This is a genomic window from Gardnerella sp. DNF00476 (assembly GCF_049262735.1).
GTDB lineage: Bacteria > Actinomycetota > Actinomycetes > Actinomycetales > Bifidobacteriaceae > Bifidobacterium > Bifidobacterium vaginale.
In genome coordinates, this window is sequence record NZ_CP058401.1 from 346029 (window position 1) to 403699 (window position 57671).

Genomic DNA, 57671 nt, shown 5'->3' on the forward strand with positions numbered 1-57671 from the left:
TCAGGTTCCAGATGGATCTGTTACCGAGTTGACCACTGTTCTCGAGAAGCCAGCAACCACCGAAGAAATCAACGAAGCCTTTAAGAAGGCATTCGAAAACTGCGAATACTTCGGTTACAATGCCGATAGCATTGTGTCTTCCGATATTATTGGCGACACCCACGGTGGCGTTTTCGATCCAACTCAGACCGATGTTAACACTGTTGACGGCGTAACTTTGGCTCGTACCGTTACCTTCTACGATAACGAGTACGGCTTTACTGCTAACATGATTCGCACCTTGCTTTACTTCGCTGAGATTGCTGAGTAAAGTTAGCGAAACACGGTAAAGCTAATAAAGCTTAAATAAAAGCTATAAACCCCTTGCGGTGACTCATCGCAGGGGGTTTTCGCAAAATATTTTGCACACGGGGGTAAAAATGAGCAAAAAACATGCTACGACAGGTAAAGCAACGCCAGCAATCGCACAGTTAGAAAACGCTGGAATTACGTTCCGCGTTGTTGACTATGAGCACGATGCAGACCACATGGATGATGGATATGGCATGGAAGCAGCGCAAAAATTAGGCGTAAATGCTGAACAAGTGTGCAAAACACTTATGGTAGACACTGGCGAAAAGCGCGTAGTTGGGATTGTGCCAGTAAACGGTAGATTGAGTATGAAGGCGATTGCTAGCGCAGTAAATGCCAAAAAAGCCAGTATGACAAGCCCAGATGTAGCCCAACGCGAAAGCGGCTACGTGGTTGGCGGAATCAGCCCATTTGGTCAGCGTACTCATCACGAAACCGTTCTGGATGCTAGTGTTATGCACTTTGATGAGATTCTTGTTTCTGGAGGCAAACGCGGTCTTGATGTTGTTCTAAATCCAAACGATTTAGTTAGCTTGCTTAACGCAACCGTAGCAGATATATTGGCTTAAGTAATACAATTCGTATTATTAAAAACGTTTTCACATAGGGGTGATTTATGAAATCGTATTCGCTACCACCGCGAACAGGCAACCAATACACGATTTGCCACAAAGATTACAAGGCTACAATAACACAACTTGGAGCTGCACTACGCAATTTTACTTGGAGAAATAGTGATATTGTTGTGCCATTTGAGGCTGACGAGTTACCGCCTTGCTACAATGGACAAATACTTATTCCTTTCCCAAATCGTGTAGATAAAGCGTCTTACAAGTTCCAAAACGCGTCTTATACTCTGCCTATCGACGAGCGAGATAGAGACACAGCTTTGCACGGCTACGGATACCGTTCATACTGGCAAACTTTAAGCGTTACACAATCCAGTGTGAGTCTTTTATGGCGATCACCAAATATGGAAGGATATCCTTTTGACATTGTCACCATAGCCACTTGGGAGCTTGACGATTATGGGATTCATTTAACGTTGAATACAACCAATCATGGCAATGATGATGCTCCATGGGCTGCTGCAATGCACCCTTGGCTGTGCAACGGATTACAAGGGCATGGAGACGAGATTGATCAACTAAACTCTAAGTGCAAGCTTAAGCTTCCTGCAAAAACGCATGTGCGCGCAAATGAACGTTTAATACCAGTTGGTACAGAAAGCGTAGACGGAACGCGATTTGATTTACGCGATAATCCATTTTTAGTTAATCAGCCATTTGATGATGCTTGGACTGATTTAATTAGGGATGACGATGAGTGGACTACTGCGATTTTTACGCGAGCTGACGACTTACAAATAGCGGTAAAAGGCGACAAAAGCGTAACATCATTCCAAGTGTGCACTGCAACTGGTTTCCCTGCAGACAAGCATCCTTGCGGAGTTGCTGTAGAACCACAGACGGCGTATGCGAATGCATTTAACACAGGAACAGACTTGACTGTTATAGCACCACAGGAAACTGTTGTTAACCAATTTAGAATTTCACCTCTGATTGAGAATATGTAATAGCTGCAGATATGTGACATCTTACGAAAGACAAAAGCTTGAACGTCTTGGCAATGTGCGATAATCCCTAAGGTTGTTCATTTTAATCGTTAGGAGTTTATTATGGGTATGCGTGGACGTAAGCGCAAGGCACGCCGCAAAAAGGCAGCAAATCACGGCAAAAGACCAAATGCTTAAGCTAGTGATTTATTAACCTTTATTTTTGGTGATTTTAAACTATTTTAAAAAAAAACGAGCATATTCACTTTTATTGTGGACATGCTCGTTTTTTATATTAACTAAGACAAGTCTTTCTTGATATTTCAACGAAAACTCGATTTGTTGACACACCTTTTGCCGCTTATCTGAATTTTTTACCCCACAACTCTTCACTCTGCCTATCTCTTACCACGCATTTGTTTATCAAAACGCCAAATATGGGAACAAATGCGGGATAAAAAAAAAACAAAAATACTACAAAATAACCCACTCGCGCAAATCAGCCGCGCTAATGCAAGTCTCTGCAAATTCTACAAACTTTTATCTATCAACTTGTCTAGTTCATTCAACCTATTCTTAGCGTGGCAAATCAACTTTTTCTCATCAATAGTTTTCTTACCAAAGAGCACTTCCTTAAGAACACTAGCTGCTGTAATATTTGGATTATTTTTATACGAATCAGAATCATATATACATTTTTCGTCTCGCTTGTAAATCTGAATTCTGTCAAATATTTTCGATTGTTCTAATTTCAACAAGTTATCTACTATATTGTTCACAATATTGTCGTGATGATCCTTAGGAGTTGCCCTAGCACTTTTAGGATCTTCCAAATACATTTCCCTGTAGCGAATCAGCGTACTGATCCATGACAATTCAGGTTTTGTTGCAATGACAGCAAGAGAAACACGGTAACCACGATCTATCAACATTTTCGCAGTACTACTAGGAACTTCAACACTGCGCAAAGTACCTTCAATTATGAGATTATATTTTTTAGAACTTAACTCATCAATTAAGCTTCTCACCATTTTTGCTGAAAAAGCACTCGTATATTTAACACTTTCTTTACCGTATTTATCAAGCAACTCGCAATAATAAGGGTGTTGAGTCCTATAGCTATCAGCATCAAGGATTATTATGTTACCGTTAAATTCTTTTTGTTTTATTACATGAATGGTCGTTTTGCCAGCACCACTTTGACCACCGAGTAAAACCGCCTTAGGATGCAAATCTGCATGCTTATACATTTGTAAAGAACGTAAATTTCTTAACAAACAGTGAGTAAAATACTCTTCGCTAAAATCTTCTATAACCATAGCAAAATCACACTTACCCATATTTTTCTATACGATTGTTAACTATTTTTATTGCAACTTACGTATTCAAGCAAGCGTTCTATGCCATCTAAATATCCGATATAACGATTTATATCTTCAAAATTTGTAGATGTATAAATCTTTGTATTAATTACATCTGATAAATCATCACTAATTGCAATCCATGCATTAGAAGAATCATCAAATTGTATATTCATACTATCCTCGTATTTATATAAACGAGCCAGTAAAAGTGCGCCACGCTCCTTTAAAACTTCAATCTTCATATTCAAATCGTATTTATCAGATGCAGATAATTCTTTTTCATGTACGATATCAAAAAGAGAAACCTTGAATTTATCACAAATCTTATCTATTAACCTAGTTGAAATAGCACTTGTACCATTTTCGTATCGCACAATGCTATTACGAGATACTCCTAATGCTTCAGCTAACTCTTGTTGAGTTATTTTTTTTGAGCGACGTAGTGCTCGAATATTCACAGAAACCATATATACGCCCTTTTATAAAAAATCTGCAATAACAATTAATTCAAAATTAAGATTTAAGATTTATTTGTGATATAAGCATATAACAAAAAACATTGAAGCACCAATTTTGGTGCAAAATCTTTACAAAATTTTTAAACTCTCACAACACATACAAAAATATTAAATTGCTCAATAATTGAAAATAAAAAGGGTCATAAGCCAAAATAAAAGATTTAAAGAAAACAAAAAGGCTCGGAGAGTTGACGCCCCTAGTAGCATCTATCTCCAAGCCCTTAATAATCACAGCACTATTACTGTCCCTAGCAAAAACAGCACTGCTAATTACCCTCAACAGTCAACTCACAAGATCAGCATCACCAGAATCCACTGCGAAAAAAGGAAATTAAGCAAAACAGTAAAAACCAGTAATGCAATCCTGCAAGAAAACTTGCGACAGAAATCAAAGAAAACTACCACAGTTGAGAGCAAAATTATAGAAGTGAGCGCACTGAAAAATACGCAGCACGCTCACCGATAACACTTAACGTGCTTTTTAACTTAGTGACGCATCTTGCGAACAGCAGCACCCATACCAGCAAGCATAGAAGCAGCCAAAGCAGTCAAAGCAACACCAACACCAGCATTACCAAGCTGCTCGCCAGCCTTACCACCATGACCATTACCACCCTTGGTGCCCATACCAGCAAGCTCACCCTTAGCAGCAGCAGCGGCACCAGCCTTACCAGCGGCTGGAGCAGCAGTCTGAGCCTTAGCCTCAACCTTCTTAGCCTCAGCCTTAGCAGCAGCAGAAGCAGCAGGGAAATCAGTAGAAACTGGGTTCAAAGTGTTAGGATCAGCAAAGCCCTTAACAGCAGAAGCCTCAACCTCAACAGCCTTATTAAAAGCAGCACGATAATTCACAAGAGCAGTATTATAAGCAGTAGCAGCAAGCAAAGCCTTACCACTCTTCTCTCCGAAATTCTTCTCAGCATCAGCATACTCATGAGTCCTATAAGCATTAGCCTTAGACTGAGCAGCCTTCAAATCAATAACAGCAGCCTTGTAAGCATCAGTATCAGTCTTACCAGCCACGCGAAGAGCCTCTTCACGATCAGCAGCAGACTTCACCTGAGCATCCAAAGCAGCCATCTGAGTCTTAGCAGCCTCAAAATCAGCCTTAGCCTTAACAAACTTCTCCTGAGCATCCTTATTAGTAGCATCAGCCTCAGCAAGCACAACCTGAGTACGCATCAACTCAGCAGAAGCAGCAGACTTAGATGGATCAGCAGTCTGAACAGGTTTAGTCTGATCTGGCTTAGTCTGATCTGGCTTAGTCTGATCTGGCTTGGTCTCACCAGGCTTAGTCTGATCTGGCTTAGTCTCACCGCCTGGATTCACACCACGCAACGCGTTCAAATAACGCTGATTGGCTTCAACCTGAGCCTTAGCAGCAGCAACAGCCTCAGTCTGAGCTGTAACCTTAGCATCAGCAGCATCAAGAGCAGTCTTCAAATCTTCAGCTTTCTTCTCAAGAGTCTTGCATTCAGCATCTGTATCCTTAAGCTTCGCTTCAGCTTCAGTATTAGCCTTATCTAAACTCTTGTATTCTTCAGACCGCTTATATTCTGCAGTAGCTTTAGTCTTATCGAAATCCTTATCGTTAACATGCTTTCCAAGATAAGCAGTCAAGCCATCTTCCACTGCCTTCTTAGCAGCTTCTGCAGCCTTCTTAGCAGCATCAAACTTGGTTTTAGCATTCTCATAAGCCGTCTTAGCTGCAGCTTGGGCGCTTTGAAGCTTGACCAAACTTATCTCTGCAGTTCTCACAGCACGCTGGCTTTCACGAAGAGTCTTGTTAGCCTCATGAATTTGTACAGCATCAGCAAGAGCATCACCTTTGGCACCAGCGAATGCTGGGGTTGCCATTGCGAAGCCGGCAAGCAAAGTTGCGCCAGCAGCGAAAGCGGCGATAGCCTTCTTATTCATCATTTTAATTTCCTTTCTTCTTCTCCTCCACGTAAAACACGCGAAGAGAAATTTTAAACATCCAACAACATTCCGAAATATTGTGGATAACCACCATCTAGAGCATCTAGCTAGCAGCTGTTATTAACATACCCCCCCCCGTTTAAAAAAGTCAAGAGGCAATCACACAAAACAAACAGAAAAAAATAATGTTATACACAAACTAATCCACAATAAAAACTATTTTCATCATAATATTTGTGGATTAACACTAATAAAACCGTAAAAACACATTGTTTCAAGGTTTTTAAAGAATTTTCCCAGACTTTTCTCAGGAAACTACTCGAACAAGAACACTAACACTATAAAACCATTGAAAAATCAACATTCCACACACATCACACACGCAACACGCCGACACCATGCATCGCCACACAGCGCCACACAGCGCCACGCCAACACAAACCAACATCAAACGAAATGCCATGCTACAAGGCAATCACACCCAACTAGATTCCCGCGTTTGTTCCCTTTTTTAGCAAAATAGAAACAAACACGGACGCGATACCTGCCTTCGCGCTCAAAGCGTAGCGCGCGAATGCACTTCGATTCCCGCATTGCTTCTAAAAATTTGCTGCAAAAGTACAAATTCTCGAGCAAGTGTTGTATACTAAAATCACAAAAGATAACATATGTGAGCAAAAATGAACACAGAACTGATGGAAAATGTGCATATCACAATCTGTATGTTTTTCAATCTTTCTATTTCAGCTTTTGCTTTATATGATGATTTTTTGCCTTAAAAAATATATAGCGACCTTATACAACCAAGTTCGTATAACAAATCTTATGCAATACTTTTGCGTAAAACATGCAAGAAAGGCTTCAAAATGACAGTCCTTGTAACAGGTGGATGCGGGTACATTGGCGCACACGTTGTTCACGCACTACATCAAGCCAAGCAAAACGTCGTCGTAGTGGATGACCTTAGCTATGGCAAACCAACTCGCATCGAAGGCGCGCGACTTTATGGAATGGATATATCTTCTCCAGACGCTGGTGCGCGACTTGCACAAATCATGAAGGATGAAAATGTTGACTCCGTTATTCACTTTGCAGCGCGCAAGCAGGTTGGGGAATCTGTAGAAAAGCCGCTTTGGTACTATCAGCAGAATATAAACGGCATGCTTAATGTTTTAGAAGCTATGCGACAAAGTGGAGCAAAAAAACTCGTGTTCTCGTCTAGTGCTGCAACATACGGCGAGCCTCCTGTAGAGGTTGTTCCAGAAGACGTTGTACCAATGCTTCCAATTAACCCATATGGTCAAACAAAGCTCTTCGACGAATGGATGGCACGGGCATGTGAAAAACCATACGGCATTCGCTTCTGCGCCCTACGCTACTTTAACGTTGCAGGCTGCGGACCTGTTGAGCTAGAAGATCCAGCTATACTGAACCTTATTCCTATGCTTCTTGAACGTTTACAGAAAGGCAAAGCGCCTGCAATTTTTGGCAGCGACTACCCTACTCCAGATGGCACTTGCATTCGCGACTACATTCATGTTTCCGATCTTGCAGATGCACACATTGCTGCACTATCATACTTGGATCGCGACGAGCGCAAGTACGATGCGTTTAACGTTGGTACTGGAAAGGGCACATCAGTGCGCCAGATTGTTGAAGAGATTCGCAAAGTTACGAAATTGCCATTTAAAGAGGCAATTCTAGATCGTAGAGCTGGCGACCCACCTCAGCTAATTGGCAGCCCGAAGCGAATCAACGAAGAAATGGGATGGCATGCAAAATACAACGTGCAAGACATAGTTGAATCTGCATGGAAAGCTTGGCAAGCAAATCCAGAACATCATATTGACGTTGATACTTGGAAGCAGCAAGACTAAAACAAGATACATAAAAATAAAGACGCATAAACAAAGACACATAAACAAAATAGCTCCTTCGTAAAACGCAACATATGAATCTAAATCACAACATATGTTTATAAACGAAGGAGCTATTTACATTATTATTTATAATTATTTAAATTTGCATTATTGCCAACCAGCCAACAATTAACACAAAACCACTAAGCACACAAACACACTAATGCATACATCAACACGCATCAACAAAGTTCGCTTCGCATAACAGCTACACTTTCTCCAAGCAATGACGCATCTTGTTCTAATGCTGGGAATCGCACTCTTACAGCCCCAAATAGCTTGCTATCAATCCTGCTGTTAATCGCAAACTGCATATTAGCAATAAAAGTATCGTTAATAATACTGCTATCACCATTTACTACCACATCTTCAATACCATTCATAGCTATAGGAATGGCTAATATCTTACCCAAAGAAGTTCCAGCCTGAGTAATAATCCTATCTTTTTCCGATGGAGCATCCGCAATACGCTGTTGCAAACGCGGAATCGATATAAGTGTTTCCAAACATCCTCGTTTACCACAACGACATAAAAGACCATCTTCATCAACAACAACATGTCCAATTTCGCCTGCAGTAAATTTTCCGCCGTCAACAATCTTATTAGAAATCAGTGTTCCTGCACCAACACCACGAGCGATTTGTATGTATATTAAATTACTCGATCCATTAGCAAGTTGTTTTTCTCCCAAGGCTGCAGCATTAGCATTATTATCAACACGAACCGGAACATTAAATATTTTTCGCAAATCATCCGCCAGTGTAACATTTTTCCAACCTAGATGAGGTGCTGATAGAATTTTCCCTTCATCGTCAATAACTCCAGGAGATGAGATACCAATTCCCAATAGTGGTGCCGTAGTCTTTTTACGCAAATCAACGATTAAAGACACAATATCATCTACAGAAAGCTTGTCATCTAAACGAATCGGAGTTTGAATACGCTCTATAACATTTCCAACAAGATTTGTTATAGCTCCAACAATCGTATTCTCTCCAGCAATGTCAACAACTATTATTTGCCTAGAATTCTCGCATAAATGCAATAAAACTGCAGGCTTACCAGGGCACGTTGCAGACTTTGTTTTGCCTTCTTTTACAAGACCGTCGGAAATCAAGGATTCTACCACTGCGGATGCAGACGATTTAGATATACCAGTTAATTTTGCCACATCAGATCTCGAAAGAATATAATTTGAGTAAAGAAGATTTAAAACATTACAACGATTCTTCTTACGAATATCTTCTGGCGTAAATGAGATCAATCTATTACGCGAATCATCAGAGTCTTTCATTCTTTGTTTCTCCTAAGATTCCCACACTAGGTAATTATTTATTTTTATCATTTTATTGCGCCTTGCATAGAACCAAACGTAAGACCATGTTGAATAATCAAGAAGAAAACAATCACTGGCACAGAGAAAATCAGAGATGCAGCCATCTGAGCACCAACATCAACTCCTGAAGGTGTAGCAAATGACGCCAACCATACAGGAAGAGTGTATTTTTCTTGAGTTTTCATAAAAGTATACGCTATTAAATAATCATTCCATGCGTGAATACAAGCAAATACTGATGTTGCGATAATCCCTGGAGCTGCAAGCGGAAATGTAATCCTCCACAAAATTTGCCATTCACTAGCACCTTCAACACGAGCTGATTCAAAAATAGACATTGGCATAGCCAAGAAAAATCCTCGCAAATTCCAAATTGCCACTGGAAGCACAGCAGTAACATAAGCTAAAACTAAACCAACGTAAGTATCAAGCATTCCAAAACGATTGAAAACAATGAATTGTGGTATAAGAATTGCTGTTGCTGGAATCATTTGCACAACAATCACAGCAGCCATAATAAGCTTTCTGCCAGCAAACGCGTGCATAGTTAAAGCAGCACAAGCCAAAAACGCTACAATAACCGCAATAACTACACTCAACACTGTTACCAACAGACTATTGCAGGCATATGAAAGCATTGAATCAGAAGAAAAAGCATCATGCATATGTTCAAACGACCAGTGACTTGGTAACAAAGTTGGCTTGGATTGTAGAACTTCGTTTCGAGGTGAAAATGCCGTAACACACATCCAATACACGGGGAAAATCCATACAATAATAAACACAAAAGCAAGCAACGTGTTAATAATTTTATTCAATGTAACACGCCTACGAAGCAAATCCAATAAGGTAACTATCTTCATAGCTCATCACCATTCTTTAGAAGTCGTCGAATATAGTAAACCGTGGCAAAAAAGAGTATCAGAGTAGTTACCACGCTTATTGCAGAGCCTTGTCCAATAGAAAAATTAATAAATGCTTTCTTATATGTAAAAACTCCAACGGTTGCAGTAGATTCACGAGGACCACCCTGAGTAAGTAACCATATTTGATTAAATACGTTGAAATCCCATATGCAAGAAAGTATGGTTATAGCCGTTAATTGTGGAGCCAACATAGGTACTGTAATTTGCCAATATATACGCGTTTTTGAAGCTCCGTCAACTGCCGCAGCCTCAGCATATTCAGGAGCAATCTGCTTTTGTACAGCATATAAGGTAATAGCAATATATGGAACAGCCTGCCATACGATTATTAATCCAATACAGCAAAAAGCTAAATTCGTGTTACTAGTCCACGAAAGATTGCGAATATTGCCAAAAATTTTTAACTGAGTTAACAGCCAACCTACTACTCCATAACCAGGTTGAAACATCCATTTAAACACTAATGCAGCAGCAACATTAGGCATTGCCCATGCAGCTACAAGAACAATGGACATAATCACCCTTACTACTGCAGATTGTTTAAACATGGTTTGCGCAACCCACATCCCTATGAGCACGCTAGTAATAACGAGAAATGCAGCAAAAGCAATTGTGATTCCTAGAGAATAGTAGAATCCTTTGTCTGCAAAAAGAGTTAAATATTGCTGAATACCAACGAATTCGAATTCTCCAGTGAACAACGATCTAGCATTAAAATTGCTAAGAGATGCTACAACAAGCATAAGTAGAGGCAAAATAACCAACACTATAAGTAATATGCAAGCTGGAAGTAGCATTAGAGCTGGAACTATTTTACTAGCACTTTTACTAGCAGATTTACTAGCAGATTTACTAGCAGATTTACTACTATAATTTTTGCTAACTTTTAGGAGCCTCATAAGTCACCACCAACCTGATTATGAGAGAAAATCTCTTGTGCATGGTCATGAAATACGCGTGCTGCTTGCAAAACAGATTTTGCAGACATAGCAGATGAAGCGAATAATTCTTTGAGAGAACCATCTGCTTCGATAGTTGACCATCCAGGAGCTGCAGGAGTTGATTGAGATACTCTAGCTGTTTCGAAGAATCCTTTTTGCACCTCGTCTAAATCGCGAGAATGTAAATATTCATCCAACAAGTCAATACTATTAGGAAGCCAACCATCGTGTTCCACTATCCACTTACGCTGAATTAAAGGGCTTGCAGCAATGCGTATCCATTTTAATGCCAACGCAACGTTGCTACTTCTAGACGGTATTGCCCAGTCTGAACCAGCAAGAACAGAAGGTTGTATACCCTTACCATTTATGCTTGGCATTGGAAATGTGGCAAAATCTTTTCTAGAAAGAGATGGATTAATTGAGATTGCCTTTGTAACAGCTGCACTATTTGTCAATACTGCTGAAGCTTTTTGTTGAGCTAGTATTTGCGCTTGATCAGGATTATTTATTTCTGCAGATCTTGATGCTTCTGTTGAGAATGCGTTTTGAAAATCTGCCCATTTTTTAAGTCCTTGTAAGGTTTTCTTACTTATTGCAGACGAATGCCATTGCATTCCATTGAATGAAGCTAAGCTTCCACCACAATCCCAAACAAATTGCATTCCAGCAAACCAATTCTGTCCTGGAAGATACATTGCACTAAAATCCGCTTCATTTTTGTGAGCTTGTTTTATTGTGTTAAGTGCAGAAATCAGCTGAGTAAAAGTTGTTGGCTGATTTGTTATTCCAGCTGAAGACCATATGCGTTTGTTGTAAATAACAACTCTAGATGCTGCAAATGCTGGGACAGCATACAGCTTATCTTTATAAATAGCTGGCTCTCGTAATCCTTTAAGCCAACGTTTACCTTGTGAAAGCATTTTTTCGTGTTCTGTTATATCTAGTAATCCTCCACTTGCTGCAAAATCCGCTATTTTTGTATTACCAATATCAACAACATCTGGCGGACGAGATGTAGATAATGCAGTTGTAAGTTTTGTAGAAATACCGTCCCAGGGCTGAACTTGTACATGTACTCGCACGCCTGTTTGTGCTTCAAACTGTTTGTTGATTGCGTTAAGTGTTTCTTTTGTAAAATCGTCTTGCATAACCCACACTGTTATGCCATTTTTGGATGAGGATTGGGAAGATACGCTGCTTGTTGGCGCTCCTATAGAGCATCCACTAAGCATTATTGCCATTGCTAGCGTAATAACCGCATAAGCAGTACACTTTCCGTATATTCGTCTCATGCGCGCTCCTTGAAAACATATTTGGCTTCGCACCATTGCTTAAGCCGTATTACTATTCTACACCTTCATAAGTACGATTTCCGCACTTATTAAATTTTGTAAAATACATGCAAAAAATGAATCAAATAGTTTATAAGACAAAGAGCGACACGCTCATAACTGTTGGAATTAAAACGATTCGACGACAAAGTTTGATTTTTGATAATTTAAATGCGATGATAGATATACTTTATTTTTTAACCAATAATTAGAAAGTAAAGCGAACTAAATATGTTCAGTGAAGAACCCTATACATAACATAAGCCAAACAAAAAGTTCATTGATGAACAACAAACAAAGGATAAAAATGGCTAGAAATACGATGATGGATTTTTTGTCCAATAAACTTGCGCCGTTTGGTGAAAAAGTCGCAGCACAACGGCATTTGAAAGCATTGCGTGAAGGCGTGCTTATGGCAATGCCTCTTGTACTTATTGGTTCCATTTTCACATTAATTGGAAGCTTCCCTATTGAAGCGTGGACCAAATGGCTTCACACACACGGCGAATTAGATGCTTTACTTAGCACTATGGCAAATAATTCCTTTGGATTAATCGGTCTAGCAACCGCATTTGGAATTTCATACAGACTTGCAGAATCATACAAAACAGACGGACCTTCTGCAGGAGTTCTTGCAATCGGCGCATTCCTTCTCGTAACTCCACCAATCGCAAGCAAAGAAGGAGCAAACGGCATTCCTTACGGACTTATTGGCGGAAAAGGTTTATTTACAGCAATTGTTATAGCATTCATAACCGCAGAAATATATCGCCAGTTTATTCAACGTAAATTCACAATTAAAATGCCAAAAAGCGTTCCAGAAGCTGTTGGACATTCGTTTGCAGCACTCGTGCCAGGAACAGTAATAATTGTTCTATTTGCAATAGTAACAAAAGTTTTGCAAGTCACAGGAATTGGCAGCCTCAATAATCTTCTCGCTATTATAGTTGGAACTCCATTAGCTCTTATTGGTGCAACACTTCCAGGAACATTCGTTGCCGTACTCCTCAACTCCGTATTCTGGTTCTGTGGCGTAAACGGCGGTCAAGTTGTTGGTTCTGTTATGAACCCAATCTGGCTTCAGCAAGCCGACGCCAATCGTATTGCTTTGCAAGCTGGTCACGCGCTTCCTAACATCATCACTGCACCGTTCATGGATTTGTTCGTGTACATGGGTGGCGGCGGAGCAACAATCGGTCTTGCGCTCTGCCTTCTCTTCTTCTCAAGGAGCCGCGAATACAAAACATTGGGTCGCATTTCAGGCATACCAGCATTGTTCAACATCAACACTGCTATCCTCTTCAGCTTCCCAACCGTTCTCAATCCTATTATGATCTTCCCATTCATCTTTACGCCTATCATCAATGCTGTAGTAACATACGGCGCTATGGCAACAGGATTAGTTCCTTACACCACTGGTGTCGCACTACCATGGACGACTCCACCAATCATCGGCGGATTCCTTGCTACAGGAAGCTGGCAAGGTGCTGTATTACAAGCACTGCTTGTAGTACTATCCTTTATAATCTACTTCCCATTCTTCAAGGCAGCAGACGCAGCTCATTCTAAGGCTGAAAAGGATTTGATGGATAGCAAGAACAGCGCTACTTCTAAGGAGGATTAATTAACATGTTGTCTAAGACACTATATGTTCAAGCTAATCCTAATACTGGTGAATTTATTTACAATGAGATGGAACGCCTCTGCAAAAGAATGTTTGGCATGAAAATAACGCCTGCAAGCACACTAGAAGAGGCAGATTTCAAGCTTTTATCCGACGAGCATAAGCAACGTGCGAATCTAAAAGATGCTTTTAGCTTGAAAGTGACTAGCGCAAAAATCTCAATTCACGCTAATACAGATGTAGCACTATTAATTGCCGTTTACAGGTTTGCTTACGAGTTTGGAGCAAGATTCCTAAGACCAGGCAGAAGCAACGAAATACTACCTTCTCTTAGCGAAGAAGACTTTGAAAAGGCAAATATTCAACTTGATGAAACGGCGAGTTTTGCTCATAGAGGTGTATGCATCGAAGGAGCCGACAAGATTGAGAACATAGTCGATTTCATTGATTGGCTTCCTAAAATTGGCATGAATAGCTTCTTTATACAATTTGAAAACCCTTACCCATTCCTCAAACGTTGGTATGAGCACGAGTTTAATCCGTATCAAGAGAAAGAGCCATTCAGCATTGATATTGCGCAACAAATGAGTGATTCTGTTGATGAAGCAATGCAAAAGCGCGGTATTGTTCAGCATAGAGTTGGACACGGTTGGACTGGTGAAGTTCTAGGATACTCCTCAAAATACGGCTGGGAATCAGGCGTTAGTCTTCCAGAAGACAAGAAACCACTAGTAGCCGAAATTGCAGGGAAACGAGAACTGTTTAACGGCGCTCCAATATTAACGAGTCTAGATTTTGCAAATCCAGAAGTAACTAAGCAACTTGTTGATATTGTTGTATCGTATGCTCAAGAACATTCAGACGTAGATTATCTGCACGTATGGCTGTCTGACGCTTGCAACAATATTTGTGAATGTGAAGAATGCAAAAAGACATTCCCTTCCGATCAGTACGTTGATTTTCTTAACGCGCTTGACAAAAAACTTACGGAAAAAGGTTTGGACACTCATATTTGCTTCTTGCTTTACCACGAATTATTGTTTGCACCAGAGCATGCGAAAATTGCTAATCCAGAACGTTTCACCATGATGTTTGCACCAATTAGTAGAACGTTTGAAAAAAGTTACGCAGACGTTGACTACAAGAATGGTATTCCACAAACTGAAGCCTACAATCGCAACAATACAGTTATGCCGAACTCGCTAGAAGAAAATCTAAGCTACCTGTTTTCTTGGAAAAAAGCCTTCCAAGGAGATGGATTTGTGTACGATTATCCACTCGGACGAGCACATTATGGCGATCTAGGATACATGGCTATAAGTTCAACTATTTACCGCGATATTGCACATCTTAGTAAGTTAGGATTAGATGGATACATTTCTTGCCAAGAGCTTCGAGCAGGATTCCCACATAATTTCCCTAATTATGTTATGGGATCCATGCTGTGGAACAATACGCGCACTTACGATGATATAAAGCAAGAATACTTTGCATCACTGTATGGCAATAGTTGGAAAACTGCTGTAGATTGGCTGCAAACCGTTTCTTACCTTTCTTCATGCGATTATTTCAACGCCATTGGTGAAAGAATTAATCTAAAGCAAAGCGAACAGTTCAATGCCATTGCTTGCCTAGCGGACTCAATGGTAACAACTATTTCTAAACAGATAAGTAATGAAACTGGTCACATTGCTAACGAATGGTTGCTTCTCTCTTGGCATCGTGAATACGTTAAGAAACTTTCCCAAGCATTGCGAGAAATTTCTTGCGGACACAACGAACAAGCCCAACAATATTGGTACGAATTCCTTGATTTTATTAGAAGGGAAGAAAACAATATTCAACCGAATCTTGATGTTTACAGAGTAATCGAAGTAGCTAAAAACTACGCTGGATTCAAGCTTTAATCAAAAATAATCCAAAAGATCAATAAATTACCATTAAGAAGTGCCTTTGATCGTTTCTACAGGTTGAAAAACAAGTAGAGACTTTCAAAGGCACATTTTGTTTATATATTATTTGTCTATACGTTATATGCTATTTGTGCACAATATTTATACACAATCCTTAAGGCGATACTACTTAAGGCATACACCATTTAAGGCAGATACTACAAAATTCGCTCACCACTTGATGAAGGTACAGCCGAAAGAGCGCGCGGAGCAGCAAAACCACGTTTTGCAAACTCATCAGCAATAGCCTGAGCAATCGGCTTAGCCCTATTAGTATCAACTAAAGCAATAATAGAACCACCAAATCCGCCGCCAGTCATGCGAGCGCCATAAGCTCCCTCATTGCGAGCCACATCAACAGCAGTATCGAGTTCTGGAACAGTAACCTCATAATCATCTCTTAATGAATTATGTGACTGGTTCATCAATTCTCCCGCAAGAGTAATGTCTGTTTTATGGAAAGCCTCAACAAACTCTCGAACGCGATTTATTTCCGTAACAACATGACGCACTCTTCTCATCATTGTTTCGCCACCAAGCTTCTGCACTCGATTAAGAGTATCTTGTAAAGTCTGCTGTGAATCCTCACTATTAGAAATAGAATCAGCAACAGCACGCAAAGATGACACATTAAGCGCTTGAGCAGCCTCTTGACACATCATTCGACGAGCAGCATATTGACCATCATTAAGCTGATGAGGAGCGCAAGTATCTACAACCAGTAGTTCTAGATTATTCGCCGCCAAATCAAACGGCTGCTGGCTCACGCTTTGTAATGGCGTCAAATCTTTCTTGCAGTCCAACAGAAGCGCATTACCTTCAACACATCGCAAAGAAGCATTTTGATCCAAGCCTCCAGTTGAAGCTCCAGCCATTTCATTCTCTGCCATAATCGCCGCATGAATAAGCTGCACGCGCCCAACATCCGAATCAGATAATCCTAAGTCAAATGCATCACTTAAAGCGAGCGCAATAGAACATGTCATTGCTGCAGAAGAGCTTAAGCCTGATCCAAGCGGAACGCATGAAACAAACGCAGCATCAAAACCACGTACCTTTAAGTAGCCTGCTTTACGCAATGCCCACGCCACTCCAATAGCGTATGCCGCCCAACCTTTTACATCTCCAGCATGTAGATGATCAAGATCCGCTTGTTCGATTGACATAGGGTTAACGCTTGAAACTACTCTAACTTTTGTGTCTCTTCTAGGATGCAACGCAACAAAAGTGCGATGCGGAAGAGCGATAGGCAAGCATAATCCTTCGTTATAATCCGTGTGTTCACCAATAATGTTTACTCGTCCAGGGCTTGCCCATACTCCACCATTATCTTGCAAACGCATTCTGCAATATTCGCCAAAAGTCTCGCTGAATAGTGATGTTGCTTGTCTGGCACCATCATCATTCTTCACTGCTTCAATAAATGATACTGGCATAATAGCACTCCTTTGTACTCACAAATCATAATAATATTTAATATTACTAATATAGTTAATAACATTAGCCTAACTAGCCTAACTCGTCTAAATCAACCGCACCGAGTTCATGGAATCGTTGTGCAATAAGTTCTGGCGTAGTATCTGAAACCCACGCAGCCATACCAGACTCAGATCCAGCCAAATACTTGATTTTGTTAACATCTCTGCGGAATGAGAAGAATTGCAAATTAAGACGATAATTTTCACGACGAGGGTCATGCAATGGGGCTTGATGCCATGCTGCAATATATGGAAGATCCATTCCCAATCCATCTCCCTTATCGAAGAATGCGTTTCCGCGACGCAATAATGTTGAATACATTTGTGCCAAATCCCAACGCTCTTGGTCATCGAGCTGATCCAAAGAAAGAACATCTCTAACTGGAGCAACATGTACCTCTAGTGGCCAGCGCGCTGCGGCTGGAACATATGCCACCCAACTGTGATTTCTCATTACAATGCGCGAAGCATTATCAATCTCTGAAAGCATTAAATCTTTCAACAAATTACTGCCAGTGCGTTCAAAATAAGCTTGAGTATGTCGCAATTCTTGCTCAAGTCTAGGCGCAATAAACGGATAAGAATAAACCTGACCATGAGGATGAGCTAAAGTAACGCCAATTTCTGCACCATGATTTTCGAATGGGAATATTTGTTCAATGCCATCAATCTGGCTAATTTCAGCCGTTCTAAAAGCCCACGCCTCTACTACAGTTCGCAAACGAGATACTGGCAATTGAGCCGGTAACATATTTTCGTCTGGTCCGAAGCAAATCACTTCACAACGCCCAGCTGCAGGAGCCTGTTTCCATAGTGGATTGCCATTAAGATAATGAGGTTCACGGCTTACACCAGGAACTTGAACCATGGATGGAAAACGATTTTCAAAAACCACAACATCGTAATCAGTGTCTGGAACTTCCCCATCTTGATATGCAGAACCAGGTTTGCGAGCGGCAAGCGGATTGCCCTTAGTAAGCGCTCCAGGGCCAGCAGTGATTGGTCGATTCATGCGCGCTGTAGACATAGGAATCCAGTCTCCAGTAAGAGGATCTTGACGCATTTGCGGAGCTGCATACTGCACTTCATTACCATCCGCATCAATATGCGAGGCAAACCTATACGCTAATTTTCGAGGATCTTTCAATTCGCGCGTTTTAAGACCACTAACATAATCTGGGCTATCATCAAGATAGAAAAAGTCACGACCGTCAGACAATTTCGTTGCAGTAATGCGAATATGATTGCGAGCATACTCTCCTTGCTTATATGACTTATAAGAATTATAAGAATATTCGCCATTATTATTATCAGTAGCATTCTGATGATTTTGAACGTCGTTAAGTCCGTCGCCAAGTCCGTCATTAAGTCCGTCATTGATGTCCATGTTCATATACACCATTGTCCTTTTGATTTTAAATCTTTTGCTATTTTGTTATTTTGTATTTATTATTTTGTTTCTTTGCTTTTGCAAAGGTAAATCCACAACGACTCCTAAACAAAAAGCACATCTCAACTCTCAGAAAATGTTACTTTTTGTAACATAACGAGCGTTCTTGATGCTATTCTATCATATAATTGTGTACTTTGAGGGCATTTTATTACATATTTTGCAAAAATTCGCACTAAATAACTCATAGACGCAACATTACAAAAAATAACAATCCACCATTTACTAACACAAACTCAGGGTCTGCAGCGCATTCTACGATTAAGACTATGCCAAACAACATTAACGAGCTTATGGAAGCGCTAAACGAAACACAGCAACAAAGCGAAAAAACGCCACTCAGCCAATCCTTCCTGCTCGGTTTCGACACAGAAACAACGGGCGCAATTCTCGGCGAAGACTCCATTTGTTCAGCAACTCTTGTGCTCAGAAACCCACAAAATAAGACTCACAATGATGTGATAGCAACCTGGTTAATAAACCCGCACAAGCCAATTAATCCAAAAGCAAGCCAAGTCAACGGGTTTACGGACGAGTTCCTACAAGAAAACGGTGGGGAACCGACGGCGGAAATCGAAGCGTTGGCTGCGGCGGTAAGCCTCGCGCAGAGCAAAAATATTCCACTGCTTGCATACAACGCTCCTTTCGACGTTGAAATGCTAAGGCATGATTTAAAAAAATGGGATTTAACAAGCCTGAACAATCGCCCGAATAGCACAATCAACGATGGAGAAATTCTTGTAGTAGACCCATTAGTTATAGACCGCGCTGTTTCTAAGCGCACAGGCAAGCGAACACTTACGCATACAACACAATTCTACGGCGTAGAGCCAATAGGAGACTTTCACGACGCAACAGCAGACACTGTAGCCGCAGTAGACTTGATTAAGCCTATAAGCGAATTACATGAAGATGTTGCAAATCTTGAATTATGCGATTTAATGACATGGCAACGCAAAGCGTATACAAAGTGGAAAAACAGCTTCGACGAGTGGCTAAAATCCAAAGGAAAACCAGCTAGCAGCGGAAACTGGCTATAATTCAAAATCAAGAGGAACAAAATGAGCGAAAAAACAAATCTTCATCTAAACATGCTAGACGCAAGCACAATTTTAAAAAATTACAGACTTCTACGAGAAATTATCCAAAAACTCCCACAGACCAATACTGAACACTCAGACGAACAAAACAACTGCATAGAAAACAACATAGAAAACAACGATTTCGTGCATATTCGCAACGAAATCTGGTCTATGAACGCGGACGATTTTAAAAACTACAAAAAAACATACAACCACATAACATACGATTCACGAGATATTAAGAAAAACACTCTTCTGTTCATTAAAGGCAATTTTAAGCCAGAATATCTTAAAGACGCTGATAAAAATGGCTTAACTACATACGTTGCCGAGCAAAGTTACGCGGATTACACCAATGCAGTAGGACTTATAGTAACAGACGTTCGTAAAGCAATGAGCTTGCTTTCATCAGAATTCTTTGGAAACCCACAAGAAAGACTTAGAGTTATTGGAATTACGGGAACAAAAGGAAAAACAACAACAGCTTACTTCACTCATGCAATTTTAAACGAACATTCTGAAGGCAAAGCAGCCCTATTCTCCTCCGTTGACAATTGCTTAGATGGAAAAACATATGTTGAATCTAATTTGACTACACCAGAAAGCCTAGACGCATTCCGCATGATGAGCCAAGCCGTAAAAAACGGTATGAAATACCTAGTCATGGAAGTTTCATCACAAGCATACAAAGTAGAGCGAGTATACGGACTACACTTTAATGTGGCAGCATTCCTAAACATAAGCCCAGACCACATAAGCCCAATAGAACACCCAACTTTTGAAGACTACCTGTATTGCAAACGCCAAATCGTAAAAAACACTGACGCGCTTATACTCAATGCAGACTGCGCTCACGCAGACTTAATACTCCAAGACGCACAAAACGAATACGTGGACGTCACAACATTTTCAAGAGTACGAAAAGAAGAAATGGGCGAAAACATCTGCAACTGCCAAGCATGCAGCGATCATTCAGACATTCACCCTTACGAAAAAAGCGAAAAATATCCAGAACTTATTTGGACAAAATATGTAGCAATGCCAGTTTCATCAGACGCGCAAGAACATTATGTTGCTATTTTAGACAACGAAAGCAAGAAAAACAAAAAACAATTCGTACCTAATTACACAACTATAGACAAATTCAATCTAAAAATCGCAGGCGACTTTAACTACGAAAACGCCACTGCAGCAATCGCAATCGCAAACGCATTAGGCATAAATGAAAACACAGATCAAAAAGCCCTACATGCTATAGAAAACGTTCAAATATCGGGGCGAATGGAAGTCTTTAAAGACACAAAATCCAATACAGTTGCCATAGTAGATTACGCACACAACTACATTTCCACAAAATCTGTTGTCGACTTCGTATACGACAAATACGGTAACAATGATCTTAGAATCACGCTTGTAACAGGATCCACGGGAGACAAAGCCGTTGACAGGAGAAAAGAAATAGTTCAAGCTGCACAAGATCGAATCAACCAATTTGTGTTCACTCAAGAAGACACAAATGTCGAAGACGAAATGGACATTTGCAAATACATGCAATCTTGCGTAACCAATCCAAACGTTGAATCGCGAATTATTATAAACAGAGCTGAAGCTATTGAGTACAGTGTTGAAGAAGCAAGAAAAGATGCTAGAGAGAACAACAGACTCAACATAATACTTGCTATTGGAAAGGGCGACGAACGCTGGATAAAGGTGCACAACAAGCATGTTCCTTACGAAGGAGATTCGTTTATTATTAAACGCTTATTTAGCTAAGCACCTCTTTAGCTAAAGTCAATTCGCAATGTTTGGATGAGTATTAGCGCGCTGATCCTTAGGCTTCTTCAAGTCTGGATTAACGCGCTCAATAAGCATAGTTCGAGCGTCGCCAGCTGTAACAAAGCTTCCGCAAATCAACACTCCATGTCCGTATCCAACTCCAAGCTCATCGTCTTCGTCAACAAGATTCACAGCTTCTTGAATAGCGTCTGGAAGATCGTCAACGCGAATCACTCGATCTCTGCCAAATACGTTAACCGCAATCTTCTCCAAATCTTCTGGATCCATAACGCGATCACGCCAAGAGTTACGAGTAACAATAATCTTCGTTAAAATCGGCTCAAGAACACCCAAGTATTCTTCAACTTGCTTATCTGCCATCATTGCCACAACGCCAATAAGCTGCTCAAAATTATAATTCTCCTCGATTGTTTTACGAAGCGACTCAGCAGCATTAACATTGTGGCCGCCATCAATAATAATTGTCGGAGAAGTGCGCACTTGCTCAATGCGCCCAGGAACCTTAACTTGGCTCAAAGCCTCGGCAACCAAATCGCCATCCAAAGCGCCATTTACAGGCAGAACAACCTCCGCAGCAGCAAGCGCCGCCAAAGCATTATGCGCCTGATGCACACCAAACTTGTCAATCGGCACATCTTCATAAGTGCCATTAGGCGTGCGCAAAGTGGCAACTTGACCGCCAACAGCTGGAGTGCGCGAAATAACCTCTAGCTCGCCACTGCCGTCACTAAAGTCGCGTAAAAGCTTGGCATTATTGCGATTTGCCACCTCTTGAATAATCGGCAAAACTTGCGATTCGTGTGGCTGCGGCCCCAAAATCACAGTGCAATTTGGCTTAATAATGCCCGCTTTTGTGCGCGCAATCTCTTCAACCGTGTTTCCAAGCCATTGCATGTGATCCATGTCTACAGGACCAATAATCGCAGCATCAGCATTCATAACATTAGTGGCGTCCCATTCGCCACCCATGCCAACTTCCATCACGGCAACATCCACAGGAGCGTCAGCAAAAGCCCAAATCGCCATAGCTGTAAGAACTTCAAAAAAGCTCATGCGCGGCTTGCCATCAGCGTCCATGCGAGCGTCAACCATGTCTATAATGTCTTTCATTTGATCATACACGTCAACGAAATGGTCGTCGCTAATTTCCTCGCCATCAATCATGATTCGCTCATTTACGCGTTGCAAATGCGGCGAAGTGTAAAGACCTGTGCGCAAACCGTACGCGCGGCAAATCGCCTCCGCCATGCGAGCCGTGGATCCCTTGCCATTGGTGCCAGTAATGTGAATTACGTGCATCGATTGCTCTGGATGTCCCAAAATATCAAGTATTAGGCGCATTCTGTCTAAATCAAGATTCGTCTTATTATGTTCTGGAGAGCGTCGCATGATATCACGCTCAACATCAATAATGCGCTCGCCGCTACTATTTGGATGTTCCATAGACATTTTGTTTGTACTCCCCCTGATTTAACTCTCGCCATACGCTGTGTTCGTTATATGCGACATTCTTATGCTCATTTTTCCAACTATCTAGATTAGTAACTGTAGTGTTTTTGTTAGTGCGTATCGGCGTGTCGAAGTAGAAGTGCACTACAGATTCGTTAGATTTGTCTCACTCACGAGACATATGTAACAGTTTTTGGCTGTTTTTTGTTATATTTGCATCATTGATGAGACATTTGTAACGTTTTTTGGCTCAAATTCGTTAGATTTGTCTCGCTCACGAGACATTTGCAACGCGAGCGATATTCCTTGCTTGGCGTCGCGCAAGCGACTTTATAACGCGTTATAAATTTCTGCAATAGTAAAAAATGTTACAAATCATACAAAAAATTATTCAAAAAGGCGTGTTAGTGGAAACTAAATGGTAGAGTACTCGATGTCGTTTCCGCCCAGGCTGCGTAGGTCAAGAGACGATTTTAAAGAAATTACAATACGCAGCATCTAGTAGTTAAGGGACTCTTATGAGTGATATTTTCAATAATGAATCAAATAATGAATCAAATTACACGCAATCCAGCACGCCTATAACAGACAAGGCTCAGAATCAAGAAGAAGTTACGCCTACAATAATTAGCAGTCTTCGCTGGCGAGTGGCAGATATATCACTTGGAGCTGCTTTAGCTGCTTTGTTTGGTGTAATCTACTGGGGCTTTACTATTGTGTTCTTCTCCCAGATTTCACCTATTTTGCGAACGGTTTTGCCTGGATTTGGCAGCATTTTGCATGGCGTTTGGTACATGTCTGGTCCTCTTGCTCTTCTTTTAATTCGTAAGCCTGGTGCTGCGATTTATGTTAATGTTCTTGGTGCTGTATTCGAAAATATTCTTGGTCAACAATTCTCCGCATTCATGGTTCTTGCTTCTGCCGCTTTACAAGCTGTGTTTAGCGAAATTCCTTTTGCGATTGCCAAATATAAGAAGTATAACCTTACCTTAAGCGTTATTGCTGGTGGTCTTACAGCTATTGAATATGGTATTTATTTGATGTTCGTAATCTACCAAGGTAAGTCTGTAAATTATCTAACAATTCACATGATTTGTGAGTTTATAAGCGGTATTGTGATTGCTGGAATTATTCCTTGGATTTTGTTCGTTGCAGTTCGTAAAACTGGAGCTTTGAGTAATTTCGCTTCTGGAAGAGGACAAGCTACAGTAGCATAATTATTCGAGCTAAAACAGCTGGCGACTAGACTAGCAGAGCACATAAGTATGCATAGCAATACGAATTGTATATGAATAGTGTTGCATAGCGTGTTAAACGTTTATGGGTGTGTGCTAATCTAGTCGTTGCTGACTTTGTTAGCGTGGGGCTTTAGCTCAGTCGGTTAGAGCAGCGGACTCATAATCCGCCGGTCCAGGGTTCAAGCCCCTGAGGCCCCACTAGATAATCGCCTTAATGGCGTATAAAAAAGCTTCAACTCGTTTGATTCTAGGAATTACCTAATTCATCTTACAAGTTGAAGCTTTTTGTTTATATTCTTACAGACTACAGTCCTGCTTTAGAAAGATAGTCTGGGATTTCGCTCGGGTACTCTGGCCAGGCTCCTGCTTGAGTGCAAACGTACGCAGCAGTGTTGATTGCAGCACGATGCGCGTCTTTAAGCGAATCGCCAGCCAAAATCCTTGCAGTAAAAGTACCAGAGAACGAATCGCCAGCACCAACTGTGTCATTAACTTCCACATGAGGGGTCGGATATGTGGAGCTTTCTCCCGTCTTAGTAAAGATTGTGCTAAAAGTAGATCCGCCAGTCAAAATCACATAATCCAAGCCGTAGCGCGCCTGGAACCATTTGCAAGCCTCATTGTCTGAAGTTTCGCGAATATTGAACATGTCTCTAAGAAGAAGCAGCTCAGAATCGTTAAGCTTAAAAACAGTAGCCTCTTTGAGCAGAGCATCAATTAAATCTTTTGAATAATGATCGCTACGAATGTTAATGTCAAAGAACTTCATGGCGTTTGGCTTAGTGTGCTTTAAAAGCTCCAAAACAGTGTCGTGCGTTTCTTGCGATCTTAAGCTAAGAGTACCAAAGCAAATCGCGTCTGCTTTGCTAACAAGATCTACAAGTTCTCGCGTATAAACAATATGGTCCCACGCAATGTTTCGCACAATCGTGTATTCTGGAATGCCATTTTTAAGTTCCACATCTACTGTGCTAGTTGGCCAAGCATTGCGCTGAATAACGTGCTTGATCCCTGCTTTTTTAACTTCTTCAACAAGTTCATCACCGAGAGAATCTTCTCCAACCGCACTAATAACATAGCTTTCTGCTCCATTGCATTGCGCGTGATACGCAAAGTTGGCTGGAGCACCTCCAACTCGTTTTCCTTGTGGGAGCAAATCCCACAGTAGTTCTCCAAGCGAAAGAACGATTGGCTTAGTCATTATATTCCTTTCAAGAGCATCAATGATTTTGGCTACAACTTGTTGATTCAACATTTTTACCCGCAGCACGCCGATAATAAAATAATGCTGTTATAACAAAGCGATATAACAACATTATTGCGTTAAGATTAGATAAATTGGGTCTTTAGGATTTTGAACTTTACAACTCAACGGTTAGTTGCCACTTTTCCGCCGAAATATAAGAAAAGTGGCACTAATCTCATCGAAAAAAGTTGCTCTGCCGCACGTTACTTTGACGCGCACTGAGCCATCCAAGCCTCTACATCATCAATCTGCTTAGGAATATCGATAGAAAGCCATTCAGGGCCATTCTCCGTCATCAAAACATCATCTTCAATGCGGATTCCAATTCCGCGCATTTCTGGCGGAAGCATAAGATCATTGGCAGCAAAGTACAAGCCAGGCTCGATTGTGAAAATCATTCCTGGAGTAATCTTCGCACCCTGATACGCCTCGTAGCGAGCTTGAGCGCAATCGTGAACATCTAGACCCAAATGGTGAGCAACACCACACGCATGCCAACGACGATGCTGCTGACCTTGCGGCGAAAGCGATTCTTCAACGCTAACCTTTAGAATACCCCACTCGTGCAAATGCTCCGCAAGCACGCGCATGCAAGCGTGGTGAATATCGCTGTAAGTTGCGCCTGGCTTAGCCGCTTCAAAACCAGCTTGCTGAGCGTCTAGAACGCATTGGTAAAGCTTCTTTTGCAAATCTGTAAACTTGCCGTTTGTTGGGAAAGTTCGCGTAATGTCTGCCGTGTAAAGGCTGTTGACTTCTACGCCTGCATCAATCAAAAGAAGATCCCCGCTAGAAACCACGCCCGTGTTGCGCATCCAATGCAAAATTGGAGCGTGCTTTCCAGAAGCAACAATCGTATCGTAGCCAACCTCGTTTCCAACTTCTCGAGCAACGGAGTTAAAAGCGCCTTCAATCATGCGCTCAGAATGCTCTTTGCCTAAAGCTTGAGGTAAACGCGTAAGCATGCGATCAAAGCCTAACTTTGTAGCAGCAACAGCTTTGCGCATTTCACCAATCTCGTAAGCATCTTTGAGCATACGAGCTTCGGCTGCTACTTCGTGCAATTTATCGTCTGCAGCAATATTTGCATCTTCGTCGCTAAATCCGCTCGCTTCTCTTAACTCATCTACACGTGCTGTTAAATCGGAGTCCGCTTCTCGCACAATTCGCACACGCACGCTTTCGGCAGAGCTATTATCGTCGCTAACATTTTTTGCGATTGCGTCGTCAAGCTCCGCAATATCACGCGTTTCAATGCCTGTCATGGCTTTCAACTCTTTGAGTCCTGCGCGAGGACCAACCCAGTATTCACCGTAGTGCGGGTCTTTGTAGAACGCATCAGTGCTATTGTCTGCGCGAGGAGCCACAAAAAGCTGCGGAACGTGAGTTTCGCCAGCCGCTTCCTCGTTACTGCCTGCTTGCACCGGCTCAAGTACAAGAACAGCGCCAGCTTCGTAATCCTGACCCAAGCCAGTGTAGTATGCGAAAGTTGTGTCTGGTCTAAAAGCGTAGTCGCAATCGTTATTGCGTACTTTTGGCTGACCTGCTGGGATAACAAGGCGCTCGCCTGGGAACCTCTTACCAAGCGCTTCTAAGCGTGCTGGCGTGTACTTTGAGGACTCAAGCGGTTCGATTTGTGGCTCCTGGTTATCCCAGCCACTAGTCATAAACTCTTTAAAGGAATCGCTGTTTGGGCGCAAAGATCGATTGTTTACGCGGTCTTGCGCTTTCTGCGTACCATCCGCGTTTAGTTGCTCACCATGTATTGTTGGCGTTGATTGATGCATATCTTCTGCCATCTTGCGACTCCTTGAATTAATCTTTAATCAACCTAATCTTTAATAAACTTAGATTCAATCTACATTTCCCTATTTTCTTATTAGGAATGTACATTGAAAATAGCCATTAACTTGCAAAATACTAAAGCGAAGCGTTGTAATGCTGCACCTTAAGCGTACGGCGAGAAGAATCAAGCTTGCCGAGCACCATACGACGCAAAGCTTGATCCGCATCCTTATGCTCATCAAGCCAGCGCTGTCCGCGCTCAACTAATTCGTCTACATCCGCATAATTTGGATACAAGCCTTCAATCAAAGTTTCCGCCATATGGAATGTGCGATTCTTCCAAATCCACTCAACTTCAGCAAAGTAGCGCTCAACATAAGGCTTAACCAAATCGCCTTTAGCTGTGCTTGCAAAGCCAACAACCACAGCACCCATTTGCATATTAGTCAAATTGAGATTACGCAAAGCCTGTTCAAAAGCCCAATCCTTAGCTTCTGCAGTTGATCGAGCCGCACGAGCTTGGTAAGCGTATTCGCGATTCTCAGTAGTATCGCGCTTTTTAAGTTCCGCGTCAATTCCAGCTTCGTCCAAAGCGTTCACGCCTGCGAGCGCAATAAGAATGCTCCAGCGCAAGTCGTTGTCGATTTCCAAGCCTTCTAAGCGCACGGAACCGTCAAGTAATCCGTTAGCTACGCGCACAAACTCAGCATCTCCAACTTCGCCGTATCCAAGATAAGCCTTGAGCAACTGGAATTGCTCGTCAGAACCTGCAGAAGCTGCCAAAGCCAACTGCCAAAGTTCGTGAGCTACATGCTTTGCGACTTCTGCTTGACGCTCAGGCACCACGTAGTGGCTTGCAGTTACCTTTACTTGACCAAGAGCATAGCGGAAAGTAGTTGATTCGCGCTCAGTTGCCAAGGCTTTAAGGCTGAGTTCCACGAAGCGTTCTGCTGGGAATTCTGCGTCGCGAGTCATATCCCACAATGCGAGCCAAATAAGCGAGCGAGTCAAAGAATCCTTGAAACGATACAAGTTTTCTGCAGCAAACTCAAGCGACTTTGCGTCAAAACGCAACTTTGTGTACGTTAAATCGTCGTCGTTCACGAGAATAAGCGCAGGCATTTTTTCGCCGCGCGCTTCCGCCACTTCCGTCACTTCGCCGTCAACATCTAGTTCGATTCGCTTTGTGCGCTTAATTTCGCCAGTTACTTCATCTACATTGTAGAATCCAACAGCCAAACGGTGTGCGCGAAGAACAGGATGCTCAGCTGGCGCGCTCTGACGCAAACGCAAGGAAGCAATAGTGCCGTCAGCTGCTTCTTCAACTTCGGTAGAAATCGTGTTAATTCCAGCTTTTTCAAGCCACTGAGCACTCCAAGCCTTAAGATCGCGTCCGCTTGTAAGCTCCAACTCGTGCAACAAATCAGCCAAAGTTGCGTTGCTGTATGCATGCTTGCTCAAGTAATTGTGGATTCCTTCAAAGAACTTTTCGCGACCAACGTACGCTACGAGTTGCTTTAATACGGAAGCTCCCTTTGCGTAAGTGATGCCGTCGAAGTTAACGGAAGTGTCGTTCAAATCGTTGATTGGAGCCACGATTGGGTGGGTTGTTGGAAGCTGATCTTGATTAAGCGCCCAGCTTTTTTCGCCAGAATTGAAAGTGCTCCAAGCGTCATGCCATTCTGTTGCTTCAGCAGTTGCAAGCGTAGAAGTGAATTCTGCAAAAGACTCGTTAAGCCACAAATCATTCCACCACTTCATAGTTACGTAATCGCCGAACCACATGTGTGCAAGCTCGTGCAAAACTGTTACAACACGACGCTCAGCATATGCGTCCGTGACCTTGGATTCAAACACGTATTGGTCGCGAATTGTAACCATACCAATGTTTTCCATAGCTCCAGCGTTATATTCTGGCACGTAAATCTGATCGTACTTTGCGTACGGGTATGGCACTCCCCAAGTCTTAGCGTAGAAAGCAAAACCTTTCTTCGTAATATCGAACAAGTAGTCAACGTCTTTTGCAAAAGCGTCTTTAAGTGCCTGACGGCAGTACATTGCCATTGGCACTACGCGACCGTCTTCGTTGTTGTAAGTCGTATGCCATTCGGCGTAAGGTCCTGCGCAAATCGCAGTTAAGTAGGAGCTCATTTTTGGAGTTGACTCAAACACCCAGCGCTTCATTCCTTCTACAGCGCCATTTTCCAAAGTGCCTGCTTCAGTTTCGCGGCCTTCCAGCGCTGTTTCGCTCTTAACTGGCATATTGGAAGTCACAATCCAGCTTTCTGGAGCATCCACGCTAAAATCAAAAACCGCCTTCAAATCTGGCTGATCAAACACAGCATAAACGCGGCGAGCATCCGGCACCTCGAACTGAGTGTACAAATACACGTTGCCATCGGAAGGGTCAACGCTTCTGTGCAAACCTTCGCCCGTGTTGGAATATTGGCAGTTTGCTACAACTTCTACGGTATTATGCTCAAGCAGATTTGCGAGCTCAATTCGACTATCTGCAAAAACCTTAGAAACATCAAGAGATGCGCCATTAAGCACAACGGATTCAACGCTGTTTGCAATCAAATCGAGGAAGCTTGTTCCACCAGCTTTAGCATCAAACTCAATCTTTGTGTGCGACTTAAAATCGCGTCCCCCTTTGCCTAAATCGAGCGCAACATCGTAGTGAATTGGCATTTGAATTGCGCTAAAACGTTCCGCCGCTTCTACGCGAGTCAGATTTGCTCCTGGCATATTTACCTTCCTTTTTATATTTCCTTTATATTTTCCTTATTCTTGATTATTTTCTGAAATATTTGCTACTACTGGCACAATCATTGGCTTCCTACGCAACGCACGCGCAATCCAACTTCCAAGCGTTCTTCGCATAATCTGCTGAAGCTTATACGTGTCTTTCTCGCCGTGCATCATGGCATCTTGAAGCTGGAAAACAATTTGAGATCGAACTTTTTCAAAATCAGACTCGTCTTCTGCAACAGCATTCAAGTAAATCTTTGGACCTGCTACAACATCTGCGCTATCTGTATTTACCACTATAAAGCTAGACACAAATCCTTCTGTGCCAAGAATTCTGCGCTTTTCCAGCTCTTCGTCTGTAAGCTCGCCAACGGAATCGCCATCAACATACACGTATCCGCATGGCACAGATCCAACAACGGCGGCGTTTCCGTGGTACAAGTCCACAACATCTCCATCTTCTGCCAAAACAACATTTTTAGGATCCACGCCTGTTTTAACAGCAATCGAACCGTTTGCCACAAGATGCCTGTGTTCGCCGTGAATTGGCATAGCGCATTTTGGCTTAACAATGTTGTACAAGTAGAGCAACTCACCCTCATTGCAATGACCAGAAACATGAATCGCAGCATTATCTTTATTGATTACGCGAGCGCCCATTTGTACAAGCTTGTTGATTACTTTGTAAACTTCATGCTCGTTTCCTGGGATTAGTGAGCTTGCAAGAATTACAGTATCAAGCTCATTAACTGTAATATCTTTGTGTATTCCGTCTGCGATTCGCCCAAGAGCTGCCATTGGTTCGCCTTGAGATCCTGTGCACATATACACAAGCTTGTCGTCTTGAATATCTTTTGCTTGCTTTAAATCTACAACAGTATTTTCTGGAATATGCAAGTAGCCGAGATCTGCCGCAATAGACATATTTCTAACCATTGAGCGCCCAACGAACACAACTTTTCGACCATACTTGTGTGCAGCGTCTACGACTTGCTGAACGCGGTGAACATGGCTAGAGAAGCTTGCGACGATTATTTTGCGAGTGGCTTCCGCAAACGCGCGATCCAAAGCTGGTCCAATAGTGGTTTCTGGCTTAACGAATCCTGGAACCTCGGCATTTGTGGAATCCGCCATTAATAAGTCAATTCCCTGTTCACCAAGCTTTCCGAATTCAACTAAATCAGTAAGCCTATGGTCTAGTGGAAGCTGATCTAGCTTTATATCTCCCGTATCAATAAGCGTTCCTGCTGGCGTTTTTACACACACTGCAAGAGCGTCTGGAATGGAGTGTGTTACGCTAATAAACTCCAAATTAAAAGGACCTATTTTTAGCTTGTCTCTGCCTTCTACATGAATCATTTTTGGGTTGATTCTGTGTTCTGCACATTTTGCTTCAACAAAAGCGAGTGTTAATTTAGATCCGATTAGAGGAATGTCTGGACGCATTTTTAGCAAATATGGCACGCCACCAATATGGTCTTCATGTCCGTGCGTAAGTACCAGAGCATCTACTTTATCTAACCTGTTTTGAATGTAGTGAAAATCTGGCAAAATCAGGTCTACGCCTGGCTGCTCTTCTTCTGGGAAAAGCACTCCGCAGTCTATAAGTAAGATATGACCGTTGTATTCTATAACGTTCATATTTCTTCCGATTTCGCCCAATCCGCCAAGCGGAACAATTCTCATTGACCCCTTGCGATATTTTGGCGGAGCGATTAACGCACCATCGCGCTGATCGTTTACCACTGGTGGAAGCGCGTTTTTAACTATTTTAGAACTTTTAGAACTTTGCGTATTTTTGATTTTTTTGCTTGCTTTCAAAGATTCGATATTGTTATCGTTAATCTTGTTATCGCTTGTTTTATTGCTTTTTTTACTTGTATTAGTTGTTTTTTCTTTTTTCACAGTTTTATTTGACTTTTTATTCGTTATTTTTGAAGGTTGGGAGGTTTTTACAGAGTCTACAATTTCTGCAAGAATCTCATCCGTCAATTGCATCGTTGTCTTACTCATCTAATCCATTGTAGCGTTACGCCTCAACGGATTAACACTTAAAAATATGAAGCAAATCGCTTTGAATTTGTCGTAAATAACCTATAAAGCTAAAGCTAAAGTCAAAATGTTAAAGCGTGTGTTGAAACGTGTGTTAAAGCGTAAACTCTAATGCTTACCGTATTTTTTCCAAATCTTGATTCCGATGCCGATTAGTACTACAACGATTGCGAAAATCATTGAACCTAAAATTGCGGAGCCTGATTGAATGTCAGCAAAGCCTGCTGCTGCGAATAAATCTGAACCAAACATTACACACCTTCTAAAATTCTTGTTTATTGTTTTGTTATAAAAACCTATTATTCCTAATTCTACAATACTTTTTTGCAAAAGATAATACTCCGAATTGCCTTCGTGCTACGCTTTGAACGCTCAGACAGGTTGTCGCGCTTAGAGCGTAGCGCGCAAGGGTAATTCTCTGTTTGCTGTTGCGAGATATGCGGATTCGTTACATTTGTATTATCGGTGAGGCATTTGTAACGTTTTTTGGCTGTGGCATATACCCCTTTTAGTATGAAAAGCGTCAGTGTTGTTTGCGTGTTACAATAATCCACCCAATTGACGCGATTGGAATTGCAACAAGCGTAGAAATCCATGGAACCATCATTCCGCCGTGCGAGCTCCACGCGTCAATCGCAAAGCCCGCGACCATTGATCCAAGAGAAGCGCCAGTTGCAGATGCCGTTGGCAGCCACGATAATCCTTCGGTAAGCGAGTGCTCAGGAATCGTGTCTTTAACAATAAGATTTCCAGTTGCAAAAATCGGAGAAACACATAGTCCGCTTAAAAGCTCAAAAATGCTTAGAAGCACAAGTCTATCTAAGTTAATGTTCATAAGAATAAAGCCAATAGTAAGAAGGCTTAAAAACACGATTAGATGAGACCAATTAGATCCGCGGAATTTGTGCGAACCAAAAATAACAGCTCCAACTAAAGATCCGCATGCAAACAGCGCAAGTTGCAAGCCGATTAATTTGTCTAATCCTTGCGCACGCATTGCTGCAGTAACAGATACGTCAAAAGCGCTAAAACTCATATTAAAAACAAGGAACATAACAACAAGTGGTATGATTCCGCGGTAAAGAAGAACGTTTTTAGGCTTCTTCTTACGATTTTTGTTTTTGAGTTGTTTAAGTGAAAGCCTGTCTATAAGCTTTGTAGTGTTGTTGCTTTTATGTGTGTTTTGTACGTTTTCGCTTTGCTCGCTTATTGCATTTTGCACGTCTTCGTCGTATTTAGGCGCGCTTTCTACTTGCACGATTTTAATAACCGCTGGCTGTGTGTTTTTAAGTGATAAGAACCACGCTCCACCTAGTCCACTTGCTAAAACCGGCACAAAAAGTTGAGATACAGGGTGAACGCTAGTGGCAAGCCATGCTGCAAGAATTGGTCCGAAAATAAACACAATCTCGTCAATTCCAGATTCAAGCGCATATGCAACGTTTAGTAACGTATCGTCGCTTTGACTTTTAAGTGTGTATGCCCAGCGCGTTCTAACAAGCGCGCCGAACGCAAATTGCGTAACTCCCATTAAGATTGCAAGCACAAAAAGTATTGGCAAGGGTACACGTATTAGCGCTGCAACAGCAAAAGATAGCATAGCTACAACTTGCGCGCTTAGAGCAAGTGTTCCAACTTTTCTTTGACCAAATCTATCAAAAAACTTTGCATATAATGGCGTTACGGCTGCTTGTGATAGCACGTATGCGGCACTCATAGTGCCTGCAATAGTCCAATTGTTGTAAATGTGGTTTAGTGCAAGAACGATTCCTAAACCCATCATCGAAATAGGCAGCCTTGCTATTGCTCCAGATATGCAAAATGCTCGCGTTCCTTCAAAAGAGAACAATCTTGCATAATTTGACATAGGCGAAGACTTTTGCTGCGCCGATTTCGATGACATATTCACTTCCCTTAAAATTTGTACGCGTTTAACGTGCTTAACATGATTGATTTTTGAGTATCTTTCTAGTCTACATTATGGCGTCAAAGTTTGCAGATTGATGTTTTGATTTTCCCGTGTTTGTTCCCTTTTTGGTCGATTGGGGAAACAAAATCGGGAAAATCGTTCGCGCATTATGCAGATCGAAATCGTCGATTCGAACGTTAATCCATAGGTATTTGATAAAATCGCATTGAAAACTTGATACCCCCCCCCGTAGAGCTGTATACTGTTTTCGTATGAAGCAAGGTTTAAAAAAGATCGCAATGGAAGCGAACAAAAATTGCGATTCTCGCACAAAATCTTGTTTAAATAGCAGAGTCTACTATTTTAATCATTAGAAAGAGGAGAGGTTAGTTATGAACGCTAAGCTTGCCGTAGCAATATCTTTAGGCGCAAGTTCTCTTGCATTATTCGGCATGGCAGGTGTTGCCAACGCTGAAACAGTTACTCCACCAAATTCTGGCACAAATCCACAACCTGTTGTACAGGCTCCACAAAGTGGTAACGCAAATCCTAGTGGCAATTCAGGTAATGAAAATCCTCAACCTGGAAGCACAAATCCTGAAAACACAAATCAAGGTGGTGCTTCTGGGCAGAATCAACCTGGCAGCACTCCTGCAGGCCAGCAAGTCGGTGGAAATAGCGAGGGAACGAAGCCAGAAGAAAAGAAAAATGAAGCTGCAGAACAAGCTATAAAGGATGCAAAGTCCAAGAGTGAAGACGCTCAAAAAGATGTAACTACAGCAGACAATGAAGTTAAGCAAGCAAACGAAAAGGCAACTGAAGCCAAGAACACTGCCGAAGAAGCTCAGAATGGTTTAAATGCTGCTAACAAGTCAAAAGATAAAGCAGATAAAGAAAAGACCGAAGCTGACAACAATTTAAACGCAGCTAACAATGAAGTTAACGCCAAAGAGAAAGTAGCTGAAGAAGCTGCAGGCGATGTAGCTGCAAAAGAAAAGACTTTAAAAGACGAGCAAGCTAAGCAGACTGCAGCTGAAGAAGCAAAGAAGAAAGCCGAGAACGAAAAAACTGCGGCTGAAGAAGAAAAGAAAGCTGCTGAAAATAATGTTACTGATAAAACCAAAGATTTAGAAAAAGCAAAAGGAACTTTAGAATCTAAGCAAGACGAGAAAAACGATTACGACAAAAAATTAAAGGAAGCACAAGAAAAGTTAGAAAACGAAAAGAAGGAACAAGCTCGTTTAGATGATATAGCTGATAGAGCCAAAACAAAACAAGAACAAGCAGATCTCGCTGTTGAAAATAACAAAAAAGAGCAGCAAGAAAAGCAAAATAAGATTGATGCTCTAAATAATCCGACTACTACCACTAACGAAGAAGTAGAAAGACTTAAGCGTGAAGCATCTGAAGCTGAACAAAAAGCTAAAGATGCTAAGGCAGATGAGGATAAGAAAGACAAAGAAGCTAAAAATAAGAAAAAAGATCTAGATAACGCTGGAAACAATCTCAACTCAGCAGAAGACGCGCTTGAAAAGAACCCAGACGCTAAGAAGTTGAGCGATACAGAAAAAGCTGTGAAAGACGCTAAGAATACTGCAGATAAAGCTGCTAAGAAAGATACTTCTAAAACTACAGCAAACTTTGCAGGATTCTTGGATTATGTGATTGAAAACTCAAATGGTGATAAAGCTCTTCTTGAAGACGCTCAGCGCGCTAAGCAGATTTTGAACGGTGAAAGAGTTGAAATCATGAAGCAAGTCCAGAACGGAGACAAAACAGAAAACGTTCTAGACCACGTTATAGAAGTTCCTATGTGGTATAAGGATCTTGTAAAGCTCGGCAAAGTTGGCGGCGCGGATTCATTGCAAAACATGAAGGAAGCTGCAACTTACTACGAGGCACTCAACAAGTTACGCCAAGAAGATAGCGCTAAAAACAGCGCAAGTACTGAAGGCAGTGCAACTTTGGGCGCTGTTAACGTGCGTCTTAGCTTGATTGCTGAGTCAATTGTAAACTCCTTCTATTCTGGCGCAAATCATGATCATGCAATAAACCACCCTGGTTATAAGAGTAGCGAAGTGATGAAAACTAACCCGTACAATGCTACAGAAAATCTTGCGTGGGGCAATTACGACGGAGACTCTAAGGATCATAAGAATCAGGAGTATGGAAATTGCTATATAACAGCAAATGGCAATACGTCTTGCTCTGTAGATGCTGAAAAATATAACGCTCTTAGCGGCTGGTATACGGTTGAAAAAGAGCGTTACGACAAGGCTGTTGAAGGAACGTTTGTAACTGGCGAAAAAGGTAGTGAAGTAACTCATAAGATTTCTGATGCTGGTAAAAAGGTTCTTAAAGAACATCGTTATGATTTGGGTCGATACATGCGGCAGAATCCAGATACTAAGTTGTTTGAGTCTGCTGATGATAATAGTAAACTCAAGGGCATTTTCTTGGAATCTGTGGGTCATTACACGAATTTTGCTAGCAAAGATATTACTGCTGGCGGATTCGCTGAAAGCGACTTAAGCTTGCAAGAAGTTACAACAACAACCACAGTAAACGGAAAGTCTACAGTTAGCAAAGAAGATGTTGTAGGAGATGTAGCTGTATGGCACGGAAGCAACGAATCTTCGATTAGCGTTGCTAAATATAAAGAGCTTCTTGCTAATTACGAGAGTAGCCTTGGTGAAAGCGCTAAGGCAGAGTTGCAAGAGAATGACGCTATAAACAAGCTGAATGCTGAAGCAAATAAAGCAAACTACGATTTGTTTGTTAAAAAGTATGAGCTTCGTAAATTGCATTATGACTTGAACATGAGCGATGCTAACAACTTAGACGCTGCAGATGCCGCTAAACCTGAAGTTGGTTTGCAAGATCAGGAAAAGAACGCACTTGATGTTCTTAAGAAGAAAGCTCAAGAACTTGTTGCGTACTATAGCCAAACTGGTGTAACGTGGGAAGCTCCGCAAGAAACCGTTAATCAACTTCTTGATCAAGCAAAATCTGAAGTGCAAAAAATCGGATCTAAAATTACTGCTATTAGTAATTCAATAATCACTGCTGACTCCAAAAAATCTGAAGTAGAAAAGCTTAAGACTGCTGTTGCAAAAGCAAATACGGAGTTTGAAAAGGCTAAAACTGATGTTCAAGAAGCAAATAAAGCTTTAACACAAGCTCAAGAAACAGCTAATAGGTTAAATACTGAAGCTACAAGTGCGCAGCAGAAGTATGAAGAAGCTGAGCAGCAGGCTCAGGCTGCAGCTCAGCAGACTAGCGAAGAGCGCAATAAGCAGATTCAAAATCTTCAAGGTGAGCTCGATCAGCTGAAAGAAAAAGCCAAAACTCTGGAGCAGACTGCTAAACAAGCTAAGACAGCTGCTGATGCAGCAAAAAATGATGCTCAACTTCAAAAGAATAAGATTGATGGAGAGTTAACTCAGGCTGTTACACAAGCTAAGCAGAAGGTTGATCAAGCACAGCAGGCTGTTCAAGATGCAATCAAAGCTAAAGATAGTGCTGTTGAAGCTCTTGAGGCAGCAAATAAGAAGGTTACTGCGTTAACTGAAAAGATATCTGGATTTGCTGCAGCAATACAAAAGCACGACAATGAGATTAAAGCTGCTAAAACAAAGGTAGCAGATGCTCAAGGCTATCTTGACACAGCAACACAAAAGCAAACTAGCGCCGAAACTGAGCTTAAGAATGCAAAACAAACAGCAAAAGAAAAAGCTGAAGCCGTTAAGACTGCTGAACAAAATGTTGAAAAAGCAATTGCTGCTATTAGTGCTGCTAAAGAATCTGTTAAGCAAGCTAAGGCTAAGGTTGCTTCTGCTCAATCTGCTCTTGCAGCTGCTAAAACTAAGGTTACACAGGCTCAAACAAAGGTTGAGTCTTATAAGACTAAATTTGCAGCAGCCGTAGCTGCTCTTCCTGAACAAGTTCGAGTGACATATCAGGCGAATTTTGCTGCTGTAACTGGTAACTTTACAACAATGCTAGCAACCCTTAACTCTTGCTCTACTACTTTGAGTTCTGCTACTAGCACGTTGCAAAAATCAGCAGAAAGCCTATCCAAGGCTGTTCCAGAACCAGCTCCAGAACCACCTGCTCCTGTGCCACCAGCTCCTGTGCCAGTACCAACACCACCTACACCACCAGTAGTACCTGCACCACCAGTGGTACCGGAACATCATAATGAAGGTGGTTCTAATACCAACACTGGCAGTGGAACACAAGAGCAAAACACTGAATCAGGCAATGCTAATCAAAATACTGGTTCAACTAGTGCAACGCAAAATAACACTAGCAGCAGTACGAGCAACAACACGAGTTCTAGCGAATCCTTCGAAAACTACTACAACCAGTATCTTGCAGGATACGCAAACAACTTGTTCGGAAATGAGCAACTCGGATTCCACGCTGCTATTCCAGCTGCACAATCGCAAAGCGCTAACGATGCAAACGCTCAAAACGCTCAAAACGCTCAAAATGCTAATGGCGTTGCAGCGAATAATGTTGCAGGCGCAGCACACGCTAACACTCTTAGCGCAAGCAGCGCTAACCGCATAGCAGCTGCTCTTGCATCTGGCGCTAAAGCTGCAGCTAAGGATCTTGCTAAGGATCTTGCTAAGGATCTTGCTAAAGCACAAGATGCTGCTAAGGATTCTGCTGCTAATAGCGAGTCCAATAATGATAATGCAAAGGATTCTGCAAAGAGCAAGTCTAAGAGCGAATCCAATAAGGATTCCAAGAGTGAATCTAGCGAATCCAAGGATGAGTCTAAGAACGCTCAAGCTTCTGGCGGCGCACAAGACGGCGCGCAAAGCGCATACAACAACACTACACTTAAGGTTGTTGCAGCTCTAGCGGCTGTTGTTGCAGGGATCGCAGCAATCGGAGGCGGCACTTACTTCGCTCGCCATCGTCGCGCATAATCAAAACTAAAAAACAAAAATAAAACCGCGGTTAACTGGTCTTATAATTGACTAGTCTTCCGCGGTTTTTGTATCTGTCATATACAAAAATCGGCTCGTATCGCTCGAACATTCTCCTTATCTGTTGTTGAAGCGAGGGCTGGGTGTTTCTTGTCTCACAACGCTCTGCCTCTTACGTGTAGTTTGTTGTTGCGGTTGTTCCGTTTTGTCTTTGATTTTGTTTTTGGGTTGAGGTTTGTTTGTAGTGGTGGCTCATTGGATTGTTTGGTATCGGCTGCCGCTCTTATATTGTTCGACCAAGAATCACCCAGCCCTCTTACATGCTAGGACTTTTGCGTATCTCGAATCTCCACCACACTTGACTCAGTCATGTAGTGCGATTGTACCTAATTTACGGCGTGTCGAACAACAAAACCCGTCACATCGTTCACACGGATTAGCCGCGCGAACGTCTTCGCTCGCGTTGAAAGCACACCGTGCTTTCAACCTTAAGCAAGCTCAGCGCTCCGAATTGCCTTCGCGCGCTACGCTTTGAGAGCTCAGGCAGGTCGTCGCGCCTGCGAGGAGAGAAATACTCAAACCTCGCGCAACAACAAATAGGAAATGTCGCGCGCTACGCTTTAAGCGCTTATGTAGGTCGTCGCGCGACGACCTACATAAGTAGCAACTAAACACTAGTCGCGATTAGCGTGCATTGCGCGCATGCGACGAGTTACAAACGCTCCTCCAATTGCAGCAATCATAGTTGCCATCAATCCAGCAGTAGCAACGTCTGCGCCCGCAGCAACGCCTGCATTCCCGCGAGAACGCATGCCCTTTATAACGCGGCTGCGAACAGCTGCACGCACTTTTGCAGCATTGTCTTGAGCATCCGCAAGTGCCTTACGAGCATCCGCAAGCTTAACAGCAGCAGCGTCAACTTGCGCTTGCGTTGCATGCGGATCTGCAGCAACGCGCTTAGCTTGTGCCAAAGCTTCGTCTAGCGTAGCAGCAGCCTGCTTAACAGCAGCATCCGCTTGCTTTACTTCTGGAGCGTTTTCTACAGCGTTATTTACAGCCTTGTTGTCGACACCTGCATTGGCTGCGCCCGCAGTGCCAGTGCCCATTCCTGAGCCTGAAGATGTACCTGCACCACCCTGGGCGCCTGTAGCTGAGCCAGCGTTTGCGTTACCAGCGTTACCAGCTCCAGCATTGCCAGGCTTAGAATCAGTTTCAGCACTATCAATCTGAATGTTCAACTCGCCCTTATCTACAATGGTAGGCGCATTATCGTTCACACCATAACCTGCTTCAGAACCAGAACCAGCATTACCAGAACCAGGATTATCAGTTCCGGCACCAGGAGTTGGAAGCGGACTTGGGGTCGGGGTCGGGGTCGGAGTTGGATTTGGATTTGGAGTTGGCTCTATTGGTTTCGTGCCATCAAGAGCTTTAGCAGCGTCTTGCAACTTCTTCAAAGCCGCATCCAAAGCCTTCTGCTTAGCTTCCTTTGTGCTAAGATCTGGCTGTTGAGTACCTTGACCAGGTTGTGCTTGCTGATCGGCAGCGCCAGTCAGCTTCTTGATTAATTCATTAGCTTCGCTCAAAGCTGTATCGAACGCAGTCTTCTTATCCTTAATAGAATACGTATACTTATCTGAGTTCTTAACCTTGTTGTCCTTATCAATCTCATCTTGCAAAGGCTTGGTGTTAACACCATCCAAAGCAAGGCGAGCCTTAATAAGCTTGTCTAGAGCTTCGTCAACAGCCTTCTGCTTTTGAGCTTCTTGATCAGGAGTAAGCGGAGTGGAAGTAGGCTTCTTAGCATCCTCATTATCACTGTTTGCTGTTTGCAAAGCAGCTTCTGCATCCTTCAGAGCCTTGTCAAACGCTTCCTTCTTTTCTTTAGACGAAGTGTTGTAAACAGAATCGCCTGGAGTCTTAGGATCAGTTTCGCTTGGCTTCAAGTTCTTGTCGGAGTCAATCTCCGCAGCAAGAGCATCGGTCTTAACGCCTGCACCCTTAACTGTGTTGTCAAGATCCTGCATTGCCTTAAGAAGATCCTTGTACAGCTCATTAACCTGATCCGCATCCTTAGGATCGCCCTTAGCTTTGTCAAGCACGGCACCAGCTGCAGTAGAAGCATTATCAAATGCAGTCTTCTTTGCAGAATCACCGTTCTTGTACTTTTCGCCCTTAGCAAACTTATCCGCAATAACCTTCAACTCTTCAAGACGAGCCATAGCATTATCGGTGTTTGCAGCATTTGCGAGCGCATCGTCAATGTCGTCAACACCAGTATCTTTGCCATTATCGTCCTTGTGATTACCAGCATCAGTGCCATTGATGATCGCCTTGAAAGCATCCTTTTGAGCCTTGTTTAAATGCTTAAATTCATCAATCTTCTTTAGAGCATCCGCAATCTTCTTTGCTTTCAGCGCGCGATCAGCAATACCCGTTGGGTCGCCAAGCTTTTTTGCATTGTTGATATCATCAATAGCCTTCTTCTTTTCAGCATCGGGAAGATCACTATCTTGAATACGCTTCTTCTGAGCTTCCTTTTCCTTAGTTAGAGCATCAGCGTTATCGTTGGTATTACCAGAAGTATCGCGCTTGCCCTTAGCATCTTCGATTGCTTTATTTGCATCGTTGATGGTTTCATCTTTCACGCTTTCAACAGCAGTCTTGATGTCAGAAGGCTTTGTTGCTTGGTTAACAGCAGATTCAGCATTATTAATTGCTTGAATAGCAGCATCGTACTTTTCTTTAGCTGATTTCTTTTGATCTTCAGTCAAAGAATTGTATGCTGCATCAAGTTCTGCTTTCTTAGCATCAAGCTTCGCAATACCAGCATTCTTTGCATTCTGCTCATTAATTGCGTTCTGGCGCTTGGCTGCTTTAAGAGCCTTATTGATGCTTTCTGCAGTAGCGTCTTTTGCAGTCAAAGCATTTTCCAAATCGGTAAGCGTGCTATCCTTCTTAGCTGGATCAGAACCGATTAACTCCTTAAGAGCCTTATCATCGTTGTCGCTTTCTCCCTTGCCGTGGCTTAAGAATGGTAACTCATCCTTAATAGCTTTGCGAGCAGCATTTCGAGCTTGAGCTTCGTTAACAATCTGCTGAACTTCTTCAGGAGTCTTAGCACCAGGCTTGGTAGTATCTCCACTCTTTCCATTCAGATTTTCCTTGAGCTTATCCTTTTCATCTTTAGTTAAATCACTAAGACCATCAATAGTGTCGTTAGCACTCTTCTTATCCTTAGTGGTTTGCTCTTCTTGCTTCTTTTCGCGCTCCTTCTTATCCTTTTCTTTTTGCTCTTTTTCCTTCTCCTGCTTGGCGTTACTACCACCCTTGTTGTCGGTTATAGTTTGCTTCTTTGACGGATCGTTTTGGTTCGCTTTACCCTGTTGAGCAGCTTTATCTAGAATTTCTTTAATCTTGTCGACAGTGGTTGCTTGCTCAATCTGCTTCTTATAATCTTCTTTTTGGTCTTTCGTTAAATTAGGATTACGGTCGATTTGCTGCTCAGCGTCCTTTTTCATCTGCGCAAGTGCATCAGGCGTTGGTGCAGGGGTTTCCGCCTTTTTCTTGTATTTTACAGAAACAGTAAACAGCTGTTTCTTATTTTTGTCAGTGAAAATAAGCGTATTAAAATCACTGTTTGCGTATGTAATCGATGAAATACCTGTCGCGTTAGTATCGGATGCAAGCTCCATTAAGGCAGTATCTGTTTTTGGCGTGAGACCCGTAGGAACGGTATACGGCGCCTTATCTCCTGCTAGTGAACCCGTACCATCGTAATTGGCTTTTAAGAATGCTTCCGCAGCTTTCTTGAAATCAGCTTCAGACAGATTTTCTGGGTCGGCAACTTCAACTTCTGCAATAGCGTGATATTTACGCTCAGCTTTCTTGGCATCGGTGAGCTTGCGAATAAGATCGCGCAAGTCTTTCTCAGCCTTTTGACCTTTCGCCATTTCATCGATCTTGGCATCATTCAGTTGATCAGGGTCCTCGATGCCAGCGCGCTTCAAATCTTCGTTAGAAAGCTTATCTTTATTTTTACGCTTATCTAGCAGATCCTTAGCTTGCTGCTTTAGATTGTCAATCGTATTGTCTTTTTGCTGCTGAGTATTTCCCTTTTTAACATACAAATCGCTGGGTTTGATGGTAAACAGAGTTCCTTCCATAGCAGAATCCCAATCGCCACCATCATCATTGTCAGCCCAAGGGTGACCATTAACTTTGATAGCGTAGCCGTTAGTGGTATCAATATCAAACGAAGTCACTGGGCCATCATTAGGTTTTTTAGCGTCATACGCACCCATATTGCGAGTACCAGTTTTTGGAGTCCAGGTCGCTTTAGCAGTAACGCTGTCAACAACAGAAGCTAAATCACTATCAGATACGTTATCGTAATTGTCTTTTACAAATTGCTTTAGTGCTTTCACAGCATCTTGAGCAGTTGGTGTATCACCATTAATCTGAGTCTTTGTAACCTTATACTTAAAGGTATCGTGCTCATTTTGACCATTTTCCGTCTTCGTTTCCGTAGAAGGAGTCTGAGGCGTTTGATTATTAGCTTTTTGCTTAAGGAATACGCTCATTGGATAGGTAGCGTCTTTGTATTTGTCAGCGTGGAATACTACTACGCCCTTGCCGTCTACTATCTTAAATTCAACAGCTTTGATTGTGACAGATGTATTGTTGTCCTTTGCATCTTTTGCCGCGCACTTTTTCAATACGCCTTCAATTGCTGTAAGAGCCTGTTTATTCTTATTATCTGTTAAGTCGGATTCCTTTGCATTAAACGGATCGAAATCAACACTTGATTGGTTTTGAGGCGCTTCAACAATGAACTCTTTTTCGGCAGCAGGAGTTGGAGCAGGCGGCTGAGGCTCTGGAGATGGCGTAGTCTTTGGCTTCTGCTTTAGGAATTGCCACGCGGCGATAGTAGTCTTAGAACCATCCTTCCACGTGATTGTTGCGTCGCCAGTGGTCTTATCAATCGACACAGGCGTATTACCACTATTGTTGGTCTTTGCCTCGTCATACGGCGCTATGCCAGTGTTGGCTGTATCAAAAGCATTGACAATCTTGGTTATCTCTTCTTGAGAAATCTGCTGAAGGTTGTCAACCTCAATCGCATCTGGCACAACATACGGCGCCCAGTCGGAGATTTTTGGCCCCTGGAACACCAAATCTGTAGAAGGAATAGTAAGTTTTGAATCATCCTCGTACGTAACTTCTACGGAACCATCTTCATTAACTTTGAAGTCATACTGACTATTAGTTTGCTTCACATGCTTCAAGAAATCGTTTGGAGTTCCCTTACCATTAGCATCAATAATCGCTTGACGAATTTTAGTTTTTTCATCAGGCGTGAGCTTCTTCAAATTCACTACAGGCGTGCGCTCAGGCAAAGTTGGCTTATACTTATCGCTATCGGACTCGTCTTTAGAAACAAGCAAGCTAGCTGGCATAATGCGCTTAGTGTTGTCTTTAAATGTGATAGTTGCAGAGCCGTCATTATTTATAACAATGCCGTCTTGACCGTCTTTAACTAATTCATCAAACAGAGTTTGAGAACCAGCTTTTCCGCGATTAGCATTTTCTATTGCTTCTTGAACCTTACCCTTTTCATCAGTGCTAAGCGCATCAAGCTTCTTAACCTTCGTAACCTCTGGATAGTTAAGCTTCAAATGGTCCGCAATCTTTGGCGTATTGTGCTTTTGACCAACAGCATAGTGCCAGTTACCAGCAAAACGATACACGCCAGCAGCAAAACGAAGCGGATTCTCATCGCGCTTCTGCCAAGCATCATCCGTCATCTCGCCAACATAAGTCATATCGTAGAATCGCTGCCCTGCAGACTCCCAGTCTACAAAAATGCCTTGCAAGCCAGCGGTTTGCTCTTGGTAAACACTCCACTGGCTCTCCGTATTTCCAGCGTTATCGTAACTTCCCCCATTAAGACCAAGCAGCTGCTTCCATCCCTTACTTGCAAGCACATTTTGCTCATCAAAGTAGAAGTTGGAGATGCTTTTCCACTGCTTTGGAGTAGGATATGTTTTCTTAGACACAACGCCGTAGCCGTTTGTATCTGTAAACGTAAACTGCGAAGAGCCAGTTGGCACAAACGGCTGATTTCCGCGCTGATTTGTTAGTTTTTCAACGCGCGTATACGTAATATTTTGAACGTTCTTCAAGCCTTTTGGAACGCCATACCACCACATTGGGCGGAATCGCCAATCGTCAGCTGCGCCGTCTTTTTTGGCACAATTAGAAAGATAATGAACGCGAACAAACTTTCCAAGCGGGTCTTTACCTTCATCCTTGCCCGCCTGAGCATGCTCAAGAGTATCGTAATAATCCACTTCTATGTGGAAACGAGCTTCTGTATAACTTGCGTCTGTTTTATAACCGTAATAAATGTTGTTGCCAGTGCCGTCTACATAACCGTCAGCATAGGCAGGTGAGGAAACGAATACCCCCCCCCCAAGCACCATTGCGCCAGTCAACATTGCAGCGCAAACGCTCTTTGAAAGAACTGGCTGAGAATCAGCCCCAACACCAGAATTAACGCCAGAATAGTGCTTAACTACACGAATCTTCTTAGACATACTCTTACTCCATTATCTTACTCTTTGGATTAATGCGCCAACCAGACCGCAAAATCCACATAACTATGCAAGTCATATTTTACTAATTGTTTTATACAATTTAAGATTAATTCGTATGATGAATTTTATATGATTAACGCGCACAACACACAAAAATCTCGGTGATGAAAATCACGCAATTGTTCAAGCATGTAAGAGGGCTGGGTGATTCTTGGTCGAACAATATAAGAGCGGCAGCCGATACCAAATAATCCAAATGATCAACCACTACAAACAAACTTCAACCAAAAAACAAAATCAAAGCCAAAACGGAACAACCGCAACACAAGATAACACGTAAGAGGCAGAGCGTTGTGCGAATCGACGACTTCGAGCTGCATAATGCGCGAGAAGTCACTTCGATTCGCTGAGCTTGCTCAAAGTTGAAAGCACAGTGTGCTTTCAACGCAAGCGAAGGCGCGAGCGCGCTTAGACCGCGCGAACGTAGAAACACACAGCCCTCGCGCAACAGTAAACAGAGAATGTCGTTCGCGCAGATTAGCTGCGCTCACGTCTTCGTCGCGTGTAAAGTCCAGTGGACTTTACACTTAAGCGGCTCAGCGCTATATTCCTCACGGCTATTAGTAGCCGTTCGGCTGATTTGGCACATAAAGTCCACTGGACTTTATGTGCCAAATCACGCTTTGAAGGAGCTTGAAATGCGTTATGCAATTTCAAGCTCAGTCAAAGCGCTTGGTGCGGTTTACAAACGGCTCGCCCGAATATATGTACAAGTCCTCAACAAGATCTTTTACGCGGTTCGCATACTTCTCATGATCCTTTTTAGCCCACGTAGCATCTCGCCTAAGCCCGTGATAATCGTAGAAACTAACATCGCAAGCCGTATCTGTGTGCAAAAAGTAGCGATTCACTCCGCGGCTGCGCAAATGTTGCATTGTGCGCTTCCACAATCCGCCACCGACTCCGTGCCCGCGAGCGTCTGGAGAAACAATAAAAAGCTCCAACTCTGCCTGAGTCAAGTCGTTAATATGGCTCATCGCCTCTAACTTGCGCTCAATCTGGCCCATGCCAATCGCAGAATCCAACGCTTTTGCGTGCGAAGAATCGCCTTTGCTAGACATCTTTGCTTCTTGCTCTTCTAGCATCTTCTTAACTTGCTTAAACAGCACTTTATCTCCATACACGCGCGCAAGCAAAAGTCCCATAAATTTGCCGTTTATCGTTGCAACAGTTCCAAACGTGGATGGCTCTAAATAGTGCAGCACGAATCGCCTAGAAAGATTGCGCGAAGCGTCTGCTCCAACAGCATTCGCAATCCCCCATGTGCGCTCGTATTCTTCTACGATTGCGTCAATGTCGTTAATTTTAACTGGACGAAACTCAACCGTCATTTTGTCCTTCTTTTACTTTTACTAATTTTACTTTTACTAACTTAAATCGGCTTATATTCTACTTTTAGATTATCAAAAAAGTTGATTTTAAAAAGACGCTTCACTCAAAATTTCGTCGCGCGTTTTACACAATGCGTGAATCTCGCGATTTTCCGCACGCGCCTCGCTAACGTAGTAAAGAGTGGCGTCAATGCATCTTAAATCAACGTTTGTTGCGCGCGCTAGCAGCATCCTATACCAGTCGAGCTGCTCTAGTTTTAGGCGAATATCTTCCGCGCTTTTTGGCCGCTTTCCCGTCTTCCAGTCAACGATTGTGTAGAGTTTTGTAGTATCGCTAGCGTCTAGTCCTCCTGCAAAAACAGCATCCAAAGTGCCGTTGATGATTCTATTTGCAAATTCCGTATTATCGATTTGCATTAAAATCGGCATTTCTGCAGCTAGCGGCACTCGTTTTGCCCAACGCGATTCTATAAGCCGTTGCTTCCATTGATTTAATGCGCAGCTTTGCGAATCTGAATCTTTGCAACTTTGATTAAAATCATCTATAACTTTTTGTCTGTTTTCAGGCGTTTTTTCTAACGATATTCCATGTTTTACAATGTTTTTCCACTCGTAGCATGCGCAAGATTCGCTCGGTGTTGCTGAGTCTACAAACTGTTGCGCCCAAGCGTGGAATTTTGTGCCTAGGTTTGCATCTATTGAAGGAATGGACGGGATTGGTCTAATGCAAGCCAATAGATTGTTGTAAACGCTTGTTTTTGCATTTTGTGCGATTTTACTTATTTTTTGCAACGATGTTACGTTTAGTCTTGATCCGCTAGATATTTTATTCACTTTTTCGGCTAATTCTTCTAGCGAATAGTCGCAGTCATTTTGTGATGTTAAGTCCGCGTCTTGTATGAAAATTTTTGCCTTATAGAGCAACGATTTAGGGTTTGTGTTTATGGATGAATCGTATACGGATTCTAAATCAGAATCGCAGTTTTCTACGAGTTTTGCTGATTCTATTAAGGATTTTTCTATAGTACTGCTCAACGTACAAGGCCATTTAAGTGTTGGCTCTAAACTTGATGAGTCAGACTGAGGCGCGATTTTGCTAAATTCTGCAGCAAATTCCTGAGCATCGTCTCCAGCTATAAAACCGAAAACATCCTGTTCTTCATATTCTTCAGATTCTTTCGATTCTGTTTTATTTTCCTCATTTGAATCACAGCGTTGGCCTTCGATAGCTCCATTGAGATTTTTAATAGCATTTATTGATTCGTTAAGAAACACTGACGCACTGCGCTTTCTGCCACTTTGAGCGCTATCTCCAGATGTAGCTGATCCTGTTAAAAGAGCAGCGAACTTTGCGCGCGTAAGAGCAACATACATAAGGTGACGCTCATCCATGTGAAGCTGAATTCCGCGCTCCTCACTTTGCGTAAATGGCATAGAATCAACGTTTTGCTGGGATTTATACGCGTTATACACGCGGCGCGTTTCTTCGCTCAAAAAATCGCCAGAATCCGAAGAATCGCAAGAATCTACTTCTTTAACTGCCTCCGCAAAATCGCACAAAGCTTTGATTCTATCTGGCTTAATCTCGTCAAAAATCTTTTGCACACTATCTAAACTTTGCATTGCTTTTTCTGGGTGCATTGCCTCCGCGCGCGTGACTGTATGCGGAAAATGCGGCAAAATGTTGGCATCCACGCGCAACGCAGAAGGCACGCTTGCACCAAACTCAATCGGTATGCGAGCGCTTGCCTGCCCATTATCATCAACTTTTAGCGAATCTCCTTGATTACTTGGAAAAGCGCCCTCATTTAGCCCAACTACAGCAACAGCAGGCCATTGCAAACCTTTGGATTGGTGAACTGTCATTAGCACGACTTGCGCTGGTTCTGTTTGAGACGAAGATGAAACAGAGGATCCTGACTGAGAATCAAGATTTTTTGCTGAGTCAATCCAGCTTATTAGTCCGCGCAAACTTACGTCCTGCCACTCGCCCATTTCCTGAATATATGTTTCTACAATTGCATTTAGCGAATCTAACACACTACGCATGTCGTCCAGTATGATTTGGTTGCTAAAATCCTTGTATTTTAAGGCAGACCCCACTGCTGTATCTATGTCTACATTAAGAGCTTGAACAGCGGCTTGCATTACGTTTGTTAGCGAGTTTCTTTGTATGCCTTCTACATTATGTAGGATTTTACTAAGTCTTTTTACTGCATCAAACCCTCTAATGCTAAGTTTTTGCTGCATTTGATTAACCCACTGGTCGTTTTTTGTGGAAAAATCACGCATTATTAGGTCTGCTAAATAAACTCCGCCATAAATATTTATGACTTGCCCAGATATTTCCCCACTATTCGCCTTGTTTCTAAGATTGCGAACGGCAGAATCCCACTGACTTTTAGGAAGATCTGCTTCTAATAATCCTGCCGACGAGTAAATGTTGTAAAGATATTCCGTGTTTGCGCTATTTGCGATTGCAGCTAATGCCCCCAAATCGTCGGCAGATAGCGCAAAACGCGGTGTAGCTAGAAGTCGCATAAGTGAGTTTGAGTCGCTGTGATCTTGCACTACTTTTAGGAGGCTTAATACATCTTTAACTGCTGGCTTTTCGATTAACGATGAGTATCCTACTATGCTTGTTCTTATACCTGCTGATTCTAATTTTTCAGCATATTTTGGCATATTTGCTTTACTTCTAAATAGTATTGCCAATTGTGGTTCGCGCGATACTTGAGATACTTGCGATCCTTGACTTTCCTGCTTTTCCTGCTTTTCTATAATTTTTTGCGCAAATCGCACTACTGCGTCGATTTCTTCTGCCTGAGATGGCATAAATAGCGCTGCAATCGTGCCATTTGGCGCATCCTCTTTTGGCTTTAAGGTTTCTACTTGCACTTCGCGATCATCAATGCTGCTAAATCTACGACTTGCGTTTTGCGTTGAATTATCGCCATTTTCTCCGCGCATCGGCTCAGTTAGTGCGTTTGCAACTTTTAGTATAAAAAGCGAGTTTCTGCGTGTAACAGTTAGCGAATATTTGTTTTGTTTATTTATATTAAAGTCTTGTTCAAACTTGCAAAAAGCTCCAGTTGAAGCGCCTCTAAACGAGTAGATTGCTTGGAATGGGTCTCCTACTGCCATAACGTGTGTACGCTTTGACGCCGCAAAATCTCCACCATTCTCCGCATCATTCTCCGCATGAAACAGCGTATTTATAAGCATTGCTTGCGTTGTAGAAGTATCTTGGTATTCGTCTAAAAGAACTTGCGAATATTGATTCCTGTATTGCGCACAAATCGAAGGAAAATGTGTTACTAAATAGTAGGCTGCGATTGTAAAATCGCTAAATTGTGCCATGTTTACGCGCTTTTTTTCAGCGTCAAATTGCAAAACAAGATCTAACAGTATGTCTCTTTTTACACATGAGTTGTATAGATTCACGCAGAGTTGCAAGCATGAATCATCCCAATATTTTTCGTATTTTTTACACGCTTGTTTAAATTTTTCTGAAGATGTTTTTGTAACGTCTTCCGCACTCATTCCAGCAGTTTTTTTGACTTTTTTGTATTTTGGTATTGCTGGTGATTTAGCAGGTAATGGCGATTCGACTTTCTTGTTTCCTATGACATTTTTTAAGTGTTCTGCAAATTCGTTATTCCACTCTCGTATTTTTTGTACTGCTTGAGGCACACTGGAACAAGTGTTTCCTTGCGCGTCTACACCTATCATTGAGCATGATATTTCAGCACAAAGTTTCATAACATCTGAACATAACGTGTCAAAATCATATAATTTGTTTAAATTTTTATTGTGATTTTGTGGATTATCTAAATATTTTCCGATTATACTTTTTATGATTTCCATCGCGCCAGCATCGCTTAATGGCATTGTGTTTTGATTAAAGCCAACCAAAAGCCCGTATCTTCTTACGATTGATTGAAAGAACGCGTCGTACGTCATAACTTCTGGCTTTAAGAATGACTTTGCGCCATTTGCACCGCTTGCGCTAACCTCCGCCGAAACGCGACTTAGCAATTCCGCAGCCGCCTTGTTTGTAAAGGTTAATCCCAATATGGACTCTGGCGGAACTTTGCTTTTAATTAAATGTATTACGCGACGAGTCATAGTGTATGTTTTGCCGCTGCCAGCTCCAGCAACTATTAGCACGTCTTGATTAATCGGCGCTTCTATAACGTTTTTTTGCTCTAAACTTGGAGCACTATTAGGTGTGGATTTTACGGCGTTAACGTTGTTATTATTCATTTTTACCTTCAATCATTTCGTAAACCGTGTCCACTTTTCCAGCGCAACCAGGACATACATCTAAACATCTGCAATGATTTTTATGGTCTGCTTTTGGCTCAACAACAAAACTGGTTGACTTAACAGCAGAAGCAGCAAAGAATACTCGAGATATCATCATAAGAGACCATTTTGTTCTCATAGGCAGGTTTACAAAATCCGACCACGCATTCTGGCTCACACCGTCCGCAGGATTTTGCTCATCAATATCTGGAAGTTCGTAAAGACGATTATCATCTGCATACCTGTATCGACTTATCAGTCCTTTAGTGCTCAACGCGCCATCAGCACCAAACAAAGACGGCTGACAAATGTTTTCTGCAACACCATTATCTTGCGCAGGAGAATCTTTGTATACAACGTGAAACAGCGCACTTCGCGCGATTTTTGTATGCTTAAACTTAAGCAATTGTTTAACGTCTTCAACATTTTCGTTACAAAACACAATCCCAAGCTGATAGCAGATAAGTTGTAAATCGTTAAACACCTGCTGCGTTTTAGGAACTTTTCCTGTTTTATAGTCGATTAAGCGAATTTGTTCCGTATTGTCATTTAACTTTCTAATTTCCATGCGGTCAATTCGACCTTGAATCCTCACTCGCAAATCGCTAGACGCGCCATTTTGCCATCCGCCTACTAAGAATCCCATTATTGAATAAAGATCTTCCAAGCTTGTTTGCGTCTTAGACGCACGATTATAGGCGTTTAAAATATCGTCGAATCCAAAAGTGGCATTTATATTACACTCACAATAGACATGTTCAAGATTCCCCAAATCGACGTCTGCAATTGTAGGTTTTGCAGACTTCGACTTTTCTAACGCTGGTAAAATATCAGTAACCACACCGTCTTCATCTTTTTTCGCCATAATCGGGTAGTTTGATCCAGTTAAAGAACCTACAAAATATTGAGCAATCGTATAAAGCGCTCGTCGAACATTTAAATCATTTTTTATAAAACGATATCGGTCTTTTACGTCTGAAATATTGGAATCGCTTGGGCAAATCGAATAATAATGCTCAATCATAGTGTTTGCAACATCTTCAATAGCCTTTTTTTGTAAAGCGCTTATAGATTCAAACGAAAAATCAAAGTCAGGCAATTCGCTAACTTTGTCATTTTTAATCGCAGCAAACGCTTGCAATTGTGGATATTTTTCGCGTAAATACTCGTTGTCTAAATGCTCATCTTGACTTGCCCATCTAGCAGTTTCATGAATAAGCGTGCCGAATTGTGCTGCCGTTCCTCCACGTGTAGGACCTGCAAATTTTCGCTCTAAAAGACAACAGACTGGACATGACCAAAGACTATCCACCATTGATGGAGATAGTGTGATTAAGTTTGATTTTGATTCGGTTTCAATAGATTTCTCTTCGGTCTTAGAACCGTAATTTTTACGAATAAAATCCCAATTTTCTGGATTTGCCGAATCCACTCCATTATTTTTCAAAAGATTCAACGCTGTTAAAGCATCTTTAACAGTAGGATTTCCGTCTAAGTTGTGACTATTTTCTGATTCATATATTGCACGCGCTACTTGTGTTCGCGCCGAGGCAACAAGCCCTCTAGGATCCGCATCCATTACAGCAAAATCTTCACAGAAATCAGTGTATTCACTACTTCCATCCGCATTACGCCAATATATTTCTGGCAAATAGTAGTAGAGAAAATCAGAAGGAACACAATCATCACTATTAACCGCGCTTATAAATAGATGACGGTTGGCGCGCGTAATCGCCATTAAAAAGCTTCGCTGCTCTCCAGTAAAAATCGCTTGTCTATCGTTTACGCAAATTCCATTAGGATTAGCGTATTCATCTAATAATGATGAATTTTTAGAATTATTAGATTTAAGGTTTACTGAGCCGAAAATCCTATTATTTAACACCATGTTTACTAGAGTTTCTGCCCCAAACATTGTGCTTCGAGCCGCAGTATTTGGCCAAACTCGCTGCTGTACGGCTGGAATCCACACATAATCCCAGCGAGAACCAACCGAGCCAGACGGAGTTGTGAGCGTTACAGAATCAGGAACAGGAGCAACACTGGCAAGAGAATCAGCTTCAATTTCCATTTGACGAACTTGATCAATAAACTGTGTGATTGTTGGTGCCGCTGCAGAATAGTCGCCAGCAACCGACGACTCGTAATAATCCGCACGCGAATCTATGTAATTAAACGAATTAGCATACTCAAATAATCGCATAGCAGCATCTAGTCTATCGTTTGCAAGACGACCTTCATCGTTGTTTTTAAGCGCTTGAATCTGCCACTTTTTAGCGCAATTACAAAGATTCCACGCCTGCCCAAGTATGTAACTAGCCTCGTTTGTTTCACTATTTTGAATTTTTGCTAAATCTTGTTTTAAAATCTTAGACAGTTTAGACGTTATTTTAAAAACGCGCATTAAAGTACGAAGATGAACACTGTTTGGGCGCATTTTTTGCAAAACAGAAAAAATTTCTGTAGTTTGATCAGATTGAGTTTGGTTAGCTGGTGACTTATCAGCTGGTGACTTATCCAATAAATCAGAATCGCAGGAATCAACACTAAAATCATCACAATCCATTGATTTATCAATAGCACAACTATCAATAAGCGCTTTAATTATCAGAAGATAGCAGGAATCAACACTAAATCGCGTGGAATTAGGGTTTGGATTTGAATCAAAAATACGATTGTCGAAGTTAAAATTAGCATCCAAACCATCATTCTTAGAATCAGTCTTGTTTAAAAGCTGATTTTGCAGTAAATCCCACTGTCTTATAAGAACGCTAAGAGGGGAATTTTCCTTAGATGTAACCATGTCACTAAGAGAGACAATGGAACGCATAAGCGCTTCTACAGCACTTAAATCAGCACAATTATAATTATCTGAATCTATCAGGGGACTATCCATTATGGTTTTTATGCGACTTTTCACAAAACGCGCAATCGAAGAAATAGTGCGAGTTCCTAAAGATACGTCTTTAGCTAAATTATCCACGCTATTTTGGCTAAATTGCGCCAATTCAATAAGCGCAAACAATGCTTTTATAAACGGCTCTTCCCTGAGAGCGCGAGTAACGGACGAGTATCGCACAGGAACACCATCTTTGCGAAGTCGCTCGCCGAAAGCACGAACAGTAGCATTATCGTGAGCAATCACAGCCATATTTTTCCACGGGATTTTGTGATCTAAGTGAGCGCGTTTTATTTGCCAAATAACACAATCCATTTCTTCGCGCGCAGTACGATACAAGTCGCCAGAAACCGAAGAATTTTCTGTTTCTTGCGAATTTGATTCGATTTTTTCTATAGGAAAAGCGCCTTTAACATTTGCCATCTTCCAAGCCCTTCGGGCGATAGGCGTTTGCGTTGGCATAAGCGAAGGGATTGAAAGCGAAACCCTAGATGAAAAAAGACTCAGTGGAATTGAGTGACTATTTTGTTTTAGCAAATCTGAAGTATTTGAAGAATCTACATAGTCATTGGGATCATTGGGATCATTGGGATCATTGTAAGACTCAGCTACACCGTCAATCCTGTAGTCACATTTAAGTACCGCTGCTTGCATAACACCATGCTGAGCAGCTTCAACCACATAATCTGGGTATGATCCACGGAAGGATTGCACAGATTCGTCTGGGTTTGCCGTTAAAACAATACGAACACCTAAACTAGATAGAGACTCAAGAAATGCAAGTCCAGCAAGTGTTACATCATGAAAATCATCTACCACCAAAAGACGTGGAAGTGAACATTTAAGCGCAAATAATTCTTTAGAAAAATCCTTTGAAGAGTCAGCTGAATAGTCGCAAGCAACCGACGATTCTTCTGTATTATCATCATATAAACTCTTAAAAATCTCATTCAAAATTTGAACACCGTTAGCCAAAAGTTTAGAAGAATCTAATCTAAAAGCATTTGGATATTTTTTCCGCACACAATCCGCATACTGACTACGAAGTGCAAAAGCCAAATTCCATTGCACACGCAAACGATTAGCAATGCTAGAAGATTGCAAATCCGCCTGCAAAGTTGCAAGCAAATCGGAACTAGAGCCGGATTGCAAATGCGACTGAAAATTAAGGCTATTTAATATTTGCAACTCTGCAGATTCGCTTACAATTCCCATTTCGTCTAACCGAGCGAGCATATCGCGAAGTTGATGAATGAAAGCACTATTTATTGGCAAATCCTGAGTATTTTGAGCATTATAAGCATTATAAGCATTATGCGCATTATGTGCATTCCGATAATCTGTAGAGTCGAACGAATCCATAAGATTATCACTGTTTTGCAACTGCGATATTACGTAAATCCAAGAATCATGTGATTTATAATCACCATCTTGCAAAGATTTAGAATACTCTCCAGAAAAATAATCGTTAAAAAGCGAGCAGATTTTGCAATCACCGCTATCGCCTTGCAAAACATGATTAACATGCATTCGCACTATTTCGCGAAGAATCGCATCTTGTTCAGCGCCGTTAAGCAATTTAGGAGATGGTATTCCAAAAAGCTTATTTCGTGCGGAAATCAGGCTGAATGCAAAAGCGGAAAGAGTGCCAACTGGACGAGACTGGTATGAAACACCAAGATTGCTTATTACGTAGTTAGACATGCGTGCGGCAGTTGCACGATTCTGGGCTGCGGCGATAGCAAAATCAGTGCGAATCGCATGTTTGAGTAAAAGCTGTACGGCTTCATCGTATTTAGAGTCCTGCGTATTCTTCCAATTAGCTCGCAAACCGCATAGAAGAGCGTTTAGAGCGAAACTTGACTTTCCAGAATTTGGAGCGCCAAACACCAACAAAACATTGGTGTGACGTTCGCTGGTGTTTTTAAGAGTGCCATTTAGCAACGATTGAACAGCAGCCAGCGCAGAATCTTCCGTACACATAAACACAATTCTACCAACTGGCTTAGTTTGTATGTAACCTCGTAGTGCGATTGTACCAAAAAATGCCCAAATTAGATACAATCGCACTACAGCTTTATGTAGTGTGATTGTATAGAGACACGCCGTAAATCAGGTACAAACGCACTACATGGCAGGTCATGTCGTTCGCACGGATTAGCCGTGCGAACGACTTCGCCGCCGTAGAAGCACACCGTGCTTTCAACCCTAAGCAAGCTCAGCGCTCCGAATTACCTTTTCGCGCTACGCTCTAAGCGAAAAGGTAGGTCGTAGCGCACTATTGTTGACTAAAAAGTCGCGTAGCGCGAGCGTTTTTAATCGCAAGAAATGCTATTCCAATGCCAATAAAAATCAGCGTAAAAATGGCAAGCAAATAAACAACACCCACTCCAAGCGTTGTGGAATTAAACGTGTTTGGCGCAAAACCAAACCATCCTGCAGGAGCCTTGTAATTCAAAAAATTGTACGGCGCTGCCATAGCATGCTCTCCCCATCGCACGCCAGCAAACTCGCTTAAACACACAGCGTACGCAACGTAAGTGAGCGGCGGAATCGTAGCAAAATAAACGTGCGCGCGGCTGGACTTGTACTTGTAATCAAAAAGAACAAAGTCAAAAATCGCAAGCAGCGGCGTTATAAAATGCACGCATAAGCTTGAGCACCCATTGTTCATGTACGCGCCAACAAATCCGAGCTTATTTGTAGGAGCCAAAAAGCACAGGTACAGCGTAAAAGTGACGGCGATTGAAATCGTCATCATAAATTTAAAAATGTACCATGCGTTTGGCTTTGCATCCACCCAGGCTCCAGCGCGCTCACTCTGTTCATCGTTTTTAGATTTAAGCGCACTTCGCGTGTCTAAAATCAGCGAGCCAAGCAGCGCAACACAAATCATCAAGTTAGAAAGATTCGTAAAATACGTTAGTGCCATTGAATCCCAAGACATTGCCATTCCGTAAATGGACGAAACTATTGCAATAATTCGAATCATGGTTCTTGTAACGTAATCTTTGCGCGCCAAGACTAGTGTTTCGCTCATTCTTATCTCGCTTTCAAATAATTTTTAACTCTCATCTATGTTCTTCAATTATTTATGTTCTTCAATGTTTTACATAAATAAGATTTACTATACTTGACTCCGATCTAGGAATAGCAAAACGTGCAAAATTTAATGGCGATTTTTGTATATAATGCCAAACAATCTGCTGCAGCGCAACGGTTCTGCCGAAACGTTGCAATGCTTGCTGTACGTTAACTCGCCACTAAATCCGTTTCCGCTAAGCACAGACGCCAAGCATCCGCGCCTACCGAATGCGCCCGACGCGATGAAGAGTGCCATTAATATGCCGAACAAGAAGGTATACGTAATAGCAGCGTTTCCACCAGTAAACGGCAGCGGAATCGGCGACACGTTGATGCCAGTAATCTTTATGTAGCCTATGATCGGAGCTGTTTCTTTACTCTCATCATAGCCAACGCTCTTATTATCTGACTTATCTTTTGTCTGCGCGTATACGGCGTAAACAGCCGTATTGCCATGAGTGACAAGCATCTGCTGCAA

General features: G+C 42.0%; 33 protein-coding genes and 1 tRNA gene (2 of these 34 cut by a window edge). 12 read left to right on the top strand and 22 right to left on the bottom strand.

Annotated features, from left to right (window positions below; all coding sequences use genetic code 11):
• The 4 genes from gap to HXT25_RS01450 form a co-directional block, all read left to right on the top strand.
• Positions 1 to 310: the 3' end of a type I glyceraldehyde-3-phosphate dehydrogenase gene (gene gap / locus HXT25_RS01435; protein ID WP_004112995.1), read on the top strand. Its footprint begins 746 nt before the window's first position; only the last 310 of its 1056 coding nucleotides appear in the window; its start codon lies off the left edge, out of view; its stop codon occupies positions 308 to 310.
• Positions 311 to 419: 109 nt separating this feature from the next.
• Positions 420 to 920: a Cys-tRNA(Pro) deacylase gene (gene ybaK / locus HXT25_RS01440; protein ID WP_004112997.1), complete on the top strand. Its 501-nt coding sequence runs from the start codon at positions 420 to 422 to the stop codon at positions 918 to 920.
• Between the two features lie 47 nt (positions 921 to 967).
• Positions 968 to 1927: an aldose 1-epimerase family protein gene (locus tag HXT25_RS01445; protein ID WP_004112999.1), complete on the top strand. Its 960-nt coding sequence runs from the start codon at positions 968 to 970 to the stop codon at positions 1925 to 1927.
• A gap of 102 nt (positions 1928 to 2029) precedes the next feature.
• Entirely contained in the window at positions 2030 to 2104 is a 75-nt protein-coding gene (locus HXT25_RS01450) for a 50S ribosomal protein bL37 (protein WP_369803150.1), read from the top strand.
• Positions 2105 to 2436: 332 nt separating this feature from the next.
• Here the strand turns inward: HXT25_RS01450 and HXT25_RS01455 are convergent, their stop codons facing one another.
• From HXT25_RS01455 to HXT25_RS01465, 3 genes are all read right to left on the bottom strand, one after another.
• Positions 2437 to 3225, bottom strand: a complete 789-nt coding sequence (locus HXT25_RS01455) for a zeta toxin family protein (RefSeq protein ID WP_032836350.1) — start codon at positions 3223 to 3225, stop codon at positions 2437 to 2439.
• A gap of 38 nt (positions 3226 to 3263) precedes the next feature.
• Positions 3264 to 3737, bottom strand: coding sequence for a helix-turn-helix transcriptional regulator (locus HXT25_RS01460; protein WP_004113003.1), 474 nt, complete (start codon positions 3735 to 3737; stop codon positions 3264 to 3266).
• A 537-nt stretch (positions 3738 to 4274) separates the two neighbouring features.
• Entirely contained in the window at positions 4275 to 5705 is a 1431-nt protein-coding gene (locus tag HXT25_RS01465) for a hypothetical protein (protein ID WP_422118606.1), read from the bottom strand.
• 866 nt (positions 5706 to 6571) lie between these two features.
• Between HXT25_RS01465 and galE the strand changes: the two genes are divergently transcribed.
• A complete protein-coding gene (gene galE / locus HXT25_RS01470; protein ID WP_004116755.1) occupies positions 6572 to 7582 on the top strand; it encodes a UDP-glucose 4-epimerase GalE in 1011 nt (336 codons plus the stop codon).
• Positions 7583 to 7806: 224 nt separating this feature from the next.
• Here galE and HXT25_RS01475 read toward each other — a convergent pair whose 3' ends face one another.
• Genes HXT25_RS01475 through HXT25_RS01490 form a run of 4 tightly spaced genes read right to left on the bottom strand, consistent with a single transcriptional unit; the run spans position 7807 to position 12123 of the window.
• Positions 7807 to 8919, bottom strand: coding sequence for an ROK family transcriptional regulator (locus HXT25_RS01475; RefSeq protein ID WP_004113009.1), 1113 nt, complete (start codon positions 8917 to 8919; stop codon positions 7807 to 7809).
• Positions 8920 to 8966: 47 nt separating this feature from the next.
• Entirely contained in the window at positions 8967 to 9824 is an 858-nt protein-coding gene (locus tag HXT25_RS01480) for a carbohydrate ABC transporter permease (RefSeq protein ID WP_004113011.1), read from the bottom strand.
• Positions 9821 to 10786, bottom strand: coding sequence for a carbohydrate ABC transporter permease (locus HXT25_RS01485; RefSeq protein WP_285068819.1), 966 nt, complete (start codon positions 10784 to 10786; stop codon positions 9821 to 9823). The genes HXT25_RS01480 and HXT25_RS01485 overlap by 4 nt, the downstream gene beginning before the upstream one ends.
• Positions 10783 to 12123, bottom strand: a complete 1341-nt coding sequence (locus tag HXT25_RS01490) for an extracellular solute-binding protein (protein WP_009994219.1) — start codon at positions 12121 to 12123, stop codon at positions 10783 to 10785. Before HXT25_RS01490 ends, HXT25_RS01485 begins: the two co-directional genes overlap by 4 nt.
• A gap of 346 nt (positions 12124 to 12469) precedes the next feature.
• Here HXT25_RS01490 and HXT25_RS01495 point away from each other — a divergent pair, with 346 nt between their 5' ends.
• Both HXT25_RS01495 and HXT25_RS01500 read left to right on the top strand, forming a co-directional pair.
• Complete coding sequence (locus tag HXT25_RS01495) at positions 12470 to 13786, top strand: PTS sugar transporter subunit IIC (RefSeq protein ID WP_004113017.1); 1317 nt, start codon at positions 12470 to 12472, stop codon at positions 13784 to 13786.
• A gap of 5 nt (positions 13787 to 13791) precedes the next feature.
• The gene (locus tag HXT25_RS01500; RefSeq protein ID WP_422118607.1) at positions 13792 to 15693 is read left to right on the top strand and encodes a DUF4838 domain-containing protein; all 1902 of its coding nucleotides are present in this window, start codon (positions 13792 to 13794) and stop codon (positions 15691 to 15693) included.
• Positions 15694 to 15896: 203 nt separating this feature from the next.
• Here HXT25_RS01500 and galK read toward each other — a convergent pair whose 3' ends face one another.
• Positions 15897 to 17174: a galactokinase gene (gene galK, locus HXT25_RS01505; protein WP_004138635.1), complete on the bottom strand. Its 1278-nt coding sequence runs from the start codon at positions 17172 to 17174 to the stop codon at positions 15897 to 15899.
• Between the two features lie 73 nt (positions 17175 to 17247).
• Complete coding sequence (gene galT / locus HXT25_RS01510) at positions 17248 to 18603, bottom strand: galactose-1-phosphate uridylyltransferase (RefSeq protein ID WP_285089134.1); 1356 nt, start codon at positions 18601 to 18603, stop codon at positions 17248 to 17250.
• Positions 18604 to 18935: 332 nt separating this feature from the next.
• On the opposite strand from galT, the gene HXT25_RS01515 reads away from it, so the two are divergent.
• Positions 18936 to 19706, top strand: a complete 771-nt coding sequence (locus HXT25_RS01515) for an exonuclease domain-containing protein (RefSeq protein ID WP_004113025.1) — start codon at positions 18936 to 18938, stop codon at positions 19704 to 19706.
• Positions 19707 to 19727: 21 nt separating this feature from the next.
• Entirely contained in the window at positions 19728 to 21521 is a 1794-nt protein-coding gene (locus HXT25_RS01520) for a UDP-N-acetylmuramoyl-L-alanyl-D-glutamate--2,6-diaminopimelate ligase (protein WP_013399730.1), read from the top strand.
• 18 nt (positions 21522 to 21539) lie between these two features.
• On the opposite strand, the gene HXT25_RS01525 is transcribed toward HXT25_RS01520, so the two are convergent.
• On the bottom strand, positions 21540 to 22994 hold the full coding sequence (locus tag HXT25_RS01525) for a bifunctional folylpolyglutamate synthase/dihydrofolate synthase (protein ID WP_285068880.1): 1455 nt from the start codon (positions 22992 to 22994) through the stop codon (positions 21540 to 21542).
• A gap of 518 nt (positions 22995 to 23512) precedes the next feature.
• Between HXT25_RS01525 and HXT25_RS01530 the strand changes: the two genes are divergently transcribed.
• Both HXT25_RS01530 and HXT25_RS01535 read left to right on the top strand, forming a co-directional pair.
• Positions 23513 to 24211: an ECF transporter S component gene (locus HXT25_RS01530; RefSeq protein ID WP_004116727.1), complete on the top strand. Its 699-nt coding sequence runs from the start codon at positions 23513 to 23515 to the stop codon at positions 24209 to 24211.
• Positions 24212 to 24356: 145 nt separating this feature from the next.
• Positions 24357 to 24430, top strand: a tRNA-Ile gene (locus HXT25_RS01535).
• Between the two features lie 106 nt (positions 24431 to 24536).
• Here HXT25_RS01535 and HXT25_RS01540 read toward each other — a convergent pair.
• The 6 genes from HXT25_RS01540 to HXT25_RS01565 form a co-directional block, all read right to left on the bottom strand.
• Entirely contained in the window at positions 24537 to 25433 is an 897-nt protein-coding gene (locus HXT25_RS01540) for a carbohydrate kinase family protein (protein WP_004114510.1), read from the bottom strand.
• Positions 25434 to 25681: 248 nt separating this feature from the next.
• Positions 25682 to 27262: an aminopeptidase P family protein gene (locus HXT25_RS01545; protein WP_413428960.1), complete on the bottom strand. Its 1581-nt coding sequence runs from the start codon at positions 27260 to 27262 to the stop codon at positions 25682 to 25684.
• A gap of 133 nt (positions 27263 to 27395) precedes the next feature.
• Positions 27396 to 30008, bottom strand: coding sequence for an aminopeptidase N (gene pepN, locus HXT25_RS01550; RefSeq protein ID WP_422118608.1), 2613 nt, complete (start codon positions 30006 to 30008; stop codon positions 27396 to 27398).
• A gap of 36 nt (positions 30009 to 30044) precedes the next feature.
• Positions 30045 to 32024, bottom strand: coding sequence for a ribonuclease J (locus HXT25_RS01555; protein WP_004114505.1), 1980 nt, complete (start codon positions 32022 to 32024; stop codon positions 30045 to 30047).
• A gap of 147 nt (positions 32025 to 32171) precedes the next feature.
• Complete coding sequence (locus HXT25_RS01560; protein ID WP_004113042.1) at positions 32172 to 32315, bottom strand: hypothetical protein; 144 nt, start codon at positions 32313 to 32315, stop codon at positions 32172 to 32174.
• 271 nt (positions 32316 to 32586) lie between these two features.
• Complete coding sequence (locus HXT25_RS01565; protein ID WP_004113044.1) at positions 32587 to 33966, bottom strand: MFS transporter; 1380 nt, start codon at positions 33964 to 33966, stop codon at positions 32587 to 32589.
• A 398-nt stretch (positions 33967 to 34364) separates the two neighbouring features.
• Between HXT25_RS01565 and HXT25_RS01570 the strand changes: the two genes are divergently transcribed.
• Positions 34365 to 38912, top strand: coding sequence for a hypothetical protein (locus HXT25_RS01570; protein ID WP_422118609.1), 4548 nt, complete (start codon positions 34365 to 34367; stop codon positions 38910 to 38912).
• 674 nt (positions 38913 to 39586) lie between these two features.
• Here the strand turns inward: HXT25_RS01570 and HXT25_RS01575 are convergent.
• From HXT25_RS01575 to HXT25_RS01600, 6 genes are all read right to left on the bottom strand, one after another.
• The gene (locus tag HXT25_RS01575) at positions 39587 to 45511 is read right to left on the bottom strand and encodes a GA module (protein ID WP_422118610.1); all 5925 of its coding nucleotides are present in this window, start codon (positions 45509 to 45511) and stop codon (positions 39587 to 39589) included.
• Positions 45512 to 46230: 719 nt separating this feature from the next.
• The gene (locus HXT25_RS01580) at positions 46231 to 46902 is read right to left on the bottom strand and encodes a GNAT family N-acetyltransferase (protein ID WP_004573806.1); all 672 of its coding nucleotides are present in this window, start codon (positions 46900 to 46902) and stop codon (positions 46231 to 46233) included.
• 87 nt (positions 46903 to 46989) lie between these two features.
• Complete coding sequence (locus HXT25_RS01585; RefSeq protein ID WP_422118611.1) at positions 46990 to 51168, bottom strand: UvrD-helicase domain-containing protein; 4179 nt, start codon at positions 51166 to 51168, stop codon at positions 46990 to 46992.
• A complete protein-coding gene (locus HXT25_RS01590) occupies positions 51161 to 56092 on the bottom strand; it encodes a PD-(D/E)XK nuclease family protein (RefSeq protein ID WP_422118612.1) in 4932 nt (1643 codons plus the stop codon). Before HXT25_RS01590 ends, HXT25_RS01585 begins: the two co-directional genes overlap by 8 nt.
• A gap of 295 nt (positions 56093 to 56387) precedes the next feature.
• Complete coding sequence (locus tag HXT25_RS01595) at positions 56388 to 57149, bottom strand: hypothetical protein (RefSeq protein ID WP_116437675.1); 762 nt, start codon at positions 57147 to 57149, stop codon at positions 56388 to 56390.
• A gap of 129 nt (positions 57150 to 57278) precedes the next feature.
• Positions 57279 to 57671, bottom strand: partial view of a cell wall-binding protein gene (locus HXT25_RS01600; RefSeq protein ID WP_422118613.1) — the 3' portion only. The gene runs 7647 nt beyond the window's last position; only the last 393 of its 8040 coding nucleotides appear in the window; the start codon falls outside the window, past its right edge; the stop codon is at positions 57279 to 57281.

Excerpts from the sequence above, each read along its gene's own strand:
- ybaK (WP_004112997.1), top strand. The coding sequence starts at position 420 with ATGAGCAAAAAACATGCTACGACAGGTAAAGCAACGCCAGCAATCGCA.
- HXT25_RS01445 (WP_004112999.1), top strand. The coding sequence starts at position 968 with ATGAAATCGTATTCGCTACCACCGCGAACAGGCAACCAATACACGATT.
- HXT25_RS01455 (WP_032836350.1), bottom strand. The coding sequence starts at position 3,225 with ATGGTTATAGAAGATTTTAGCGAAGAGTATTTTACTCACTGTTTGTTA.
- HXT25_RS01460 (WP_004113003.1), bottom strand. The coding sequence starts at position 3,737 with ATGGTTTCTGTGAATATTCGAGCACTACGTCGCTCAAAAAAAATAACT.
- HXT25_RS01465 (WP_422118606.1), bottom strand. The coding sequence starts at position 5,705 with ATGATGAATAAGAAGGCTATCGCCGCTTTCGCTGCTGGCGCAACTTTG.
- galE (WP_004116755.1), top strand. The coding sequence starts at position 6,572 with ATGACAGTCCTTGTAACAGGTGGATGCGGGTACATTGGCGCACACGTT.
- HXT25_RS01475 (WP_004113009.1), bottom strand. The coding sequence starts at position 8,919 with ATGAAAGACTCTGATGATTCGCGTAATAGATTGATCTCATTTACGCCA.
- HXT25_RS01480 (WP_004113011.1), bottom strand. The coding sequence starts at position 9,824 with ATGAAGATAGTTACCTTATTGGATTTGCTTCGTAGGCGTGTTACATTG.
- HXT25_RS01485 (WP_285068819.1), bottom strand. The coding sequence starts at position 10,786 with ATGAGGCTCCTAAAAGTTAGCAAAAATTATAGTAGTAAATCTGCTAGT.
- HXT25_RS01490 (WP_009994219.1), bottom strand. The coding sequence starts at position 12,123 with ATGAGACGAATATACGGAAAGTGTACTGCTTATGCGGTTATTACGCTA.
- HXT25_RS01495 (WP_004113017.1), top strand. The coding sequence starts at position 12,470 with ATGGCTAGAAATACGATGATGGATTTTTTGTCCAATAAACTTGCGCCG.
- HXT25_RS01500 (WP_422118607.1), top strand. The coding sequence starts at position 13,792 with ATGTTGTCTAAGACACTATATGTTCAAGCTAATCCTAATACTGGTGAA.
- galK (WP_004138635.1), bottom strand. The coding sequence starts at position 17,174 with ATGCCAGTATCATTTATTGAAGCAGTGAAGAATGATGATGGTGCCAGA.
- galT (WP_285089134.1), bottom strand. The coding sequence starts at position 18,603 with ATGGACATCAATGACGGACTTAATGACGGACTTGGCGACGGACTTAAC.
- HXT25_RS01515 (WP_004113025.1), top strand. The coding sequence starts at position 18,936 with ATGCCAAACAACATTAACGAGCTTATGGAAGCGCTAAACGAAACACAG.
- HXT25_RS01520 (WP_013399730.1), top strand. The coding sequence starts at position 19,728 with ATGAGCGAAAAAACAAATCTTCATCTAAACATGCTAGACGCAAGCACA.
- HXT25_RS01525 (WP_285068880.1), bottom strand. The coding sequence starts at position 22,994 with ATGTCTATGGAACATCCAAATAGTAGCGGCGAGCGCATTATTGATGTT.
- HXT25_RS01530 (WP_004116727.1), top strand. The coding sequence starts at position 23,513 with ATGAGTGATATTTTCAATAATGAATCAAATAATGAATCAAATTACACG.
- HXT25_RS01540 (WP_004114510.1), bottom strand. The coding sequence starts at position 25,433 with ATGACTAAGCCAATCGTTCTTTCGCTTGGAGAACTACTGTGGGATTTG.
- HXT25_RS01545 (WP_413428960.1), bottom strand. The coding sequence starts at position 27,262 with ATGCATCAATCAACGCCAACAATACATGGTGAGCAACTAAACGCGGAT.
- pepN (WP_422118608.1), bottom strand. The coding sequence starts at position 30,008 with ATGCCAGGAGCAAATCTGACTCGCGTAGAAGCGGCGGAACGTTTTAGC.
- HXT25_RS01555 (WP_004114505.1), bottom strand. The coding sequence starts at position 32,024 with ATGAGTAAGACAACGATGCAATTGACGGATGAGATTCTTGCAGAAATT.
- HXT25_RS01560 (WP_004113042.1), bottom strand. The coding sequence starts at position 32,315 with ATGTTTGGTTCAGATTTATTCGCAGCAGCAGGCTTTGCTGACATTCAA.
- HXT25_RS01565 (WP_004113044.1), bottom strand. The coding sequence starts at position 33,966 with ATGTCATCGAAATCGGCGCAGCAAAAGTCTTCGCCTATGTCAAATTAT.
- HXT25_RS01570 (WP_422118609.1), top strand. The coding sequence starts at position 34,365 with ATGAACGCTAAGCTTGCCGTAGCAATATCTTTAGGCGCAAGTTCTCTT.
- HXT25_RS01575 (WP_422118610.1), bottom strand. The coding sequence starts at position 45,511 with ATGTCTAAGAAGATTCGTGTAGTTAAGCACTATTCTGGCGTTAATTCT.
- HXT25_RS01580 (WP_004573806.1), bottom strand. The coding sequence starts at position 46,902 with ATGACGGTTGAGTTTCGTCCAGTTAAAATTAACGACATTGACGCAATC.
- HXT25_RS01585 (WP_422118611.1), bottom strand. The coding sequence starts at position 51,168 with ATGAATAATAACAACGTTAACGCCGTAAAATCCACACCTAATAGTGCT.
- HXT25_RS01590 (WP_422118612.1), bottom strand. The coding sequence starts at position 56,092 with ATGTGTACGGAAGATTCTGCGCTGGCTGCTGTTCAATCGTTGCTAAAT.
- HXT25_RS01595 (WP_116437675.1), bottom strand. The coding sequence starts at position 57,149 with ATGAGCGAAACACTAGTCTTGGCGCGCAAAGATTACGTTACAAGAACC.